At 42.2% G+C, this 55,478-nt stretch carries 62 protein-coding genes and 1 tRNA gene (2 of these 63 running past the window's edge); 22 read left to right on the forward strand and 41 right to left on the reverse strand.

Annotated features, from left to right (window positions below; translation table 11 throughout):
- The 3 genes in view from SKC37_RS07305 to SKC37_RS07315 are tightly spaced (each overlapping or abutting the next) and all read right to left on the reverse strand, a layout consistent with a single transcriptional unit that may run on beyond the window.
- Positions 1–43 carry the 5' end (the start) of a toxin-antitoxin system YwqK family antitoxin gene (locus SKC37_RS07305; RefSeq protein WP_377980845.1) on the reverse strand. Its footprint begins 362 nt before the window's first position, so the window shows 43 of its 405 coding nt (coding positions 1–43); the start codon lies at positions 41–43; the stop codon falls past the left edge of the window.
- Positions 43–1,362, reverse strand: coding sequence for a YHYH protein (locus SKC37_RS07310; RefSeq protein ID WP_377980846.1), 1,320 nt, complete (start codon positions 1,360–1,362; stop codon positions 43–45). Before SKC37_RS07310 ends, SKC37_RS07305 begins: the two co-directional genes overlap by 1 nt.
- Positions 1,362–2,360, reverse strand: a complete 999-nt coding sequence (locus SKC37_RS07315) for a YHYH protein (RefSeq protein ID WP_377980847.1) — start codon at positions 2,358–2,360, stop codon at positions 1,362–1,364. The genes SKC37_RS07310 and SKC37_RS07315 overlap by 1 nt, the downstream gene beginning before the upstream one ends.
- An 84-nt stretch (positions 2,361–2,444) precedes the next feature.
- On the opposite strand from SKC37_RS07315, the gene SKC37_RS07320 reads away from it, so the two are divergent.
- From SKC37_RS07320 to SKC37_RS07330, 3 genes are read left to right on the forward strand one after another with little or no spacing between them, the layout of a single operon-like run.
- Positions 2,445–2,990 (forward strand): RNA polymerase sigma factor, encoded by a 546-nt coding sequence (locus SKC37_RS07320; protein WP_377980848.1) that lies wholly within the window; start codon positions 2,445–2,447, stop codon positions 2,988–2,990.
- Positions 2,987–3,253 carry a hypothetical protein gene (locus SKC37_RS07325; RefSeq protein WP_377980849.1) on the forward strand — a complete coding sequence of 89 codons (267 nt, stop codon included), beginning with the start codon at positions 2,987–2,989 and terminating at the stop codon, positions 3,251–3,253. The genes SKC37_RS07320 and SKC37_RS07325 overlap by 4 nt, the downstream gene beginning before the upstream one ends.
- Before the next feature lie 4 nt (positions 3,254–3,257).
- Positions 3,258–3,716: a hypothetical protein gene (locus SKC37_RS07330; RefSeq protein WP_377980850.1), complete on the forward strand. Its 459-nt coding sequence runs from the start codon at positions 3,258–3,260 to the stop codon at positions 3,714–3,716.
- Here the strand turns inward: SKC37_RS07330 and SKC37_RS07335 are convergent.
- The 4 genes from SKC37_RS07335 to SKC37_RS07350 form a co-directional block, all read right to left on the reverse strand.
- Positions 3,713–6,058, reverse strand: a complete 2,346-nt coding sequence (locus SKC37_RS07335) for a TonB-dependent receptor (protein WP_377980851.1) — start codon at positions 6,056–6,058, stop codon at positions 3,713–3,715. The genes SKC37_RS07330 and SKC37_RS07335 overlap by 4 nt on opposite strands.
- 75 nt (positions 6,059–6,133) lie before the next feature.
- Positions 6,134–6,418 carry a hypothetical protein gene (locus tag SKC37_RS07340; protein WP_377980852.1) on the reverse strand — a complete coding sequence of 95 codons (285 nt, stop codon included), beginning with the start codon at positions 6,416–6,418 and terminating at the stop codon, positions 6,134–6,136.
- Positions 6,418–6,792 carry a putative quinol monooxygenase gene (locus tag SKC37_RS07345; protein WP_377980853.1) on the reverse strand — a complete coding sequence of 125 codons (375 nt, stop codon included), beginning with the start codon at positions 6,790–6,792 and terminating at the stop codon, positions 6,418–6,420. Before SKC37_RS07345 ends, SKC37_RS07340 begins: the two co-directional genes overlap by 1 nt.
- 1 nt (position 6,793) lies before the next feature.
- Positions 6,794–7,183 (reverse strand): DUF1398 domain-containing protein, encoded by a 390-nt coding sequence (locus tag SKC37_RS07350; protein WP_377980854.1) that lies wholly within the window; start codon positions 7,181–7,183, stop codon positions 6,794–6,796.
- 71 nt (positions 7,184–7,254) lie between these two features.
- On the opposite strand from SKC37_RS07350, the gene SKC37_RS07355 reads away from it, so the two are divergent.
- Positions 7,255–7,605, forward strand: coding sequence for a hypothetical protein (locus tag SKC37_RS07355; protein ID WP_377980855.1), 351 nt, complete (start codon positions 7,255–7,257; stop codon positions 7,603–7,605).
- Here the strand turns inward: SKC37_RS07355 and SKC37_RS07360 are convergent.
- Both SKC37_RS07360 and SKC37_RS07365 read right to left on the reverse strand, forming a co-directional pair.
- The gene (locus SKC37_RS07360; RefSeq protein WP_377980856.1) at positions 7,602–8,087 is read right to left on the reverse strand and encodes a hypothetical protein; all 486 of its coding nucleotides are present in this window, start codon (positions 8,085–8,087) and stop codon (positions 7,602–7,604) included. The genes SKC37_RS07355 and SKC37_RS07360 overlap by 4 nt on opposite strands.
- 16 nt (positions 8,088–8,103) lie before the next feature.
- Complete coding sequence (locus SKC37_RS07365; RefSeq protein ID WP_377980857.1) at positions 8,104–8,604, reverse strand: CYTH domain-containing protein; 501 nt, start codon at positions 8,602–8,604, stop codon at positions 8,104–8,106.
- 59 nt (positions 8,605–8,663) lie between these two features.
- Between SKC37_RS07365 and SKC37_RS07370 the strand changes: the two genes are divergently transcribed.
- The 3 genes from SKC37_RS07370 to SKC37_RS07380 are packed head-to-tail and all read left to right on the forward strand — an operon-like array spanning position 8,664 to position 11,696.
- Positions 8,664–9,575 (forward strand): hypothetical protein, encoded by a 912-nt coding sequence (locus tag SKC37_RS07370; RefSeq protein WP_377980858.1) that lies wholly within the window; start codon positions 8,664–8,666, stop codon positions 9,573–9,575.
- Positions 9,576–9,588: 13 nt separating this feature from the next.
- Positions 9,589–11,277 (forward strand): GMC oxidoreductase, encoded by a 1,689-nt coding sequence (locus SKC37_RS07375; RefSeq protein WP_377980859.1) that lies wholly within the window; start codon positions 9,589–9,591, stop codon positions 11,275–11,277.
- A gap of 2 nt (positions 11,278–11,279) precedes the next feature.
- Entirely contained in the window at positions 11,280–11,696 is a 417-nt protein-coding gene (locus SKC37_RS07380; RefSeq protein ID WP_377980860.1) for a VOC family protein, read from the forward strand.
- Positions 11,697–11,703: 7 nt separating this feature from the next.
- Here SKC37_RS07380 and SKC37_RS07385 read toward each other — a convergent pair whose 3' ends face one another.
- The 5 genes from SKC37_RS07385 to SKC37_RS07405 all read right to left on the reverse strand — a co-directional run bounded on the left by SKC37_RS07385 (position 11,704) and on the right by SKC37_RS07405 (position 14,914).
- Complete coding sequence (locus tag SKC37_RS07385) at positions 11,704–12,141, reverse strand: DinB family protein (RefSeq protein WP_377980861.1); 438 nt, start codon at positions 12,139–12,141, stop codon at positions 11,704–11,706.
- Positions 12,142–12,150: 9 nt separating this feature from the next.
- Positions 12,151–12,804 carry a hypothetical protein gene (locus SKC37_RS07390; protein ID WP_377980862.1) on the reverse strand — a complete coding sequence of 218 codons (654 nt, stop codon included), beginning with the start codon at positions 12,802–12,804 and terminating at the stop codon, positions 12,151–12,153.
- Positions 12,805–12,813: 9 nt separating this feature from the next.
- Entirely contained in the window at positions 12,814–13,554 is a 741-nt protein-coding gene (locus SKC37_RS07395; protein ID WP_377980863.1) for a hypothetical protein, read from the reverse strand.
- A gap of 21 nt (positions 13,555–13,575) precedes the next feature.
- The gene (locus SKC37_RS07400; RefSeq protein WP_377980864.1) at positions 13,576–14,490 is read right to left on the reverse strand and encodes a hypothetical protein; all 915 of its coding nucleotides are present in this window, start codon (positions 14,488–14,490) and stop codon (positions 13,576–13,578) included.
- Positions 14,491–14,626: 136 nt separating this feature from the next.
- Positions 14,627–14,914, reverse strand: a complete 288-nt coding sequence (locus SKC37_RS07405) for a GldL-related protein (RefSeq protein ID WP_377980865.1) — start codon at positions 14,912–14,914, stop codon at positions 14,627–14,629.
- A 96-nt stretch (positions 14,915–15,010) separates the two neighbouring features.
- On the opposite strand from SKC37_RS07405, the gene SKC37_RS07410 reads away from it, so the two are divergent.
- Genes SKC37_RS07410 through SKC37_RS07420 form a run of 3 tightly spaced genes read left to right on the forward strand, consistent with a single transcriptional unit; the run spans position 15,011 to position 17,245 of the window.
- Positions 15,011–15,922 (forward strand): alpha/beta hydrolase, encoded by a 912-nt coding sequence (locus tag SKC37_RS07410; protein ID WP_377980866.1) that lies wholly within the window; start codon positions 15,011–15,013, stop codon positions 15,920–15,922.
- Positions 15,923–15,931: 9 nt separating this feature from the next.
- Positions 15,932–16,456 carry a cupin gene (locus SKC37_RS07415; RefSeq protein ID WP_377980867.1) on the forward strand — a complete coding sequence of 175 codons (525 nt, stop codon included), beginning with the start codon at positions 15,932–15,934 and terminating at the stop codon, positions 16,454–16,456.
- A 54-nt stretch (positions 16,457–16,510) separates the two neighbouring features.
- On the forward strand, positions 16,511–17,245 hold the full coding sequence (locus SKC37_RS07420; RefSeq protein ID WP_377980868.1) for an Lcl domain-containing protein: 735 nt from the start codon (positions 16,511–16,513) through the stop codon (positions 17,243–17,245).
- Positions 17,246–17,352: 107 nt separating this feature from the next.
- Here SKC37_RS07420 and SKC37_RS07425 read toward each other — a convergent pair whose 3' ends face one another.
- Both SKC37_RS07425 and SKC37_RS07430 read right to left on the reverse strand, forming a co-directional pair.
- A complete protein-coding gene (locus SKC37_RS07425) occupies positions 17,353–18,648 on the reverse strand; it encodes a carboxypeptidase-like regulatory domain-containing protein (RefSeq protein WP_377980869.1) in 1,296 nt (431 codons plus the stop codon).
- A 156-nt stretch (positions 18,649–18,804) separates the two neighbouring features.
- A complete protein-coding gene (locus SKC37_RS07430; RefSeq protein ID WP_377980870.1) occupies positions 18,805–19,356 on the reverse strand; it encodes a hypothetical protein in 552 nt (183 codons plus the stop codon).
- A 344-nt stretch (positions 19,357–19,700) separates the two neighbouring features.
- On the opposite strand from SKC37_RS07430, the gene SKC37_RS07435 reads away from it, so the two are divergent.
- Complete coding sequence (locus SKC37_RS07435; protein ID WP_377980871.1) at positions 19,701–21,350, forward strand: sulfatase family protein; 1,650 nt, start codon at positions 19,701–19,703, stop codon at positions 21,348–21,350.
- A complete protein-coding gene (locus SKC37_RS07440; RefSeq protein WP_377980872.1) occupies positions 21,347–22,414 on the forward strand; it encodes a formylglycine-generating enzyme family protein in 1,068 nt (355 codons plus the stop codon). The genes SKC37_RS07435 and SKC37_RS07440 overlap by 4 nt, the downstream gene beginning before the upstream one ends.
- A 16-nt stretch (positions 22,415–22,430) precedes the next feature.
- Here the strand turns inward: SKC37_RS07440 and SKC37_RS07445 are convergent, their stop codons facing one another.
- Positions 22,431–22,766 (reverse strand): carboxymuconolactone decarboxylase family protein, encoded by a 336-nt coding sequence (locus tag SKC37_RS07445; protein WP_377980873.1) that lies wholly within the window; start codon positions 22,764–22,766, stop codon positions 22,431–22,433.
- A gap of 152 nt (positions 22,767–22,918) precedes the next feature.
- Positions 22,919–23,737, reverse strand: a complete 819-nt coding sequence (locus SKC37_RS07450; protein WP_377980874.1) for an SDR family oxidoreductase — start codon at positions 23,735–23,737, stop codon at positions 22,919–22,921.
- Positions 23,738–23,841: 104 nt separating this feature from the next.
- On the opposite strand from SKC37_RS07450, the gene SKC37_RS07455 reads away from it, so the two are divergent.
- Positions 23,842–24,204, forward strand: coding sequence for a MerR family transcriptional regulator (locus SKC37_RS07455; RefSeq protein ID WP_377980875.1), 363 nt, complete (start codon positions 23,842–23,844; stop codon positions 24,202–24,204).
- A gap of 22 nt (positions 24,205–24,226) precedes the next feature.
- On the opposite strand, the gene SKC37_RS07460 is transcribed toward SKC37_RS07455, so the two are convergent.
- The 7 genes from SKC37_RS07460 to SKC37_RS07490 form a co-directional block, all read right to left on the reverse strand.
- Positions 24,227–24,685 carry a DUF6036 family nucleotidyltransferase gene (locus tag SKC37_RS07460; RefSeq protein WP_223129764.1) on the reverse strand — a complete coding sequence of 153 codons (459 nt, stop codon included), beginning with the start codon at positions 24,683–24,685 and terminating at the stop codon, positions 24,227–24,229.
- 2 nt (positions 24,686–24,687) lie between these two features.
- Entirely contained in the window at positions 24,688–24,882 is a 195-nt protein-coding gene (locus SKC37_RS07465) for a hypothetical protein (RefSeq protein WP_223129763.1), read from the reverse strand.
- 155 nt (positions 24,883–25,037) lie between these two features.
- Positions 25,038–26,432: a sialate O-acetylesterase gene (locus SKC37_RS07470; RefSeq protein ID WP_377980876.1), complete on the reverse strand. Its 1,395-nt coding sequence runs from the start codon at positions 26,430–26,432 to the stop codon at positions 25,038–25,040.
- A gap of 420 nt (positions 26,433–26,852) precedes the next feature.
- Positions 26,853–26,926, reverse strand: a tRNA-Asn gene (locus SKC37_RS07475).
- Between the two features lie 76 nt (positions 26,927–27,002).
- The gene (locus tag SKC37_RS07480) at positions 27,003–28,403 is read right to left on the reverse strand and encodes an efflux RND transporter periplasmic adaptor subunit (protein WP_130922427.1); all 1,401 of its coding nucleotides are present in this window, start codon (positions 28,401–28,403) and stop codon (positions 27,003–27,005) included.
- Between the two features lie 212 nt (positions 28,404–28,615).
- On the reverse strand, positions 28,616–29,968 hold the full coding sequence (locus SKC37_RS07485; protein ID WP_377980877.1) for a TolC family protein: 1,353 nt from the start codon (positions 29,966–29,968) through the stop codon (positions 28,616–28,618).
- 96 nt (positions 29,969–30,064) lie between these two features.
- The gene (locus tag SKC37_RS07490; RefSeq protein ID WP_377980878.1) at positions 30,065–30,748 is read right to left on the reverse strand and encodes a M15 family metallopeptidase; all 684 of its coding nucleotides are present in this window, start codon (positions 30,746–30,748) and stop codon (positions 30,065–30,067) included.
- A 49-nt stretch (positions 30,749–30,797) separates the two neighbouring features.
- Between SKC37_RS07490 and SKC37_RS07495 the strand changes: the two genes are divergently transcribed.
- Positions 30,798–32,033, forward strand: coding sequence for a nucleoside recognition domain-containing protein (locus SKC37_RS07495; protein ID WP_377980879.1), 1,236 nt, complete (start codon positions 30,798–30,800; stop codon positions 32,031–32,033).
- A 185-nt stretch (positions 32,034–32,218) separates the two neighbouring features.
- Here the strand turns inward: SKC37_RS07495 and SKC37_RS07500 are convergent, their stop codons facing one another.
- The 9 genes from SKC37_RS07500 to SKC37_RS07540 all read right to left on the reverse strand — a co-directional run bounded on the left by SKC37_RS07500 (position 32,219) and on the right by SKC37_RS07540 (position 42,514).
- Entirely contained in the window at positions 32,219–32,695 is a 477-nt protein-coding gene (locus SKC37_RS07500; protein ID WP_377980880.1) for a UpxY family transcription antiterminator, read from the reverse strand.
- 2 nt (positions 32,696–32,697) lie between these two features.
- The gene (locus SKC37_RS07505; RefSeq protein ID WP_377980881.1) at positions 32,698–33,951 is read right to left on the reverse strand and encodes a nucleotide sugar dehydrogenase; all 1,254 of its coding nucleotides are present in this window, start codon (positions 33,949–33,951) and stop codon (positions 32,698–32,700) included.
- 1 nt (position 33,952) lies between these two features.
- Positions 33,953–35,032 carry a GDP-mannose 4,6-dehydratase gene (gene gmd, locus SKC37_RS07510; protein WP_377980882.1) on the reverse strand — a complete coding sequence of 360 codons (1,080 nt, stop codon included), beginning with the start codon at positions 35,030–35,032 and terminating at the stop codon, positions 33,953–33,955.
- A 49-nt stretch (positions 35,033–35,081) separates the two neighbouring features.
- Positions 35,082–36,854: an AMP-dependent synthetase/ligase gene (locus SKC37_RS07515; protein WP_377980883.1), complete on the reverse strand. Its 1,773-nt coding sequence runs from the start codon at positions 36,852–36,854 to the stop codon at positions 35,082–35,084.
- Between the two features lie 477 nt (positions 36,855–37,331).
- Positions 37,332–38,963 carry an Ig-like domain-containing domain gene (locus SKC37_RS07520; protein ID WP_377980884.1) on the reverse strand — a complete coding sequence of 544 codons (1,632 nt, stop codon included), beginning with the start codon at positions 38,961–38,963 and terminating at the stop codon, positions 37,332–37,334.
- Positions 38,956–39,840, reverse strand: coding sequence for a class I SAM-dependent methyltransferase (locus SKC37_RS07525; protein WP_377980885.1), 885 nt, complete (start codon positions 39,838–39,840; stop codon positions 38,956–38,958). The genes SKC37_RS07520 and SKC37_RS07525 overlap by 8 nt, the downstream gene beginning before the upstream one ends.
- Positions 39,840–41,699: a tRNA uridine-5-carboxymethylaminomethyl(34) synthesis enzyme MnmG gene (gene mnmG, locus SKC37_RS07530; RefSeq protein ID WP_377980886.1), complete on the reverse strand. Its 1,860-nt coding sequence runs from the start codon at positions 41,697–41,699 to the stop codon at positions 39,840–39,842. Before mnmG ends, SKC37_RS07525 begins: the two co-directional genes overlap by 1 nt.
- 27 nt (positions 41,700–41,726) lie before the next feature.
- Positions 41,727–42,137, reverse strand: coding sequence for an rRNA maturation RNase YbeY (gene ybeY, locus SKC37_RS07535; protein ID WP_269001288.1), 411 nt, complete (start codon positions 42,135–42,137; stop codon positions 41,727–41,729).
- A 23-nt stretch (positions 42,138–42,160) separates the two neighbouring features.
- The gene (locus SKC37_RS07540) at positions 42,161–42,514 is read right to left on the reverse strand and encodes a YraN family protein (RefSeq protein ID WP_377980887.1); all 354 of its coding nucleotides are present in this window, start codon (positions 42,512–42,514) and stop codon (positions 42,161–42,163) included.
- Positions 42,515–42,582: 68 nt separating this feature from the next.
- Between SKC37_RS07540 and lipB the strand changes: the two genes are divergently transcribed.
- Together lipB and SKC37_RS07550 are read left to right on the forward strand one after the other, a co-directional pair.
- Entirely contained in the window at positions 42,583–43,317 is a 735-nt protein-coding gene (lipB, locus tag SKC37_RS07545) for a lipoyl(octanoyl) transferase LipB (RefSeq protein ID WP_377980888.1), read from the forward strand.
- A 30-nt stretch (positions 43,318–43,347) separates the two neighbouring features.
- Positions 43,348–44,073 carry a 3'-5' exonuclease gene (locus tag SKC37_RS07550; protein ID WP_269001290.1) on the forward strand — a complete coding sequence of 242 codons (726 nt, stop codon included), beginning with the start codon at positions 43,348–43,350 and terminating at the stop codon, positions 44,071–44,073.
- Here SKC37_RS07550 and SKC37_RS07555 read toward each other — a convergent pair.
- From SKC37_RS07555 to SKC37_RS07565, 3 genes are read right to left on the reverse strand one after another with little or no spacing between them, the layout of a single operon-like run.
- Positions 44,068–44,703: a PglD-related sugar-binding protein gene (locus SKC37_RS07555; RefSeq protein ID WP_377980889.1), complete on the reverse strand. Its 636-nt coding sequence runs from the start codon at positions 44,701–44,703 to the stop codon at positions 44,068–44,070. The two genes, SKC37_RS07550 and SKC37_RS07555, sit on opposite strands and share 6 nt — an antisense overlap.
- Complete coding sequence (locus tag SKC37_RS07560) at positions 44,704–45,885, reverse strand: M14 family zinc carboxypeptidase (protein WP_377980890.1); 1,182 nt, start codon at positions 45,883–45,885, stop codon at positions 44,704–44,706. It abuts the gene before it with no gap.
- A 9-nt stretch (positions 45,886–45,894) separates the two neighbouring features.
- Positions 45,895–46,986 (reverse strand): chloride channel protein, encoded by a 1,092-nt coding sequence (locus SKC37_RS07565; protein ID WP_377980891.1) that lies wholly within the window; start codon positions 46,984–46,986, stop codon positions 45,895–45,897.
- A gap of 64 nt (positions 46,987–47,050) precedes the next feature.
- Between SKC37_RS07565 and SKC37_RS07570 the strand changes: the two genes are divergently transcribed.
- The 3 genes from SKC37_RS07570 to SKC37_RS07580 are packed head-to-tail and all read left to right on the forward strand — an operon-like array spanning position 47,051 to position 50,718.
- Positions 47,051–48,475 (forward strand): DEAD/DEAH box helicase, encoded by a 1,425-nt coding sequence (locus SKC37_RS07570; protein WP_465252688.1) that lies wholly within the window; start codon positions 47,051–47,053, stop codon positions 48,473–48,475.
- A 10-nt stretch (positions 48,476–48,485) separates the two neighbouring features.
- On the forward strand, positions 48,486–49,199 hold the full coding sequence (locus tag SKC37_RS07575; RefSeq protein ID WP_377980893.1) for a tetratricopeptide repeat protein: 714 nt from the start codon (positions 48,486–48,488) through the stop codon (positions 49,197–49,199).
- Positions 49,200–49,206: 7 nt separating this feature from the next.
- The gene (locus SKC37_RS07580; RefSeq protein WP_377980894.1) at positions 49,207–50,718 is read left to right on the forward strand and encodes a GH3 auxin-responsive promoter family protein; all 1,512 of its coding nucleotides are present in this window, start codon (positions 49,207–49,209) and stop codon (positions 50,716–50,718) included.
- Between the two features lie 268 nt (positions 50,719–50,986).
- Here SKC37_RS07580 and SKC37_RS07585 read toward each other — a convergent pair whose 3' ends face one another.
- The 4 genes from SKC37_RS07585 to SKC37_RS07600 form a co-directional block, all read right to left on the reverse strand.
- The gene (locus SKC37_RS07585; RefSeq protein ID WP_377980895.1) at positions 50,987–51,277 is read right to left on the reverse strand and encodes a hypothetical protein; all 291 of its coding nucleotides are present in this window, start codon (positions 51,275–51,277) and stop codon (positions 50,987–50,989) included.
- Positions 51,278–51,472: 195 nt separating this feature from the next.
- Positions 51,473–51,763, reverse strand: coding sequence for a hypothetical protein (locus SKC37_RS07590; RefSeq protein ID WP_377980896.1), 291 nt, complete (start codon positions 51,761–51,763; stop codon positions 51,473–51,475).
- Positions 51,763–52,011: a DUF4160 domain-containing protein gene (locus SKC37_RS07595; protein ID WP_377980897.1), complete on the reverse strand. Its 249-nt coding sequence runs from the start codon at positions 52,009–52,011 to the stop codon at positions 51,763–51,765. Before SKC37_RS07595 ends, SKC37_RS07590 begins: the two co-directional genes overlap by 1 nt.
- A gap of 159 nt (positions 52,012–52,170) precedes the next feature.
- On the reverse strand, positions 52,171–53,538 hold the full coding sequence (locus SKC37_RS07600) for a TlpA family protein disulfide reductase (protein ID WP_377980898.1): 1,368 nt from the start codon (positions 53,536–53,538) through the stop codon (positions 52,171–52,173).
- Between the two features lie 101 nt (positions 53,539–53,639).
- On the opposite strand from SKC37_RS07600, the gene SKC37_RS07605 reads away from it, so the two are divergent.
- The 3 genes in view from SKC37_RS07605 to SKC37_RS07615 are tightly spaced (at most 50 nt apart) and all read left to right on the forward strand, a layout consistent with a single transcriptional unit that may run on beyond the window.
- The gene (locus SKC37_RS07605; RefSeq protein ID WP_130895608.1) at positions 53,640–53,951 is read left to right on the forward strand and encodes a helix-turn-helix domain-containing protein; all 312 of its coding nucleotides are present in this window, start codon (positions 53,640–53,642) and stop codon (positions 53,949–53,951) included.
- 5 nt (positions 53,952–53,956) lie between these two features.
- Positions 53,957–55,213: a type II toxin-antitoxin system HipA family toxin gene (locus SKC37_RS07610; protein WP_377980899.1), complete on the forward strand. Its 1,257-nt coding sequence runs from the start codon at positions 53,957–53,959 to the stop codon at positions 55,211–55,213.
- Between the two features lie 50 nt (positions 55,214–55,263).
- On the forward strand, positions 55,264–55,478 hold the 5' portion of the coding sequence (locus SKC37_RS07615) for a hypothetical protein (RefSeq protein WP_377980900.1). Its footprint extends 979 nt past the window's final position; the window shows 215 of its 1,194 coding nt (coding positions 1–215); the start codon lies at positions 55,264–55,266; its stop codon lies beyond the right edge, outside the window.

Below are 55,478 nucleotides of genomic sequence, written 5' to 3' on the forward strand. Positions count from 1 at the left end.
TAGAACAGCTCCATAAAAAAAGAAGAAGTACAGCGTATCTCATTATTGTGTTAGTGTTCCTGGCGTACCATAAAAACCATTACCGTTTAAATAAGGTGCTTCTGACGTAAAATGATAGTGGTAAATTCCATTCGGATAATCTACTGTGGCGTGGCTATGTCCATGGTACACATCTAAATTTGCATTCGTCACCGCAGAACCCGTTTCTTCTTGCGGCCCATATACCGGGAATCCGTCCAAAAGGAATCCCATTAGGCCGGATTTAGTCGACTTAACGGTGGTTAGATGCAAAGGTTCCACGTGGTAGTGGTATACCCCTGAGTTTTGTGGATGACCATAAAACTGATCAAATCCCGCCATTTCTCCCTTTAGTTCTTGATTGTTCGGGCCGGCATACTGATTGAAAAATGGTACACCATTTAAAGCAATACCGATGGGACCTAAAGGTGTTGCTGCATGATTTGTTGCCATTACAGGGTTAGCAGGAATTTTGAACGTAGCCGATTGTTCGATGATGGAATTCGGATTTTTTTCAAAAATATATCCTCCAAAAGTAAGCCCAGAATACGACTGATATAGACTATTGGTCGTTGCATAATAAGGACTTTTATGATCCGGCAACCCATTTACTTTGATGGAAATAGTCGTCCCATCACTCGTCACACTAGATGCACCATAGATTTTCTTATAAACGGCTGGAACTTCGGCTGATGAGGCAGCTGGAGTAACAGTAGAATCATCTGTTGAACAGGCGAAAAATAACGTGGCTAATGTGACTACGCTGATGGATTTCTTCATGGGATATTTAAGTAAGAGAAGTAATAAAATAGGAGCAATAAAAAGGAGATAATAATAGTTAAACGCCTGCTCAGAATCTACAGTAATTCCCGTAGGCTGAATGTGTACCTGAGCTGAAAAATGATTCGAAGATTGTAATACGAATTGATTCGATTCTGTGGCACCGTCAATGACTTTAAAAACCATCAAGTGGCTGTTAAGCTCTTTAAATAACTCATTTTCCACAGAAATTTTAGCTGCATCCGCGGGCAAACCAATCAACGTAAATTTCAAATCCGTTTGGTGGCCTAAATGACATTGGCCATCATTTAGCGTTACCAATTGTAGAACCCCCGACTTGATTTTAATGGCGCTTTTGACCTGCTGAATTAACTCTTTTTGAAAGGCTTCGGCGGAGCTAAATTTTTTGTTCCCCAGCGCACTTTCAAATGCCTCTAACGACGCACTAAGGTGCGCGGTCCACTGCCCTTTCGAGTCTCGCACAAGTGCAAATGTGGAGATTTGTGGACTATGTCCAAAAACGCCCAGCGGCAAAAAAAACAGCAAAATCAGTAGTCTACGCATTAATTAGTGGTTATTTCAACGCTTCCTTGCGCACCGTGAAAACAACCGATGAAACTGTTGCTTCCTGCTTTGGCCACATGATAATGATAACCCCTGGTCGTGTCATAATGTCCGCGGCAAGCATCTAAATCTGTCGGTTCTTTATTCGTTTTATCTAACAATTCATACATCCCAAAACCGTCCATCGCATACCCAATCATCGCAGCATGACCATCCGATTGTTCTACTTTCTTGCTTTTCCCGGTAGCAGCATGGTAATGGTAGCCCGTTGCCCCATTGACGTGACCGCCCGCGTCATCCATCGGAGCTAAGGTATAAGCGCCTAAAATAGCTTGCGTAGGTGCGGGTGGATCAAAATTAATTCCGTTAAAAGCGACTCCTACCATACCGCCAGGAGCGCCGCCACCTAAGGTTGTTGTCCCGTTCGTTTTAATCGGTTTAACAGGAATATAATAAGTTAATTTAATGTTAGAGAAATAAGTGGGCTGGCATTCCACGCAATAATTATTGTATTGTGGATCTACGTCAGGACGTGCAGCAGCCTGGCAAGCTTCTTTAGTGTTTGTCACTTTAATGGTTCCGTCGCTTCTAATTAGATTCCATTTTGAATCATTATAAAAAGTGGCCAAATTTTTCACAAACGCTCCATCCACATCATAGATATTCCCTTTTTCAAACCAAAGCCCCCCCTTACTAGCATCATCCGTCGCATTAGTGGGACACCAAGGGCCCATGACATGATCCGTAGGTGTTTTAGAAGTAGTGATTTTATAACACATCGTGGTCGTACCATTTGAAAGTGTTTTTTCTACTTTAGTGATGGTTCCCACTAAACCTGCTGGGATAAAAAGCGTAGGGTCAACCTCTAAAATGACGTCAGTGGCATTAGATGGGCTAATATCTTCCGATTGTGAACAAGCTGTTAGTAATAAACAGCTGAAGATTATTTTAATGGATTTACTTAACATGAGGTTTTCCTTTTTTGTTCTTAGATGCATCGTATCTAGAATTCCTTCGGATTAAAAAATATTTTTATTTCCCCCGAAGAATTTGGAAAGCAGAAACATCTAAGGTATGATTGAATGATGGATCGGGAAATTAGGGATTTGATTTCGGGTGACGAGTTGGCTTTCCGGGCTTTGGTAAAAGAATACCAAGGCCGGGTTTTCCATCACGCCATGCAGATTCTACGGAACCGAGAGGAAGCAGAGGATGTGTGTCAAGAGACGTTCATTCAGGTGTATGAATCGATTAAATCGTTTAAGGGTCAATCTTCGCTGAGTACGTGGATTATTCGGATTGCAATTAACAAGGCTTTGGAAAAGCTTCGAAAAGAAAAACGACGAGCCCAGTTGCGGGAATTATTGCCCTGGTGGATGCCAAACGAATCTAAAAGCTATGAGTCCACGGAACTCCACCCGGATATTCAATTAGAAAATAAAGAAAAAGCGCTGTCACTTTACCGCGCCATTGACCGATTAAATCCAAACCAACGCGTTGCCTTTACGCTGATAAAATTAGATGAAATGTCGTATGCCGAGGCCAGTGAATTGATGAACTTAAGTATCAAAGCTATAGAATCGCTCGTCAGTCGTGCGAAAGAAAACATTAAAAAAGAGTTGAAATGAAAGAAGACCCATTAGACGAACAATTGCAGGTCCTTCAAGGCCTACAGTGGAAAAATCAAACAGAGGTGTTAGATCATTTGTTTGATACCATGCAAGAAAAAGAGCAAAGCGAGTCAATGCGCTGGATGGCGGCGGCAAGCTTCGTAGCTATATTTTTCTCCGGTGCCCTATTTTATGCCGGGAAACAAACGCAACAAGAAATCGCCCAAATTCAACTGGAATCCGTAGCTAAATCCTACGCAGCAAACAATTTAACCTATTAAAACCATGGTAAATCAACGCAAAAAAGTGTGGACTTGGGTATTTGGTATTGGCCTGTTCATTAATGTGCTAGCGCTCGGATTTTTTGTTTTCAACGAATTCCAACATCGTCCCTTTCCTGGCGGTCCACAATTAAAAAATGTCATCGCCGATGAACTTCAATTCAATGAACAGCAGCGGACCATTTATGCTGGTTTCGTCAAAAATCACCAAGATCAATCGGCCGAAATTAGAAATGAGATCGCTAATGCTAAAAAAGCCTATTACCAATTTGAACATAAAAATCCGCAAGCCCTGCAACAATTAACAGCGACTTACGGAAAATTAGATTCATTGAATTATGCTCACTTTCGCGATATCCGAGGACTATGCAAAGGCCCTCAAATTAAGGCCTTTGATCGCTTAGTGGAAAAGATTTTAACGAGTTCGAACTTTGGTTTTATGGGACCTAAGTCGAATCGTTAAAACTGCCATTTATACACCACATTAGGGAAGAAGCCTAGTTGGTATTTCGTGTTGATGCTTTGGCTTTTATTGTCATAATTCTGCGAAAAAATATTCTTGTGATTCGTCACATTTTGCAAATCCAACGAGACCGTATGTGAACGGTTTTTGTTCGCGCTATTTAAGGTATATCCTACCTTGAAATCTACCCGGTAATAATTTTCATAGAAACTCGAATACTCCTCAGAAGATAGTTGTTCGCGACTGGTTGCTTTAGAATTCAAAAGGTCAATCGGAGTGTAAGCCCGCCCTCCTGCATTCGTATACTTTACATCAATCGAAATCTTATTTCGACCAGCGCGACCAACCGTCCATTCTTTTCCCCCTAATACATTAAAAATATACTTGCCATTAAAGGCTGTATTTCGTTCAATGCCATCACTGGCGACATATTTTGAATCATACAAAGAGGTCGTAAATAGGCCATAATACCCGTCGCTGAAAAACTTCTCCACCGTTAATTCAAGGCCATAATTCTTGCCCGTTCCTTCATTAACCAAACTATCCTGTAAATCTGTTTTAAATGTCGCACCCGTATTCAACATCGAATAACTGCTAGAATATGACGTAACCGGAACATTATAAATAGACTGGTAATACGCCTCTGTCTTAATTCTCCAGTCCTTCCAAGGCTGAACATTATAACCTAAAACCAAGTGGTGACTTTTCGTAAAGTCCAAACCTTGATTTGTGTAACTCTTGCTTCCGCTCGGATTTGTGCTAGCTAAAAAATAAACATTGATCGGCTGCAGTTGGGCATTCAATCCGTAGCCAAAATTCAAACTACTATTATCCGAAGTTGCATAAATCAAGCCCAAACGTGGCTCCACAGAAGTAGAATTATTCAACGAAAATAATTGGGTATTCAAACCCGCATTCATCGTCAATCTTTCGCTAACATCGTATTTAACGTGAGCAAATGCTTGGGCAAGGTTCGTGCTACTATTATAATCCCAAAGCTGCATATAGGTGTCTCTAGCCCTATTTTTAGTTTTATAATTCAAATACAGATCAATCACTTCGTTTCGAATTCCCACCTTAATAAAGGTCCGTGCATTTAGTTTTGAATGGTAAGTGGAACTAAAATTATAGCTCGTTCGAGCTACATTATTTACCTCTTTAATAAAGTCGAGGTTGTCGTTTCGGTCAAAATCATAGGACGTTTGGTCATTGCTAGAGTAGCTTACGCCCAAGGTCGAGGTAATGTATGACTTTGATGTCAATTGCTTAAAGTGATTCAAGCCTGTGATTCCTATTTTACTCGCAAAGTCGACCTGATTTCCGTTCCCATATAAACTACTAGAACTTCCTCCACTGATTTCAATCGTACTGTTTGCCAAAATCCCAAACAAGGAGAATTTACCATATTTACTGGTGCCGCTCGCCACTTTAAATGACAAGTCTTGGTACGTCGGCAAGGCAGTGGTACCGATGTCCACGCCCATTTTTTGAGCTACTCCTGCTAATGAATAGCGATATCCCACCACATAAGATGCGTCACTTTTCTTTGAAAATGGCCCTTCTGTCGTCGCTTCCAAACCGGTTATTACACCCATTTGTAAAGTGGTCTCTCGCTTTTTATTATTCCCAGAACGGAAGCCTAAATCAAAAACACCGGCCGTCGCATTCCCATATTCAGCAGGAAAAGCAGAGGTAAAGAAATCCGAATTTTTTAAGAGGTTCGTATTAAGAGCACTTACGGCTCCACCCGTCGTACCCACGGAGGCAAAATGGTTCGGGTTAGTCACATTCATTCCATCGATTCGCCACAAAACACCCACTGGAGAATTGCCCCGGATAACGATATCATTTCGGCTGTCGTCCGGCGCAGAAACACCAGCAAAATTGGCGGCTAAACGCGCTGGATCTGAACGACCTCCCGCATAACGATTCACCTCTTCCATCGAAAACGTTCGAGCGCTAACACTCGCTAATTTATTTATCGTTCCGCCCTTGTTACTGGCTTTAACAACGACTTCGCTGAGTTGATTAAACAACTCCTCTAATTGAATATCTAGGATTACTTCTTTCCCAGAAATGACAATCACATTCGGAAGTGTGACGTTTTTATACCCCACGCTAGTGACCTTAATTTCATAGCGATTAGGGGGAATGTTTTTCAAACTAAATTGGCCCAAACTATCCGTTGCCACTCCTTTTTGCAAAGATGCAATTTGAATGCTGGCCCCCGGAATGGGTGTTTGAGAAAGTTTGTCAGTAATAACACCACGTATGGTTTGGGTGTTGTTTTGGGTCAAAGCGTTGAATGAAATCAACAAAAGAATGGATAGGAAACGCCACATAGGAGGATGATTAGTAAATAATTAAAGCAGAATTGCTTATTATTCACTTAGATGCTCCAAGCAAAGAATTCCTTCTTAGGTGTTTAAAAAATAAGAAACTAAGTTCGCCCATTCTTCCTCCAGCGAATAAGTAGGCCGCGTCTTTTTCGCACGAGCATACCAATAATCTGCATTCCAAATGTCCCCCTCCTTACGGTGCAAATAGGCATGAACCCAAGCAGAGTCACGGTCACCGAGCTGATCGATGAGCGCATGAGCTTGATCCCAATCGCCTTTGGCATCGTACCAAAGACTTTTTAAGACTATAGATAGCTGCGGATCAGGCGCTGGTTGCGACAAAGATTCTTTAAATAATTTCATCAGAAATTTTCTTTCTTAGCTAGGCAAACGACGTCCGTATCGATCAGTTCGAGTGACAAAACCATGTCCTTTACCGCATCTTTGTATTTCTTAAAATGGGGCGTTAAAATGTGAGACTGATAGGCTTCTACACTCGCATAAACTTCGAAAATAATGATACTTGTCGCATCTTTTTTATCCGCCACCGCTGTGTACGATAAAACGCCAGGTTCCACTTTTATCGCGGCATTCATCTGCTCATTTAAAAGCGATTTATAGACGTCGAGTTGCTGCGCATCGACTTTGATTTTCGCTATGCGGTGCATGCGATTGGATTCCTGCGCATAGATTTGGCTAGACATTAGCAGAAATAGAATGAAGAAAAAGTGTTTCATTTTAAGTAGGGATTTGTTCTGTCAAAACTTCGTTCCCCGCGATATCGAAATAGGTACAGGTTAATTTTTCGAGGTTCACTTCCAATTTTTCGATGCCCGTTTCAGCGCACATGTGAATGAAAGTGGGGTAGTCTGTTTTGCCTTGTTGGTGGGCTATTAGCTCTGATTTAAATAAGGGTATATTGGCAGTTTTTGCTTTGGCCAAAGCCTCATATTTTCCGGTAGCCTGAACTAGATACTCTTCCGCGCCAAAATAATCGATGTGCCCATCCGCAACAAATGCTATGTAATTCGTGACTCCTAACGCTTTCAAGTCGCGAATATATGGAGGAAAATCGGCCCCTGATTTAACGAGGCTGTGGGCGGAGGTTATTTGGTCAAGGGTAAACATCAGGTCATTTTATAATTCTCAAAGCTAAAACTTTTCATCCTAAAAGCCGTTAAGCTACTAAACAAACTAAAATGATCAAATCCATTTTTAGCATCCTAATAACCGGAATCTTCCTTTCTGCTTGCAATATGCTTCATTCCACTACTACTATTCAGGCGAACGATGCATTTATACTAGGTAATAATAAACACGGCCAATTTTCTGCAAGTGTAACGAACATTTCAGCTTCTTCATTAACAGTTTGGCAATATCCAATCGATGGGGGACGTCACTCTCCTTTTACGTTACAACCCTCAGCAAATGTGAAACTTAAAGTAGGGAAAAATACCGCTCTTCGAATTGAAAATTCGTCTGATAAATCGGTGGACGTTAAGCTAGATGTAAAAGGTGATGTAGGACTTTCGATGGGATATAAAAACTAATGTTGAAATACGTACTCATTTCGCTTAATCCACTTATCCGTTCCTACAAATATGACCTCTTTCACGATTGAAAATTGCTCCTCTTTCAGCAAATAGGTGTGTCGTAAAACCGCTTTTTTGTTGTCATTTCCATCTTCTCCATCCACTTCGGTAATGAGTTGGAAGTCGCCATTTTGCTCTTTATTAAACGCCACAATCCGGTCTTTGTCAAACAAATTCCCCGTCACATACGTCGTATCTTTTGCATTCGCCTGGGGTTCTTTAGGGTATTCATACAACATGATGAAGCCCTTTTGATCCTGCGTCAAACTGAGCGTTATATTCGCTGCCATGGAGTAGGGTTTGCCGCTACTGTAATCTAAGTAGATCAGTTTGCCCTCCCAAAAACCGATAGATTTAGATAGGTCTTTGACTTGAAAGCTTTGGCCATAAGTCATTGAAAAGAACAAAGAAAAAACAGTAAGTAATAGGGCTTTTTTCATGGGGTAAAGATAGCAATTATAAATACCCCGTTTGCATCAGGTCAACCGATGCAATACCTAGCTTTTCGAACAAGTTCTTACACTGGCTTTGCAAGTCCATTTCAGAAAACGAGTTGCTGTAATCTTTTGCCTCCACTTCGATATAGTTTTCTCCATTCGGGAGCTCATCCAGGTGGACGGTCACATTTTGAAACTGGTATTGTTTCCGGATTTTCTGTGTTTCTCCAATGCGCTCGGCAGTCGCAAATAATTGCTGTATTTCTGCCTCAGTCGGATTCACATCATAGCGATAAACATGGGTTTTTTCCAAAGGTCCAACGGCGATTCTTTCGTAATGTGTAATCAGGGTACCCAGCGTTCCATGGCGGAATTTTAGCTTCCCATTTTGAACCTGAAAATAGATGTCATGTTGATGGTCCTCCCCTACAAATGATGCGCCCATCGCTATTAATACGGATGCTATTACATCTGCATTAGCTAGGCGCGCCTTCTGTGTCACATCTTTGTAATTTAACATGTAGGTAAATTATCAGAATTTTATCTAATTTACTTCTTAATCAAATAAAACCTGTGCCTATGAAATCTACCTTACTGACTATTTGCTTGGTGATAAACATCGCCGTTCAAGGCCAAATGTTAAACGACAGCCCTTTCGATGCTAGCGTCGCGCATCCAAAATACTCAAAAGGCAAAGGCCCTAAGGTTTTATTCGACAGAGGCCATTACAATTTTATCGTGGATATGGGTTTGGCAAAACCATTGATAGATGTAGCAACGGCTGACGGATATCAGGTGAGCGTAGATTCGATGAAATTTACGAAAGCCTATTTGTCAAAATATAAAATGCTGGTCATCTTTCCTGCAATGCCTTTTACATTTGGTTCGAAAAATCAAGTAACAGATGAGATCACCTTTACTCCTGACGAATTAAGCGCATTACAAGAATGGGTTTCGAATGGCGGCTCTTTACTCATGTTCGACGAGCATGCCCCCATTGATAAATCGGTGACTCCTCTTTTTAATAAATTTGGAATACAATTGTCCATTGGAATTGTGTCAGATTCACTTAACTATGAGACCAAAATTGAGATGTCAAGCAAAGAAACCATGCTTAAATTTACACGAAGCAATGGACTATTAAACTCGGATCACCCTATCACACAAGGCGAGCAAGCAGGAGAACAAATTAACAACATCATGAGCTATGGCGGAGGTGGATTAACAGGCAAAAGCTATACTACTCTTTTCAAACTTTCGCCATCTGCCACTATTAAAAAATACAGTGGTAGTGCTCCCTCAGGCACGGCGGAATCACAAGGATTGGCTGGTAATTATGGCAAAGGAAAAGTCGTAGCATTAGGCGATTGCAACGGATTTACAGCAATGTACGTCATGATGAAATCAAAAAAGTTTTCAGCTGGTATGCAGGTCGCAGAGTATGACTGGAAGCAGTTTGCCCTGAATACATTCCACTGGTTATCAAAATAATTTTTACCGAATAATGTCAAAACGCACCTTCGATGCCATCGTCATCGGTTCCGGAATTAGCGGTGGATGGTCTGCCAAAGAACTGACGGAGAAAGGCCTAAAAACCCTGCTTTTAGACCGCGGCAGAGATGTAAAACACGTAGTCGATTATCCCACCACGATGCTGAATCCCTGGGAATTTCCACACGGAGGACAAGCGACTTTAGAGCAGAAAAAGGAATACAAAACCGCAAGTAAAAATTTTATTTTCACTGAAGCTACGGCTCATTTTTTGACCAAGGACGGAGAACAACCTTACATCCAAGACAAGCCCTACGATTGGATTCAGGCTTATCACGTGGGCGGTCGTTCGCTCCTGTGGGGTCGACATACCCAGCGCTGGAGTGATTTTGATTTTACCGGTCCGGAGCGCGATGGCTTTGCGGTCGACTGGCCTATTCGCTATAAAGACCTTGCGCCGTGGTATAGTCACGTGGAGAAATTTGTGGGGATTTCTGGAAATAAAGATGGCCTGGAAACCTTGCCGGATGGCGACTTTATAAAGCCCTATGAATTGAGTTGTGTGGAGAAACATTTTGGCCAAAAAGTGAGCCAAAAATACCCCGACCGACACGTCATCATCGCACGTACAGCCAACTTAAGTCAAGCCGATAAAATCCACCAGTCCGTGGGACGCAGCCAATGCCAACACCGCAACCTCTGTGAGCGTGGCTGTCCATATGGGGGCTATTTCAGCAGTAATTCCGCAACTTTGCCAGCTGCCTATCAGACCGGAAATTTAACGCTGAAAACCCATTCCGTTGCACATTCGATTATCTATGATGAGCAGAAAAAAAAGGCGATTGGTGTGCGGGTAGTGAATGCACTTACGGACGAAATGGAAGAGTATTTTGCTTCGATCATTTTTGTGAATGCTTCGCCTTTGGCCACTAACTTAATCCTCTTAAATTCCACTTCGTCGCGCTTCCCCAATGGCCTAGGAAATGACTCCGGCATCTTAGGAACGCACATGGCCTTCCACAGTTACCGTGGCAGAATCACGGCAGAATACGATGGGGATTTAGACAAAACGACCTCCGGGAAACGGCCCACATCAGGCTACATTCCGCGCTTCAGAAATGTATACAAACAGGAAACAGATTTCCTTCGCGGCTATGCGAGCAATTTAAGCGCCTCACGAATAGTGGAAAACGCAAACGATTTAGTGGGAGAGTCCTTAAAGAATTCCTTGCTCGCCGCAAAACTTGGCAACTGGCACATCAACGTGGGCATGATGGGAGAGACGGTTCCAAAGGCCCATTCAACCGTACGATTAGACTCACAACTGAAAGACAAATACGGCATTCCACAGCTCCGCGTTTCGATCGGATATGATGAAAACGATGAGAAAATGCTCAAAGATTTTCACCAGCAATTCACCGAAATGTACGAGGCCGCCGGCTTCCATAACATAAAACCCATCGACACCAAACGCTTACCAGGAAACGAGAACCACGAAATGGGCGGCGTCCGGATGGGAAGAGATCCAAAGACCTCGATGTTAAATGCTTTCAACCAATTGCATCATTGCAAAAATGTCTTTATCACTGATGGATCTTGCATGACTTCGACCTCTACGCAAAATCCATCCTTGACCTACATGGCTTTAACAGCAAGAGCGGTGGATTACGCTTTAAAAGAAAAGAAGAAATTGAATTTATAAGTATGGCAAGCATTATCCCTCACATCCACTTCAACGGGAACACCGAAGAAGCATTTGAATTTTACCGCTCGGTTTTAGGCGGATCTTTTTCGCGACTTATGCGATTTAAAGAATTAAACAATCCTGATTTCTCCTTCCCAGAAGAGGAGCAGAACAAGATCATGTTGATCCGTTTGCCTATCAGTGGTGGCTCATATTTATCAGGCAGCGATGTACCTAATTTTATGGGGGTGGTGAGCGAGGAAGAGAACCGAAGTAAGATTGTCATTGCGGCCTCGACAAAAGAAGAAGCAGAGACTATATTCAATGGTTTATCCGCTGGCGGAACTGTAGAAATGCCATTAGACGAAGATCCATGGGGCACTTTATTAGGGACTTTCCGGGATAAGTTTGGGGTGGAGTGGATGGTGGAGTGTTAGACTTATCCTAAGCCCTTTTAAGTGTCAAGCCTATTTGACCCGCATGATAGGAGTTATGGTATAAAATATGCGCAAATAAGCGTGCCTTAGATACCGATCCAAAAAAAGGCGTATCAATCGTTTCGGACCATCCGTCTGCTGGTGTATCTTCTATCAGTTGCGCTAACATGGTGTACCCCTTGTCTAATAGGGCTTTTGTTTCATCACAATTGTTGCCTTGGCCTTCATCCTGTTGACCCATCGTAGTATTTGCAACATCACTAGGCATGCCGAAAAAATAACCAAACATGAGCATTGTTTCAGCTATGTGACGATAAATAAAACCTATAGAAGATGCACCTGCGCTTAATCGCAATGACACATTTTTGTCATTAATTTCATTGAAAGCAAAACTGCAACTTAGCTGATTTTGCGCTAATAGGTCTTTGAAAATTTGCTTTTCCATAGTAGGCGATTAATCCGTTAAATGATTTTTAAGTGCTTCAAATTTCCCTTTCTGAGCCACTAGTGCTGCCCCCTGAATACTCGCTTTTTTAGCATCCCACATAGCGGGTATGGAAACTTTGCCTCGCGAAAGAGAATACATCCAAAATAAATCGATGAAATTAATAAAGAGATTTGCTCGATAAAAGGTAGACGCCTTTTCGATTTGGAACCCGAGTTTTAGTAAGGTTCTATCGTTGAAAAAATACGATGTTCCCACGATTGTGACAGATTCTGAAACCTGCTTGTTTTCGATTAAAGAGATGAGCTGTAATAAGCCCTCCAAATGATAAGCGAGCAGCCTATTTCTTAATTCAATTCCGGGCTTGCAATTTCTAAAAACAAACAAGTAATCAAAGCCGGTCCCACTATGTAAATCGATCTGTTTTTCGTTCGCCATATAGCCTAAAAGCATGGGAGAATAATAAGTGTATCCACCCGTCAACTTAAAAAAAGGCGTATACAAAAATTGGCTGATGGGGACGTATAAAATGAACGCTGCGTAAAAGAGCGGTTGATCTGAACCCTTTTCGATGATCAAAACCGCCAGAAAAAAACCAGCCAAAAGGAATAGAATGGATTCGATCCAAACTAAGGCTTTTGGCTGTTTGTAAAAGTCATTCATATAGGTAAATTATAGGCCACTATTTTCAATGATTCTCTTCAAGTTTTTAGTATCCAAAAAAGAATCGGAAATGACTTTAAATTTAATTGTGGTGGTCATAGAAAATGATGTCCCATCGATTGTCCCTTTTATAGTTTCTTCTATTCGCAACATGTCATTACTTAATCCTACAATTTTTACTTGGTCAGATTCCGTCACAACCCCAGATTCTTCTACTAGTTCGTCTTCGAACGTAAAGTCGTCAGAAATGTTCTTCAGGTCAAAATGGTATTTTCCATCAATATCCTGAATGTCAATATCCCCATATTGATACGTTGGACGCTGAACATCCTTATTGGTATATTGGCTGTAATAAGTAAATCCGCCTGACGGAAGTTGTCTAAAGAATAGAAAAGCCGAATTGTCTGAAATTAGTTTCGACAACGAGTTTTCTACCGATTGCCATACTAAATCATCATTTGATCCAGTCGCAATATTTTTAATGGTATGGCGAAGGTCTGAGGACGGCTTGGATATTGCTTTGCCATCAAATTCAAGAGCATTAATTTCAATCTCTTCATATTTCCAACACTTGTTGGTGGCAAATTGAACCATCTCGTCTCGAGATTTTGGATATGGGTCTTCTAGCAAAAGACCCAAAATAATAATTCCTCCTAGAATACCTACTATCCAAAGTATCGTTTTTAAAATTGGATGAAGGCCGCTTTTGGGAGCTTCAAAGGGCTGGTGTGTGGGTTGTGGTTGGGTCATAATAGATTAGAAATTAGTAGATTATTTTTTAGGGGCAATCCCCTTTTTGAAGACATAAGTGGCGAATCCGGTACCCTCTGATTCACAAAGGACTACTTGAAATTCATTTTCTTTAACCTTGTAACTAATGATAATAGCATTTGCAAATACCTCTGCAAAGTCATACGGGGCTAATTCTGTTTCGCCCATTTGATCTTTAGCATAAAGAAATAATTCCCCGTCTTTAAATGTCACATTGGGTTTCGGTTTGTATAATTCTTCCCGGCTATTTTCGTCATATGTTCCTTTTAATTCATACATCATGCCATCTGCTTTGAAAGGAATCGTAGCTATAGCTATTTCATTACAACTTAATACAACAGACAAATCTGGATTTACCATGATTTTCATGGTTTTTAACTTTTTCATAACATCAGGGCTGATGGGTAAATTTTCACCCGATCTTCTCCCTTGCATCAACATAGATGCATATGCTTTCCATATACCTTTCGTTTTTGTATAATCTATTAACGTATTTGCCCCCATAAAAGCGGAAATGCCGCTCAATTCGTATTTCCCCACGATTGACTTGAGCACCTCTTCTTTTGACTTCGCTCCTTGTGTAAGGGAACTCAAATTTACCACGATTTCAGAATCTGTTTCTTTGAGCACAATACTGGGCTTCACTCCTGTAGCTTTTATATCGTTCCCTTTCATCGCAAAAGCTTCTTGTTTATTATCTGCGATAAAAATTTCCGTGTTTCCTGGCAAGATATACGTCTTTATTTCAGCCGGATTAAGGTTGCTTACCCTGGTCTGAATTTTACCGTCTGGGGTATAAATAATAAGAGACAAATGATATACGTCTTGGTAGTCATTTGAGAAACTAATGCTAACCTTAGCATTAGCTGAGAAAACAAAAAATAATAGACTAAATAGGCTAGCTAATTTTTTCATAGATACGTGTTGATTATAATTATTAAATCCCGTTAAAATAAGGTCTTAAGAGCATCTCTAAAAATCAAGAAGATATAAACCAAAACTCCCACAATCACTTGGTTTCGGTACTTAATAAAGAATTGTTTCATATGAATTATACTATACGTTTACGCCCCATTACTACATAAAGTATTCCTGCTAAGGCGCCTAAAAATCCCATAAAAATAAAGGCAATCGTCCACATCACTTTTTCATTGGTATTGATTCTCACAGATCCCCAAACTTCCGATAAAGCAGAAACGATAAAAACCCCATTGGCCACCATACCAATGATTAATAAGATATCAGCACCTGGAAGATGCATAATCTTCATTAACGCACCCACAAGCTCAAAAACTAAGCTAATAACAAAGCTCCATTTAACTACGATTCCGAGGTGCATCTTATTTTAACAAATTAGTAAGTCAAATTAAAGGATAAACCATTACAAATCCATAACTCATATTATTTATCTTGTCAAACTAAACCTCGTAAACCTATGAAAAAGCTATTTATTGCCATTCTAACCTGTTTGACTTTCAACGCCATCGCACAAGATGGAACGATTTATCCGCTAGATGCACCTAAAGAGCCTAATGCGATTCCATTAAACACTGGGTCTTTGAAGGACCAGCCGGCTCCTGAGACGTGGTTTCGCCAGTGGGGCGATCCGATGGCGCGGAATATTTCCAAAGCTACTTTAACGCCTTTCTTCCCTGAAAAGGGCAAGGCAAATGGGGCTGCGGTGATTGTGGCTCCGGGTGGGGGATACCGTTGGCTTTCGATGGGAAATGAGGGCTGGGAGGTGGCTGAGGCTTTGGCCAAAAAAGGAGTTGCCGCTTTCGTCCTAAAATACCGCTTGTTCCCAACCCCAGAAAAAATAGACGACTTTACGGCTTGGATGAACCGTCCACGTCCGGCACCGCAAAAGACAGACAGCACGGCAAAGAATACGAATCCAATGGCTCAAATGGATCTGTCGAACCAGTTGACTGACGCAGAAGCAGCTTACGCGATGATCATCAAAAACGCTGCAGCCTGGGGCGTGGATACACAGCGCATTGGAATGATTGGATTTTCTGCTGGGGCTGGTTTAACGATGCACGCAACGCTTAATTCGAAAACAATGAAACTTGCCTTTATAGGACCCATTTATGGCGGAATGGGCCCGGTGAAAGTGCCTGCGAACGCACCTCCCATGTTTAATGCCATCGCCTCCGATGACTTCTTATTTAACTCCCAATTTGGCGTGATTGAATCGTGGTTCAAAGCGGGCAGACCGGTGGAGTTTCACTTATACCAAAACGGTGGCCACGGCTTTGGCCTAGGTAACCCGAATAGAACAAGTAACAAATGGTTTGATGCGTTTATGCACTGGCTAGATGTGAATAAATTCTTAGGGTCAAAATAGGTTCAGGGAATGATGAACAAACAAGATATTATCACCTACTTTTTCGAGAATGATGGAGATATTCCGAACAACATTCTCCCCGTGGTGATTTATAAAAATGTCCTACAGCTCGTTGATCAGAAGGACCTAGAATTACTTTTTTGCCAAAACGGCTGGGGAAATAACTGGCACGATATCATATTAACCGAAGACCATTTTCATAGCAATACGCAGGAAGTTTTGGGACTAAAAAGTGGCCAAGCCCGCTTAAAGTTAGGCGGCGAAAAGGGCGAAATTGTTACCGTGGAAAAGGGGGACGTAATCATCTTGCCCGCAGGTGTTGGGCACTATTCCGTGGACAATTCGATAGAATATCAATTTGTAGGAGGCTATCCGAATGGGGCAGATTGGAACCTGAAGTTTAGTTTGAAAAAGGGAGAAAGTTCATCTGTTTTGGCAGAAATCGCTAGTATTCCACTTCCAGATAAAGATCCCGTATTTGGAAATAATGGACCCTTGTTTGACTATTGGACAAAAAATGTAGCCATTAAATAGTAACTTTATGGGTCTAAAAATAGCTTTTAGAATGTCATTCATTGAATTGCCCTTATGAAAAAATTATTATTCTTACCCCTATTACTGATTGCTTCTATTTGTTTTGCTCAAAACCCCAAAGAGATAATTGGTAATCCCATTAAAATTGCAAACATGCTAGTCGCTCAAAATGATTTCCCTACGGAATTGGGTTGGAAAGAGGCTAACAAAGCCTGTCAAGCTTTAGGTAAAGGTTGGAGATTACCGACACAAACGGAGCTCAAATTTTTATATGACAATAAAGATAAAATCGGCGGCTTTTCGAACAGCACTTATTGGAGTTCAACGGTGGACGAATATCAAAAATCCTTGTTGTGGTACCAGGATTTTGGGTATGGAGAACAACGTCGCCACTCTGGAGCCGATACCCCATTTCGTGTTCGCGCCATTAATGCGCCTCCTGCTATTACGCCAAGTCGGGCTAGTCTATCTAAAAAGATCATTGGTAAGCCCATTAAAATTGGGAATTTATTAGTGGCTCAAAATGACTTCCCAGATGGGATGAATTGGAATGATGCTAAAGCTGCTTGTGCCGCGCTAGGCAATGGTTGGAGACTCCCAACTATGCAAGAGTTGAACATAATTTACAGCAACACAGAAAAAATCGGTGAAAGTTCGTTTATATCTAACTCTTATTGGAGTTCTATGCAAGATGGCAATTACAAAGCGGTGTACAAATTTTTCGGAAACGGTGAATGGAGCACTGTTGGTAAAGATAATGACGTCTACGTTCGAGCAGTAAAGCGTTAATAAAAGATCTAACCTGAATTCACATAAAGCGAGCCATCACAAATGATGGCTCGCTTCGTTTTCTTTCTATATTTCGGCCCGATTTAACAGCCCGTTCACAAAAACAGTTAATCGTTTGAAAGCTCTACTATCGCTTTCCGTTGAATCTTTCGAATGGCTGACTCAATCGATTTTTCAGGTTCGATGATATTGTATTCTCCCCAAAAATTAGGGTCCGCTAAACTGAGAACTTTATCAGACATGATGACATTCGAATTCAATTTCTGCGAAGTTTGCTTCTCCTTATTATCTTGCTGTTTCCAGTCGGTCACAGCCATTTCCACTGTGGTGCTATAAATCGTATTAAATATTCTTTTGTCCCATTTTAATTTGAACGTCAAATCTCCACGAGAATAGGCAAAAATCCATTTGCCATTTTGTTGTCGGTAGTTAATTTGATAGCGGACTTCGGTAGGATAAACATCGAGGCCCGCCGGCTTTTTACGGGTAAATTGAAGACCGGCTTTCACTTTATCCTCCACATTCAATTGGAAAGAGGCGCTGACAACAGCCAGACTTTTTGAATCGATATACATTTTTCCAAAGTAGAGCGGAAAGTCGATTTCCGGTTTTTGCTTGAACGCTAAAACCACCACTTGGTTATCATTAATCTGCGTGATATCCTCTAAGTTAAAATCATATAATTCAAATGCTTCCTCTGAGAAGATAAAGCTGGGGTTTTTAATTAAATCAATGAATAAGGCTGAAAATGGGCCTCCTTGAAGTTTGAAATTTACCGTGTCTAATTTCGTGTAATCCGCATTTTTTCGACCTTTCAAAAGACTGACTTGATCCGGAGAGTCTACTGAAAAAGGCTGCTTTTGAATTTTAACGATGGACTCAGAAAGGGAGACGTAGTTCCGGCGCTTTTTAATGGTTTCACGATAAAAACCGGTCATTTGCAAGGGTTCATCTCCATAGTTTTGGGACCGATTATTTAATACCCCTAAAAATATTTTTTTTGCATCCGTCGACTTTACCACCACTTCTTCGAGTAACGTATTAGTAGATTCTAAATACACTACATTCTTTTCTGGCTTCAATTCGCTAAGCGGAACCACCCTATTTTTATACCCTAAAAAGGAAATGATCAAACTAGATTGCAGCTTTTCAGGAGGGACTTTAATGGAGAATTTACCCTCACTATTGCTGATGGTAGAGATCGTCGTTCCAGAGACTGTAATACTCGCAAAGATTAATTCATTCTTTGTTTTACTGTCCAAAACAGCTCCTTTGAACTGCTGGAACAAACTCGAATCCGCTTTGGCATAAACTGAAAAACGGGCTTCTGATTGCATTTGAGCCAGCAGGATGAAGAATAATCCCATTATTCCTCGAAAATAAATGCGTGGGTTGGTTTTCATTTGATGGATACATTTAAGAGTGAGATCCAAAAATTTTAATCCGGATTCTATATTGAATAATCTAGTTAAAACTAAACATTTTAAAGCTAGAATCTACTAAACGGATTTAATTGCAACTATGTTTTTAGAGAGGAGGTAAACGGTAATGAAAAGAGGTTATGTTGTCAAAGGTAATCCCGCAAACCAAGTCACACAATCACGCCAGAATGGAAGATACACGACCTCTGAGATGACCATTCCGTGGGCAATCATATAAAGGGCTAGAACCAATGGAAACACCCAACGAGCGCTGGCTTGTTTTCGCTCGAGATAAATTAAATAAATGATTACTGCGTAAACGGTTAGTATTGTTGCTACATAAGCCATCATTGGATCACTAATCACTCGTAACGTAAAGCGAATAAATGCGGGTTCTATGAATGCCAAACCCGTCACAATCATCCCTCTGGCGTGTAACTGATAATCCTTTACATACTTTAACGCGATAAAAAAGGCAACTGCCAAAACCACCAAATCCTTAACCGAATTGAACGTCCCCACTAAATGGTCGTCCGTTAATTGCCCCTGATGTGGCAAACGAGAATGGGTTAATAAAACGATGGAAATAAAGATGAGGGGAATAAGTAGATAACTTCCTTTACCTAGCAAGCGATGGATGTCTAAGCGCTTTTTCCGGATTAAAATGGGCTGCAGAATAAGTAAGCTCATCCAAAGAATGAGCACACCAGCATGGAAATGAAAATAGAAGGAAAAATCCGCTGTGCCGTTGAAAAATTTGGCAAAATACGAAGGCCAAAAACCCAGTAATACGAGAAAGATCAATCCAAAAAAGTAATATCCCGATAGGTCAAATCGTAATTTAGCTGTCTTGGTTTTTATACTCATAGTTTGAATTTAAGAATAAGAAAAAGAACTATTCAAATAAGCGCCTGAAATGTGTTCCCAAAAGGGAAAAGGGAACAAAAAAGAATTCCTGAAATTAGATTTAAATCGGTAGCCTTGGGGGTCTTTCCTGTTTATTTATCTAATTTGCCAATATTAAACCTATTTATATGAAACATATATTAATTGGATTGCTCATGTGCGTGAGCTTTTCACAAATTTTAGCGCAAACCAATAAGCGTCCGAACATCATCTTCATCATGTCGGACGACCATGCTTATCAGGCCATTTCGGCATATGACCAACGCTTAATTTCGACTCCTAACATAGACCGCATTGCAAAAAAAGGTATCCTGTTTACGAATGCCAGCGTGACCAATTCCATCTGTGCGCCCAGTCGGGCCACGATACTAACCGGTAAGCATTCACACCTAAATGGTAAGGTCGACAATCACTTTAAATTCGATACAACGAACATTACCTTCCCGCAGATTTTACAGGCAAACGGATACCAAACCGCGATGTTTGGGAAACTACATTTTGGAAATAGCCCAAAGGGCTTTGATCAGTTCAAAATCTTACCTGACCAAGGCAATTATTATAATCCTGATTTCATCACAAAAAACGAGGGGAATATTAAAGTCAATGGCTATGTGACAGATATAATTACCGACATGACTTTGGACTGGTTGAAGCAGGAGCGAACTCCTGAAAAACCTTTCCTATTGATGTATTTACACAAGGCTCCACATCGTTCCTGGTTAATGGCAGAACGTCATTTGAATGAAATGACGCAGAAAACGTACCCAGAACCCAAGACGCTTTTCGATGATTATTCTGGTCGGACATCTCCCGCAAAAGAAGCCGAAATGAATATCCTAACCAGTATGAGCTGGGCCGGGGATAACAAAATTTATCCAGCTACGATGGACTCATTGAAAATCCCAGAAATCGGTTTTGATAAACGTCGTTTCGCTGCTGAAATGGGCCGATTAACCCCAAGCCAAAAAGCGAATTTTGACCGCGTTTACGATCGTATTAATGCGGAATTCATCAAGGCCTACCCGAGCATGACGGAGCAAGATAAAATGCGCTGGAAATTTCAACGCTACATGCAAGATTATCTAGGAACTTTACGATCAGTAGATGAGAACGTAGGCCGTTTATTGGATTATTTAGAAGCGAATAACTTAATGGAAAATACGATTATTGTGTATACTTCCGACCAAGGATTTTACTTAGGCGAGCACGGTTGGTTCGATAAGCGCTTCATCTATGATGAATCCTTCAAGACTCCGCTGATGGTGTCGTGGCCAAGCCAAATTAAAGCCGGTCAAAAATCAGATGCTTTAGTTCAAAACCTCGATTTTGCCCAAACCTTTTTGGATGCAGCAGACATTCCAGCGCCTAAAGATATGCAAGGCCAAAGTCTAATCCCTCTGATGACGGGTAAATCTTGGAAGCGCGATGCAGTATATTACCACTATTATGAATACCCAGCAGAACACATGGTGAATCGACATTATGCCATCGTGACTAAGAAATATAAGTTAATTCATTACTATTTTTCTACGGATGCTTGGGAGCTTATTGACCGCGAGAAGGACCCTTTGGAATTAAAGAATGTCTACAATGATCCGGCGTATGCTTCGATTCGAAAGACTTTGCATAAGCAATTAGACGCATTACGACTGAAATACAAGGACAATAGCACCATTAGCAACGGCTACATAGATCGCTTTTTGAATGATGCAGCAGAAGGAAAGGTATTCGGTGTGCCGAAACAAAAGGCGGCGGAGATGAAAGCCAAAAGAAAATGAGTCGGTATTCTATTACCCTTTATTTATTAGTCATCACACTGTCTGTTTTCAGTCAGGCTAAAATACCTATATGCCACGTTTCCACACCCAATCGGCTGAAGCAAATAAAATCGCCTAGTCCCAAACCTACGTTGAAATCCCAGGCTGGCATGAAGCGCATTCCGGGAGGTATATTTTCTATGGGCTCACACGATACGCAGGGTCGTGCAGACGAATACCCGTTACATCAAGTGCGTATTAAGGCATTTTGGATGGATGAAACTGAGGTAACCAATGCGGCGTTTTCAGCATTTGTTAAATCAACGGGCTACATAACCACAGCTGAAAAGACGATTGATTGGACAGAGTTGTCTAAGCAATTTCCGAAGGGAACGCCTAAACCGGCAGATTCGCTTTTGGCGCCCAGTTCTTTGGTATTTGTTCCTACAACAGGTCCGGTCGATTTAAGCGACTATTCCCAATGGTGGGCGTTTAAACGAGGGGCCGACTGGCGACACCCCACAGGTCCTGGGTCAACGATTCATGGACTAGAAAATCATCCCGTCGTTCATGTTTCATGGGATGATGCCGCCGCCTATGCCCGTTGGGCCGGCAAAAGATTACCCACAGAAGCAGAATGGGAATGGGCCAGCCGTGGGGGATTAAAAAATAAGATTTACCCTTGGGGGGACGTGTCGGTGAATTCCGCCCCGTATAAAGCGAATAGTTTCCAGGGGCATTTCCCCTATGAGGATCAAGCATTAGACGGGTATAAAACGACCACTGCTCCGGTTAAATCTTTCCCTGCAAATGGCTATGGATTATATGATACCGCTGGAAATGTATGGGAATGGTGCGCGGATTGGTACCGTGCCGATTATTATAAAAAGAGTCCGAGTCTAAACCCACGTGGCCCTTCCACGAGTGATGACCCGGATGAGCCCGGTGTTGCCAAACGCGTCATGCGCGGTGGTTCTTTTTTATGCAATGATGGGTATTGTTCTAGTTACCGGTGCTCCGCACGGATGAAGTCAAGCCCAGACTCAGGCTTGCAGCATACCGGTTTTCGTTGTGTGGTGGATTAATGTAATTAAAATCAAACTACGTTAATTTCTCTTGCCCAAACGCCTCCTTCGCAATCATAATAGCCGTCATAGCCTTAGGCCAACCTACATAAAAAGCTAAGTGGGTGATAACCTCCACGAGCTCCGCTTCCGTTAAACCATGTTCTTTCGCGTAATTCAAATGAAATTTGAGTTGGTTAGAATGTTCTCCCGCAACTAAAGCCGCCACCGTTATTAAACTCCTTTCGCGCCTTGAAAGCTCCTTGCCCTCCCAGACATCGCCAAACAATACATTATCTGTATAGCCCAATAATCTTGGTGCAAAATCACCTAACATTTTCTCCGCTGCGGATACGCTCTTTTCTTCGCTCATTTTATATTCATTTTAACAAATATAAGGATGTTGCCGCTGTAAAAATGATTGGATTATTAAAACTGGGGGTAACTATAAAACAAAAAAGCCGATCATTGCTGATCGGCTTACTATCTCTATTAACATACGCTGCAACTTTACAGGTGGCATATTTATAAATTATAACTTTTTCTAACCATCAAAAAGTATAACTTATCAGAAAGCAATTTTCTTAGCACCAACAACATAGGGCCGGGTTTACCCACTGCATATCTCATTTGATTACTATTGTCAGTTGCAGATTTGTAAATCATCTTTGCTACAACTTCTGGACCTTCAGCATCTTTCATTACTTTCTCTGCAGCATTATTAAACTTTTGAATAAACCCGTCATATTGATTTGTATCAGTAGGTTTAATAAATTGACGACTTCGGCCATAAAAATCAGTAACGATGGGGCCCGGTTCAATGAGTTTCATTTTTATATTAAACTGACTTAACTCGTAATGTAACGACTCTGTAAAACCTTCCACTGCAAATTTCGTAGCGTGGTAAATGCTGTAAAGAGGAAAGGTGATTTTTCCTCCCATACTCGAAATTTGAATAATAATTCCGCCACCAGTGGGTCTCATATGTTTTATTGCTTCTCTAGTTACACGCATTAATCCAAAGACGTTAGTGTTGAATTGTTTTTCAATGATCTCATCTGACATAGCCTCAAATGCGCCATCAACACCATAACCTGCATTGTTTACCACAATATCAATTTTACCAAAATCGTTTATAGCACGGGACATCGCTTGGGAAATACTTTCAAGGTTTGTTACATCCAAGGGGTATAATTTTACATTGGGGTATTGGTTGAAATCTGTTTCTGTTGCAGGATTTCGTTGAGTAGCTATCACATTCCACCCCATTTTTGCGAACTCATAAACGGTTGCTTTTCCAATGCCGCTAGACGTTCCGGTAATCAATATGGTCTTATTCATCATTTGTTTATTTGATTTTGAACAAATCTATTCCCTTTATTTTAAACCCACAACATTAGAGTATGGTCTATGGTTGACATTTATTTTCAATCCACTATATTTGTCACATGCTAATAAATGAACTATCAAAAAGAACGGGGCTCTCAGCACACACCATTCGATTTTATGAGAAATCGGGGTTGATCGTGGGTAAACAAGACGATTCTGTTACTTCAAATAATTACTTCCACTATGATGAAGTAAGCGTTGAAAAATTGGAATTCATTAGTGATGCAAAGTCGGTAGGCTTTACCATTAAAGAAATAGGACAAATCATTAATGCATGGTATAATAATGCTTATACCAAAGAACAAAAGCTTGAAATTCTAGCCGAAAAATTGGTCTCTTTAGAGCAAAAGATGAAAGAGATAAAGGAGATGAAGCAACTATTACTTCAGTTCAAGGAAGACGTATTAAATGATAGGTGCTAAGATAAAAGGGGGCAAGCCAATTTCACAATTTAGACAGATTTTCCAAGTCATTTAAATCCTTGGCTCTACCACTTATTTCCTTGTTTCTTTTCAGGTCATTGATATGGATTACTTTCATTGGGATTTCTTCAAAAACAGTTTCTAATGCATTGTTATAAATTTCTTGAAAAGTAAATCCAGATATTTCTTTCAAGATTTCAATGCACACAGGGGGCCTTCCAAAGGTGTATACATTTATGTGTGCTTGGTGAAGAAAGGACTCTTCAGTCATATCAAAAAGAGGCATTTGAAATTGCTCAAAGGCCTGAACCAATTTATCATAATTGTTTTTTGATACCTCAACAAATATATCAATGTCTCCTGTAGTTCGGGGAAATCCATGATAGATAACGGAATATCCTCCAACTAAGACATAGCTGACTTCATTTTTATTCAAAGCCAATAAAAATTCTTGAAAATCTGAATTAAAAATATTCCCCATGGCTACTTTTTGCGTGTAGAAAATACCGCTTTGTCCATTTTAGGTGGATTCCCAAAAGGGTAATTATAAGAAACACTGTTTAAATAGGCAAAAACCTTACCTATTTCTTCCTTGCTCATTCCTACGTAATGTGTAGCCTCTTCTTTTTGATCAAAAAGGTTTCCAGAGGTGCTATACGTTCTATCAAATTTTAGCATAATCAAATATACTATGAATTTTTTTAATCCTTCCAACAACCCGAAATACAACAAAAAAGCCGATCATTTCTGATCGGCTTGCTCCCTTACTAGGTGAAATGTTGCAACCGTTTTCTTTGTTTAAATTGAAAGCATTTTGTCATTCCGGAATGAAATTAGTTATCCCAATTATCGGTTCTGAATAAATTAACAGGTAAGCCTTCTTTGGTAAATAAATTAGGCATGTCGGTATTATTAAAAGCAAATCGTACAGCTACGGGATTGGTTACCTCATCTGAAGAAACGACCAAAGTGGTTCCGTCAATTTTTCCTTTTGCAGGATAAAATTTCTGATCTGCCCCGGCAATCATTAAATGACTAGGTTCTGCCCCATCTTTCGTAACTAACTTACTTCCTATTTCTCGGAAATAAATTCTGATTTTATTTTTTTCGATTTTTAAACGATCATATTTGGGATAAAAAATAGGGCCAACATCCTGTCCATAATTTTTAACCAACGCTAAATTGGCAAAACGATTTGCTACTTCAATTTTTTGAGTAGGATGGATATTGCTAACATCTGGTACTAAATCAGTCAAAACTACCATTGCCGTATTTTCAAGGGCTAAATTTTTTGTTTGAGCCTCTCTTAATTTAGCACCAAAATTACTTGGGTATTTATCAAATGGAGCAATTTGTGCAAAGTAAAAAGGAACGTTTTTCTTAAATCCTGCTCTCCAAGAAAGAATTAATTCACTCATTAATTCTGTGTACGTGGAATACTGGCTTACATTACTTTCCCCTTGGTACCATAATACTCCTGCAATTTGATAATTCAAAATAGGTGCAATCATGGCATTGTAATTGTCACCTGCACGGCTAGACCACCATTCGTAGGTTTGTAATTTCTTAGCTGCATTGGCCAAAGTTGGATTACTTATAACCTTATCTTGGGGAACCCAAACCTCTGCTGGAGTTCCGCCCCAATTCGAATTAATCAAACCCATCGGTACGCCTAATTTTTCGTTGAGTTTTTTACCAAAAAAATATCCGATAGCAGAAAATGATTTCATCGCTTCAGGATTACAAACTACCCATTTTGCCCGAACATCTTCTTGGGGGAAATCTGCAGTCGCTTTTGGAATATAAAAGAACCGAATACGCTTATTTGTTGCATTGGGCATTTCATCCAACGTTTCTCGCAAATTTTGATCACCACTCCATTCCATATTGCTTTGTCCTGAAAATACCCAAACTTCGCCGATGAGTACATCTGAGATTTGAATGGTATTATTCGCGCCAGAAACGCTGATGCTTTGATTTTCGGAAGCCGCTGGAGTGTTTACGTCTAACATCCAGTGACCATATTTAGCATTGACTTTGTAATGTGTTGTGTCCCAAGAAACTTTTACCTGAACCGTTTCATTGGGATTCGTTGTCCATCCCCATAATTTCACTTTACTTTTTTGTTGCAAAACCATGTGGTCGCCAATGATAGCAGGTAATTGAACATCAGCCTTAGCTGAGAATTGGGCTATAATACACCCAATAAGGAATAAGACTTTTTTCATCTAAAATTTAGTTTAGCGTTATATACTTCATATACAAAATACCCCAATTGGGGGTACACCATCGTGAATCATTTCACGGTTCGTTTGGATCGAAATTTACATATTATTCGCCAACAAAAAATACCGATTAAAACCAACTATTGGCAAAAACAGAAATTCACAGGCAAAACCCCTAATGAAATATGTCCATTAAACACGAAACCAGCTACTGACCTCGAACCACAAAATCCAAAATTAAACCTGCCAAATGATACGATAAAACACATTTCACCTCAACCCAGTGATTTAGGGTTGTAACTCATACGAAAAATGAGGTATTAAAAATGAAAAAGTTGCAACCACAAAAAATGTCTCTTTACAGAAAGATAGGATGGTTTTTAAACAAAAAAAGAGGTCGAAATGACCTCTTTTTGATTACCGCTCCCTCTCCTGGGCTCGAACCAGGGACCCCATGATTAACAGTCATGTGCTCTAACCAACTGAGCTAAGAAGGAATTTGGTTCCTATTGGGACTGCAAAAATAGGGGGCTAAATCATTAAATGCAAGATAGCCCCCTGTTTTTTTTGAATTTATTTCTTGTCAGCGGCCTTTTCTGCTGCTTTCGGATCCTTCTTCTTCACTAAGTCTCCTTCTTTCAGCTTCTTAGCAACTGTCGCATAAGGTCCTGCGATGATCTCTTGTCCGTCTTTCAAGCCGTTCACGATTTCGATATTTTCAAAATCAGAGATGCCTGTTTTCACTTGGATCATTTTCGCTTTACCTTTCTCCATCACGAACACTACTTCCTTCGTGTTTTCCTTGCGTTTCTTCGCTTCTAAGGCATCGTTAGAGTTCGTCGCGTTCGTTCCGTCATCTTCCTTCTTTTCGCCCTCTTTCACCTCAGCACCGATCTCACGAGTGGTTACTGCAGATAATGGTACCGTAGCGATGTTTTCTTTTCTGTTTGTCAAAATCTCTACAGACGCTGTCATTCCCGGCTTCAATGGATACGATAATTTACCTTTGATTAAATCCGCATAAGAAGAACGCAAGACACGAATCTTCACTTCGAATTCGGTTACCGCGTCATTTGAAACCGCGGAAGCCGTTCCGCTTGAATTCGCTGAACTCGCAATTTCATACACCACCCCTTTGAACTTACGCTCGCTTGATGAGAATGCATCTACATCAATTAATACGGTATCGCCGATACTTACGCGAGTGATGTCATTTTCGTTTACGTTCACGCGTACTTCCATTTTGTTCAAGTTCGCGATACGTAACATTTCTGTTCCTGCCATTTGTGAAGTTCCTACCACACGCTCCCCTAATTCTACGTTCAACTTCGAGATGATACCGCTTTGAGGGGCATAAATCGTCGTCTTCGTTAGATTCGTTTTCGCTTCTTTTAATGTCGCTTGTGATGATTTCACATTGTAATTCGCGGCGTTTACGTTTGCTTTTGCCGCTTCCAAATCTTGTTTAGCTACTGTATAAGCTGATACAAATTGATCAAAGTCCGCATCAGAAATTACTTTGTCCTTGTGCAATTTCGCGTTACGATCGTAGTCGATTTTAGCCTTAGAAAGACGTGCTTCGCTTTGGGCTAACACCGCCTTACTTTGCTCCATATTTGCTTTCGTCGCATTCATTTGTGCTTCTGCACGTGCCAAAAGAGACACATAGTTATCTGGACGAATCTTCAACAATTCCTGGCCAGCGACTACCGAATCACCTTCCGCTACGTTCAAGGAAACAATCTCCCCAGAAACGTCTGGCGACAATTTCACCTCTACCTCCGGCTGAATCTTTCCAGACGCACTTACTTTTTCAATGATCGTTGAACGAGAAACCTTCGCGAACTCTACTTCTGTAGGCTCTACTTTCCCGATCCATTCCATTTTTTTGGCTAGAAATAATCCACCAAAAATCAATACCACCGCGCCTCCGATGATCATCCAAGTCCGCTTACTGTTGTTGTTAGTTGCCATAATTGTTTCGCTTTACGAAAGTCCGGAGTCGTATTGCTGCGCAATAGTCCGAAGTCGCACTTATTTAATTATAATTTATTTAAACCCAATTACCTCCGGACTCATTCCCTTCGGACTGTTTTTTTCTTTCCTCCGGACTCATTCCCTTCGGACTGTTTTTTTCTTTCCTCCGGACTCATTTCCTTCGGACTGTTTTTTCAGTTGCTCTACAACTAAAAAACCAAACTCTTCCCCTGATAAAAATCCAAAATTTTCGTTCTAAACACGAAATCATATTTCGATTGAATCAAGCTCAAACGCGCCTTATCTAAATTCGTTTTTTGTAAGTTGTAGCTTACGAAATCGATTGTTCCGGCTTGAAAACGGCTTTCAGCAGCGCGGAAAGACTCTTCTAAAGCCGATACTTGCGAAAGGCCTGCTTCATATTTCATCGCCGCATTATTTAAATTAACGTAAGCCTGCTCGATGTTTTGGCGAAGATTTTGGCGCGCTTTAGATGCCTCAATCGAAGCGTTCTCGCGCTGTAAACCTGCCTGTGCAATTCTCGTCTTATTAGCGAAACGCGTAAAAATCGGAATGTTTAAACCTAAGGAAATCACCTTGTTTTGGGTATTATTCAATTGGTCAAAATAGCCCATCGTTAATGCATTCGACTGGTTCGCTGACATGCTTGCACTTAAAGACAACGTAGGCATCGTCCCTGCTTTCGCTACTGAAATGCCTTTTAAAGCACTTTGAACGCGCAAATCAGCTGCTTTTACCAGGGGCTGGATGGCTAAGGCTTTGGCATATAAATCATCCATGCCTGTTTCATAAGCACTTGAATTAGGCGTAGGAATTTGAATGCGCTGCAACTCGATAGCAGAAATGCTTGAATCATTCAATAATTGAATTAACGTTAATTTGTTCAAGTCTAGTGAACTCTGGAAACTAACCACATTCGATTCTTCATTCGCTAATTGCGCTTTCAAATCTAACAAGTTAGATGGGGCAAGTGAACCTGCATTCACTAATTTCTCCGTGCGAGAAATCTGCAATTTTGTGATCTCCGTTTGTGATTTAGCAATGCTTAACTGATCTTCTGAATTCAAAATAGCTAAATAAGCAAGCACCACTTGAAGCGAAATATTCTCCTTGATGGATGCCAAATCTTCTTGCGACGCCTTGAGGTTATAATCGTTTTGGAGTACCGAGTTACGGATTTGGCCCCCATTAAAAAGAAGCATTCCCGCGTTTAAACCTAGGTTATTGTAATTAATGTTACGCGAATCATAGCCATTCGTAAACGGGTTAATACTACGTCCAAAAGAAGCCGATTGGTTAATGTTCGCGTTCAAGTTAGGCAAGGCGTTGTTTTTCGACTGCTGCAACTGCAATTGTGCGTTGCGCAAACTCACCTCGTAGGACTTCACATTCAGATTGTGTTGTAATGCAATTTCTACCGCTTTAGAAAGCGATAATTGTACGGTATTACCGTTTGCTTGAATCGCCGAAGCGTTTTGGGCTGATGCCGAAATTCCACTAACTAAAAGCAGGGCGGAAAGGCTGAATATTTTTAAAGACATAAGGTCAAAAATAAAATGTATACAAAGGTAAACATTCCCACGAATGCCACTCCTGAATTTAGGATAAACGGCAAGGCATCAGGATGAAACCCTATTTTAAGGTACTACTTGGAACATTTGTTTCGCTGTTTTCCGCGAGAAAGCATTAAAGTGCCACCATTCATACTCAATGGAGGTAAAACCAGCCTGTGTCATAGCCCGTCGTAAGATGAGGCGATTGTCGATGGCTTTTTGACTTAATTTCCCTGCCTTTAAAAGTCGCGCCTCCTCTTTAGGATAGGCCATTTCACCAAAGAAATCGTATTTCGTCCCCATCTCTAGCGGTCTACCTTTCTCGTCCGCCACCGTTAAATCGATCGCGCTTCCATAATTATGTATCGAATGCTCCCTAGGGTCCGCCACATATATGCGCCTTTTCGCTGGGGTATATTCAGTCAATGTATTCCAAAGATCCCACTGCTTTGAGAGCGGTCTCGCCGCATCATAAATCAACAAATGGTATCCCGGGTGTGCTTTTTCCAGATTCTCCTGCGCTTTCTTCAACTTCGCCACCGTCTCTTTTTGCAAATAGGCATGGGTCAAACAACCGTACACGTCTTTCTTCATAAAATTATCCGCCGTCGCATATTTTAGTTCGACTAAAACCCCGGGTACTTGTGATGTTACCTCCAGTAGGCCTTGTTTTTGCATCGAAAGTTCTGCGGCACAAGTCGTTTTTTGGGCTTTTAGCGAAAGGCTTAACAGCAGGATTATTCCTGCTTTAGCGAATAGTCTCTTCATTTTGACGGAATTTTCCCTAAATTTAATCGTTTTTTACCTCTTAGAAACTATGGCTTTAAATTGGATTTGGTTTTTGTTCTTCGGTATCGCGTTCGTCGTCGCCCTCATTCAATTCATTTTCTTCGGTAATACTGATATTTTTAAAGTCCTCGTAGATGGCATGTTTGACTCAGCCGAAGTCGCAGTCATGAAAGTCGCGCTGCCATTAACTGGCGTCATGGCCTTTTTTATGGGCATTTTGCAAGTAGGAGAAAAGGCCGGAGCAATCCATTTTCTAGCCCGCAAAATCCAACCTTTCTTTTCTCGTCTTTTCCCAGAAGTTCCGAAAGATCACCCCGTACACGGCCAAATGATCATGAACTTCTCCGCAAACCTATTAGGACTGGATAATGCTGCCACTCCATTCGGTTTAAAAGCGATGCAGGGTTTACAAGATTTGAATCCGGTCAAAGAAACCGCCTCTAATGCCCAAATCATGTTCCTCGTGCTCCACAGTGCAGGCCCCGTTTTAATCCCTCTTTCCATCATGGCCCAGCGTGCCATTTATGGTGCACAAGACGCCTCAGACGTATTTATTCCATGCCTGATGGCCACCTATGCCGCCACCATCACGGGTCTAATCTTTGTCTCTTTCAAGCAAAAAATACGCCTTTTTGACCCCGTACTTTTCGGCTGGCTTTTCAGTATCACCGCTATTCTTGCGAGCATTTTATGGTACTTCAGCAGCCTCCCTAAAGAGCAAATCGATATCCAATCGAAACTCTTCAGCAACGGTATCCTTTTCGCTCTCATTTTCTCTTTCATTGCTGCCGCTTTTTATAAGAAAGTCGACATTTTCGGGACATTCGTAGAGGGCGCCAAAGGCGGATTCGAAACCTCTGTCCGCATCATTCCCTACCTCGTAGGCATGCTCGTAGCCATTTCTTGCCTTCGCAACTCAGGCGTTTTAGACTTCATCGTAGACGGCATGAAAATGGCCGTAAACTATCTGGGTATAGATAACCGCTTCACAGATGCGATGCCTACCGCCCTTTTGCACCCCGTTTCTGGTAGCGGCTCTCGCGCCATGATGATTGATACGATGAAAACTTTCGGTCCCGATTCTTTCGCCGGCCGCCTTTCTTGCGTCTTCCAAGGTTCTGCAGAAACCGTCCTTTTCGTCATCGCCCTGTATTATGGCTCTGTCCAAGTACGCAACATTCGCTACACGCTGTGGGCGGGTTTAACGGCGGATTTAGTGGGGATCCTTACGGCTATTTTAGTGAGCTATCTTTTTTTTGGGTAAACCCACATTAAAGCATAAAGAATAAAGCACAAAGAATAAAGCATAGAGGTGGTATAACCTTCGGTTATTCGTATGTGAAATATTTCTAAACCCATCAAAATGGGCGAAGCCTATTTTGAACCATCTTTATTCTTTGTGCTTTATGCTTTATTCTTTAATTAGCAGATAAATAAAGGCTATCGCCTTTATTTATCTGCTAATGCTGCCACCAACTCAAACCCCAAACTCTCAATCTTAAGCCTCACCTCGTGCTTATTCTTCAATCCCACAATCTTGGCCGTTTGGCCAGTTAGTGGTCCGGATTCAATCGTGATGTAATCTCCCACCTTGGCGTGAGAGCCAACGGTTTCTACCTCGAGGTGGTCAGACAGAAATTGTCTGATGGCGAGGATTTCAGCGTCTTGAATGACAGCCGGTTTATGGAGCCAGTAGACGAAGTTCACAACACCCAAGGTGCGGCGGACAAGGCCGCTTTGCTTTTCGAGGTCGATGTTAACAAAAACGTAGGAGCGGAAAAGAACTTCTTCGACCCATTTTTTGCGGTCAGACCACTGTTTCTTGCGTTTAGTGGTGGGGCAATAGGCTTCAATGCCTAGGTCTTTTAAGCGCAAGGAGACTTTCTTCTCCATTCTGGATTTTGTATAAATCGCGTACCAGGCCATGCTTATAAACGGGCGTCTGCCAAGTCTTTGGAAAGAATCGATTTAATGTCGAAAATGACCCCGTTTTCTGATTTCAAGGCAGCAAAAGGAAGATCTAGGAATTCGGTGTGAGCGACAGTTAAAACGATCGCTTGGTATTTGTCGGCTAGTTTCGAGACTAGTTCGATACCGTGTTCATGCTTCACTTCGGCTGCGTTTGCCCAAGGATCGTAGACATCTACGTCCATGCCAAAGTCTACTAATTCCTTGTAGATATCCACCACGCGGGAATTGCGGATGTCTGGGCAGTTCTCTTTGAAAGTGATGCCGAGCATGAGGGTTTTGGCGCCGGCGATTTTTTGACCCTTGTTAATCAAGAGTTTCACTAATTTATTCGCAACGAAAATCCCCATATTATCGTTCACGCGGCGACCCGAAAGGATCACTTGTGGATAATAACCGAGGCTTTCAGACTTGTGCAATAAGTAATAAGGGTCCACACCTATGCAGTGTCCGCCTACTAAACCGGGTTTGAAATTTAAAAAATTCCACTTCGTTCCGGCAGCTTCTAACACCTCGGTGGTATCAATGCCCATCCGGTCAAAAATTAAGGCCAATTCGTTTACAAACGAGATATTGACGTCGCGTTGAGCGTTTTCGATAGCTTTACTAGCTTCAGCGACTTTCATAGATGGCGCCTTGTGGGTGCCTGCGGTGATGATGGAGCGGTAAAGTTGGTCGACTTTTTCGGCAATTTCGGGAGTGGATCCAGAGGTTACTTTTTTGATTTTGGTCAAAGTGTTTACCTTGTCACCTGGATTAATTCGCTCTGGCGAGTAGCCGCAGAAGAAGTCTACATTGAATTTCAATCCGGAGAATTTCTCCAAAACAGGTACACAATCTTCCTCCGTACAACCTGGATAAACAGTGGATTCGTAAATGACTAAGTCGCCTTTTTTCAAAGCCTTGCCAATCATCTCAGATGCTTTCAAAAGAGGGCTTAAATCCGGTTTTTTGAAGTGATCAATGGGGGTAGGAACCGTAACGATAAAGGTGTTGCAAGTGCTTAAATCCGCAGCATTCGAGGAAAAAGTTAAAAAAATAGATTCCTTTAATTGTTCTGCTGTAACTTCTTGTGTGCGGTCAAAACCCGAATTTAATTCCGCAATGCGGCTCGTGTCAATATCAAAACCAAGAGTGGGGATGTTTTTTCCAAACTCCACCGCCAGCGGAAAACCCACATATCCTAAGCCTATAATGGCGATCCGTGTACTCATCTTATTTGTTTGAGAAAAGTTTTACGTCTGCCTGAACCATGTCTTTCACTAGCGCGGCTAAATCATATTTTAGGGTCCAGCCTAGTTTTTCTTTGGCTTTCGTCGGATCACCGATCAACAATTCCACCTCCGTAGGACGGAAATAACGTGGGTCTATCGCAATCACTTCTTGTCCCACCGGCACTTGATACGCCGGGTTCGAACAAGAAACAACGGTTCCTTTTTCATTCACACCCTCGCCAGTAAAGGCGACTTCGATGCCTACTTCCGCAAAAGAAAGGCGGATAAATTCGCGCACGGTGGTCGTAATTCCTGTCGCGATGACGTAATCTTCTGGAGTATCTTGTTGCAAAATCAACCACATCGCCTCAATATAATCTTTCGCGTGGCCCCAGTCGCGTTTCGCATCTAGGTTGCCTAAGTGAATCTTTTTCTCTTTACCCAAAGCGATTTGGGCAACCCCTCTCGTGATTTTACGCGTCACAAAGGTCTCGCCGCGAAGCGGAGATTCATGATTAAATAAAATACCGTTTACCGCAAACATCCCATATGCTTCCCGGTAATTCACCGTAATCCAGTAGCCATATAATTTAGCGACAGCGTAAGGAGAACGAGGGTAGAAGGGAGTTGTTTCAGATTGCGGAACTTCCTGTACAAGGCCGTAAAGTTCCGAAGTGGAAGCTTGGTACACTTTGGTCTTTTTAACCAAACCTAGCAAGCGTATGGCCTCTAAAATACGCAAGGTGCCGATACCGTCTACCTGTGCTGTATACTCTGGTTCGTCGAAAGAAACTTTCACGTGGGACATGGCCCCCAGATTGTAAATTTCGTCCGGCTGCACTTCTTGAATAATGCGAATGATATTCGTAGAATCACTTAAATCTCCGTAATGCAAGATAAAAGAGGCCGAATCCACGTGCGGATCTTGGTACAAATGATCAATGCGATCGGTATTAATCAACGAGCTTCTACGCTTGATACCGTGCACGATATAGCCCTTATTTAAAAGAAATTCCGCTAAATAAGCGCCATCTTGTCCTGTTACACCCGTAATAAGGGCTACCTTTTTTCCTGTCGACATACGATTCATTAAGAAACCAAAATTACTTAAAAAAAGGGCCTAACGCAATTTATTCATATAAAGCCAAAACAGCTTTCTCGTGTTTTGCGTAAATCGCCTTGCGCTTTAATTTCAAAGTAGGAGTGATTTCTCCATCCGCCACCGTAAACAAACGCGGCAACAGAACGAATTTTTTCACTTGTTCGTATTTTGCCACAGATGCCATCGTTTCCTGAACTTCCTGCTCGATTTTAGCAAACACTTTCGGATTTTTGATCAATGCTTCTGGACCCTTTATCCCTAATTCTTGTTGATCTGCCCATACTTGCAAGGCATTAAATTCCGGGATGACAAGCGCTGATGGGAATTTTTGGCCTTCACCTACCACCATACATTGCTCAATGAAAGCAGATTCTTTCAACTTATTTTCCACTAATTGTGGCGCCACGTATTTTCCACCAGAGGTTTTAAAGATCTCTTTCTTACGATCTGTAATCTTCAAATACTTTCCATCCACCATCATACCGATGTCACCCGTATGGAACCAACCCTCCGGATCAATCGCCTCTGCGGTCGCCTCAGGATTCTTGTAATAACCCACCATCACAGAATCCCCTTTTACACAAATCTCCCCGTCTTCTGCAATTTTTAATTCAATACAATCCACTAAAGATCCTACACAACCTACTTTAAAGTCCACCGGTTTCACTCGAGATACGGAAATGACTGGCGATGTTTCTGTTAAGCCATAGCCTTCTGAAACAGGAATACCGGCTGCCCAAAAGACACGTGATAAACGAGGCTGCAAAGCCGCAGAACCTGATGCGATCAAACGCACATTCCCACCTAAGGCTTCTCTCCATTTACTGAAGATGACTTTTCGATAGAACGCTAATTTTAATGAATCAAGGAACCCCAATTTTTCCATCGGGTCATATTGTAAGCCAAATTCCAATGCCCCAAAGAACAGTTTTCGCTTAATTCCAGTTAACTCATTTCCTTTGGCCAAAATCTTATCATACACCTTCTCTAACAAACGAGGAACCGAAGCAAACATCGCTGGCTTCACCTCCCGAATATTATCTGCAATAGTCTCCATGCTCTCTGCATAATAAACAGAAACGCCATAATATAGGTACATATAAATGTCTGTACGTTCATAAATGTGGCAAAGTGGCAAGAAACTCAGCGCACGATCTGATGGTAATAAATCAAAGAAATTTCCGCGCACTAGGGACTTCACATTACTCACAATATTGTGATGGGTAAGCATAACCCCTTTGGGGCGACCTGTCGTTCCTGAAGTATAAATCAATGTCAATAAATCACTAGGCTGAACCGCATCCATCAAAGGTTGTAAAACAGCGGCGTCTTTACCCTCTCCCATTTCCTTTACAGCGGTCCACATTTCTACGTCTGCCACTGGATCAAAGGAATAGATACCTTTAATTTTCTTGTTTCCTTTAGAAGCTTCCTTTGCTTTTAAATACAATTCTTCATTTTCACAGAAAATATATTTCACCTCAGCATCTCTGAAAATATAATCGTAATCTTCAATCGTAATCGTAGGATACATGGGAACAGTTACACCGCCAATGATTTGGACTGCGAAATCAACAAAATTCCACGCCGGACGATTTCCAGAAATGATAGCAATTTTATCACCTGGCTTAACTTTAAGGGCTAAGAGTCCTAAGGCCAAGGTTTGAATTGTTTCTAGCGTATCAGCAGTTGAATAATTCTTCCATTCCCCATCCCTCTTTAAATTAAAGAGATCAGCTTTTTGAAAGTTTTGATAGGCGATTAGTAAATCGAAGACACGGGTGAATTGTTGATGAACCATTAGTATGATGGGTTTAGAGCTGGCAATTTAGCCAAATTGTATTAAATATAGTTCTTTTTGCACCTAATTTACTTATCCACAAGTTATCCACAAGCAAACAAGTGATTTAATCTTTTTTTATCTCGTATAAATATTTTTTATACCGTAAATATCAAAAAAGCATCAAATCTACTTTTTCAACCTAAAAACTTATCCACATATATAAATTAAAAAAAGAAAAGAATTTTTAAATCTCTTTTTTGTTTCTTCTTGTTGTTCTCTGTGGATAAGTGGATAAGTCGAATTTGTGTTTGTAAGTGCTTGATATCAGCGAGTTTTATAAATTCAAAAGGCAATACACCTGTGTGGATAAGTAGCTAACAACTTGTGGATAAGTCTTAGGTTATCCACAACCCACTGGGTGGATGAAAACTTATACACATTTATCCACGGTTTATGTGGACAGAATGTGGATAAAAAAGGCACTTATCCACACTACTAAGGGGTGTTTATCCACAAGTCAGTTAATTGGAAATTAGCCTTTAGTTTTATCTTCGATTCGAAGTAATAGATGGGCTCAGCTTTCGATTTTGTCCTATAATTACCGATATCCCATTGTCCATTCTTGTTCGTATCCACTATCGCTCGTAAAGTATAAATGCCCGGTTCCACGTTTTGGAAAGAACAAGTTCCGTTTGATTTTTGCTCGTAAGCCTTTTCTAGTTTTTCACCTTTTAACAATTGGTAAATATACTGTCCGGGTTTGCGAATACCGCCCTCAATGCTACCCGTTTCTTCTGGATCCACCCGCTTAATGAGTTGCTTGTATTCATTGGTTGAATCTGCTTCTGGGCCCACGAATGCGATTTTATCTAAGGCCAAAGTAAAGGAGGGGGCCTTAGGTAGAAATGCGCTTTTAATGGTCAAAACTGTTTGGAATTTATTCCAGCTAAAGGCCTCATCTGGGAATGTTAAATCATCTTCATTCTCCGTTAAAATGTGAACTTTTTTTGAAACCCATTGTAACACCGGTTTTGGAAAAATAATCAATACAGAGTCCGTGGGTACAATCTGAGCACCTAACTTAGGAAAAATATCGAAACTCAAAGGAGCATAGGTAGACTTTTCTTTCTTAGCTAATTCCCGGAACTTTCCTTTTAGTTTGAACTTGTATTTTCTGCCTATAGAATCTTCCAAGGCTGCCTCTATTCTTAATGTATCAGCCTTATTTAAGGCACCTACATAAATACGGAGGTTTCGGTCATTTTCTACTTGATAGAGTGGCTTTTCGCTCGAAGAAAAGCCTAAATCTGCGGCTTTAATTCCTCTATTAAATTCATAGAGGATTGTTTTTGCTGTAGACGTCGTTTTACTTAATTTGAGGGAATCCTGATTTTGAAGTGCTATTGTAAAGTCGCGTGTCTCGTTTTTGCGTAAGTCAATAAACGCTTCAGTGATGAAGTCTACAGACTCTTTGGCAGAGTTATAAAGTAGGTTATTGTTTACGTCCTCAAACGCGGCCATATAGTATTTGCCGGGTGCTAAGTTTTCCAAAGCATAGGTGCCAGACGTATCTGTTCGAACGAAATAATACGGTTTAGCCTTGGCGATAGATAAACTATCTGTATAAGGATATAGCCCTACGGTGATATTATCCGCCTTTTTATTAGTCTGTAATAGTTTCACACGTCCATCAATCCTCAATGAATCGATGGTGTTAGCTGTACTGAAAACGAGTTTGATATTTTTTCCTTTGTTTCGTTCAGCTACATCTTCAATGGCGTTTCTAAAATTGAATGTATAGGTCGTGTTGTCTTTTAGAGCGCTATCTAAAACTAGGGTTAATCCGGTAGGCCGAATGCGCGTTTCATAATTCCCGATGGACGGCGTGATCAATAATTCTTGATTCAGGCTTTTTACCGCGACGTATTCATTAAAATTTAATTCAATTTTTTTACCCTTAAAATTCTTGCTTTTGTTTATCGGAATGGATGTAACAACCACCGGCGCCAAGGTATCTTTTTTGCCTCCTGGAGGGGAGGCCATTTGAGCACAACTTTGTAGAAAGACCAAGCTAGCGCCTAGACCTAAAAACACAAATAAAAGACTGAATTTCAGGTAATTACGCATGTTCAAATAGGTATAAATTACTAGAATAATTCGGCCTTCCTAGCATGGCCCTTAGGTTCGAAATTAAACCAATAAAGAACGAGTGAATTAAGCGCTTGTTCCCTGATTTGTATTCGTTGCTTAGCAAAGAAATATAAAAGCTATCAAAGATTAATCCTCTACTCTTTTTTAATTTAAATCCGTATTTCGCCGCTAATGCCGAAATGGTTTCCGGCGTAAAGTGGTAAATGTGTCGTGGAACATCGTAAGCCGCCCAATATTCTTTGAAGTAGTTCGCGTCAAAGCTTGCGGGGTTAGGCAGGGCTAATAATAATTTACCATCCGTTTCCAGGCGGTTTTTGAAAAATTGAAAGTAGTCGTCAAGTTCATAGACATGCTCTAGAACGTGCCAAAGCGTGATGACTTGAAACTTTTTTTCTGTAGCGATTTCTCGTAAAGCGGGTGCAATGTCTATTCCTGTTAATTTTGTTGCTCTAGCGGCCGTTTCTGGGTCTAATTCCACGCCGTTTATGTTCCAGCCTCTTTCCTTTGCTGCAGCTAGGAAGTGTCCGTTTCCACAGCCGATATCTAGCAGTTCCTTATTTCCTTTTTTCTCAGGCTCTATCCAGCTTGTCTTAGATTTCAATGTAATCTTACGCACCGCATGGTATAGCTTATTTACAATCCCCTCATTTGTATCGCTATGGGATATGTAAGCGGTGGCATGGTAGTAGGGCCCAGCTTCGTTTGCAGCAGGGCGGGGATTGGTATAAATTAAACGACAGGAATCACAGGTTACGATGTGGAACATTTCGTTCGTTACCGTATAATCCTTTGCCTTGAATTTCAAGGTAGAATCCGGTGATCCGCAAACGGGGCAGTTTTGTATGTTTTCCATTAGCGTCCCATAAATAAAAGTAAGATTGAAACGTCAGAGGCAGAAACTCCGGAAATGCGACTAGCTTGTCCGATGGTCTGTGGCAAAATGGATTTCAATTTAATGCGTGATTCTGTCGATAGCGTTTTGATCTTATCGTAGTCAAAATTCGCGGGAATGGACAGGTCTTCCATCGATCGCATTTTGTCTACCATCAAACGCTCTTTCTCAATATAGCTTTCGTACTTCACTAAGATCTCCACTTGTTCGCGCACTTCTTGTGAGTAGTTTCTAACGATCGGTTCCACACTTGGGTGTGTTGCGATGCGGTCGAAAGACAAATCGGAACGGCGCAATAAATTCACGATTGGCGCCCCCTCTTTCAAGGTAGCACTTCCCTCCTGCTCTAGCCAGTCGTTTACTTCCGTTGGTTTTACTTTCGTGTTTTTTATCTCTTCGGTTAAAGCAGCTACATGTGCTTTCTTCTCCTGAAATTTATTCCAGCGTTGCTCGGTCGCCAAACCTAATTGGTAACCTTTGGCGGTTAAGCGTTCGTCCGCGTTGTCTTGTCTAAGCAGTGTTCTAAATTCAGCACGCGACGTGAACATCCGGTAAGGTTCGTCAGTTCCTTTATTAATTAAATCATCGATTAATACTCCGATATAAGCGTCCGAACGAGACAAGGTAAAGGGATCTAATTCGTGCGTTTTTAAGTGGGCATTGATACCTGCCATTAAGCCTTGACAGGCTGCTTCTTCGTAACCTGTGGTGCCGTTGATTTGGCCGGCAAAGAATAAACCTTTCACGCGCTTCGTCTCTAACGTAGGAGTTAATTGGGTAGGCGGGAAATAATCGTATTCGATCGCATAACCCGGACGGAACATCTTTGCTTTTTCAAATCCTGGGATTAAACGAATCGCTTCGAATTGTATGTCTTCCGGCAAAGAAGTTGAAAATCCATTCACGTATATTTCTACCGTGCTCCAGCCCTCTGGTTCGACAAATATTTGGTGTGAATCTTTATCTGCAAAACGGTTGATCTTATCTTCTACAGATGGACAGTAGCGCGGGCCTAAACCTTTAATTCTACCTGCGAACATGGGCGAACGGTCGAAACCTTTTCGCAAGACTTCGTGTACTTTCGTGTTTGTATGGGTGATCCAGCAAGAGCGTTGCGCCGTCAGCGGAGTTTCGGTTAAGTAAGAAAACGAACTTGGGTTTTCATCGCCCTTTTGTTCCTCCATAGCTGCGAAGTCGAGGCTTCTTCCGTCCACACGCGGTGGAGTACCGGTCTTCATTCTTCCTGATTCGAAACCTAAGTTTACGAGTTGTTCCGTTAGTCCGATCGCCATGGGCTCAGCCATTCTTCCTCCGCCAAAATTCTTCTCCCCTATATGGATCAAACCATTTAAAAATGTCCCGTTAGTTAAAACGACGGCGCGTGCTGTGAAGGTCATTCCCATGCGGGTGATAACTCCTTTCACTTCGCCTTTTTCTACGATTAATTGTTGAACAGAATCTTGCCAAAAATCAACATTCAAATTCCCTTCTAATGCATTTCTCCACTCCTCTGCAAAACGCATCCGATCGGACTGGCAACGGGGTGACCACATCGCCGGACCTTTGGAACGATTCAACATTCTAAATTGAATCATCGTCTTGTCTGAAATGATTCCAGACATTCCTCCTAAGGCATCAATTTCTCTAACGATTTGACCTTTTGCCACGCCACCCATCGCTGGGTTGCAAGACATCTGGGCAATCGTCTGCATATTCATCGTGACTAACAAAACACGTGAGCCCATCTGCGCCGCCGAATAAGCTGCTTCGCATCCGGCGTGTCCCGCTCCCACCACAATTACATCGTATGAATTTAGCATAGCTATGAATGTTTCACGTGAAACATTTTAGTATTGTTTAATGTAAAAATCTTCTTTCTCGGTCATTAAGGCCTTGTCCTCTTTCTTCTTGTCTTTATAACCTAGCAAGTGTAACAAACCGTGCACCATGACGCGTTCTAATTCTGTTTCAGAAGTACCTAGTTTTTCGCCATTTTCCTTTACTCGATCGATTGAAATAAAGATGTCACCCTCTATCTTTTTCGGGTCTTCTGAATTATCAAATGTCACGATATCTGTTAAGGTGTCGTGATTCAAATACTCCTGATTAATTTGTAACAGATAATCATCTGAGCAAAAGACATAGCTTAATTCCAGGATCTTTTTCCCTTCTTGTTTCGCCACCTCGTTTAACCAGGCTTTGTGTTTTAACTTTTCTTGTAAGGAGAATGTTATGTCTTCTGTGCAAAATTGAATCATGTGCGCGCTATTAAAGCGCGAATTTACGAAAAAGCATCCTCGAAATGCTCTATTTTGAAGGCTTGTGGATAAAAATTCACCGAAATGCTGTCAAATCGGACTTCTTGGCACCATTTATGCTGGTATTGGTAGGCACAAGCAGCCCTGCTGATTAGCCTTATTTTGTTTTGGGTGATTTTCTGTTCCGGATGTCCGTGGGTATTTCTTCTTAGGGATTTGACTTCTATGAAGATTAAGAGATCGCCTTTTTTTGCGACGATGTCGATCTCCGCTCTCTTGTAGCGGTAGTTTCTTGCTTCGATGGTATAGGCGTTTTTTAATAGATAGTCAACGCTAATTTGCTCGCCTAATTTTCCTTGTGTTATATGTTTTGCCATTATTGTATCTTTGTTTTCCTAAAGGTAGCCCGGGGATTAGTTTGGTGCTATCAGCCTCTTGATAAAGAATGAAGCAGAATAAAGAAGTCCAATTTGTTGATTTAAAACTGATAGAATACAAGCAAGCTTGGGATCTCCAGGAGACTTTGTTAAATCGCATAGCGACAGTGAAATTAGATAACAGAGGTCTGGAGGAAGACCCAAAGGTCATCACCAATAATTATCTCTTATTCTGTCAACACCCACACGTTTATACCCTCGGTAAAAGTGGCGACGAATCTCATCTATTGTTACAAGAATCATTTCTTTCTACGATAGGCGCAACTTATTTTAAGACCAATCGCGGTGGTGACATTACCTACCACGGCCCCGGCCAATTAGTGGGCTACCCAATTCTGGATTTAGAGAATTTCTACACAGACATTCACCTATATCTGCGCATGCTAGAAGAAGCAATTATTAAAACCTGTGAGGGTTTTGGATTAGTGGCTGGACGGATTGAGGGTTTGACAGGAGTGTGGATTAATCCTGCAGAAGAGAGTGCTCGTAAGATTTGCGCGATGGGTGTGAAGGCATCTCGTTGGATTAGTATGCACGGGTTTGCGTTGAATGTAAATACGGATTTGAGCTATTTCTCTCATATTGTGCCTTGTGGTATTGTGACCCGTGGGGTTACTTCGTTGCAGCAGGAATTAGGTAAGGAAATGGATTTTGAAGCCGTTTCGGCTATTGTCAAAGGGCATTTGAATGATCTATTTAAAATGGAATTAGTGAATGTTTCACGTGAAACATTGAAAGCATAAGATTTACGCGTTCCACGTGGAACATGAAATATGGATACCTTAAAGAACTTCAAGAATACCCTTTTCATTGATATCGAAACTTCATCTGGAGTATCCGATTTTGCCCTACTTTCGAATAAGATGAAAGAATTTTGGCTAAGAAAGGCGAAGAATTTGATAAATCCCGCTAATATCAGCCTAGAAGAGATGTATTTCGAAAAGGCGCCATTGTATGCGGAATTTGGCAAGATTATCGTGGTGGGAATGGGCTTTTTGTTCGTTAACAAACAGGGCGAGATGGCCTTAAAAGTGAAGACGATTGCCCACGCAGACGAAAAAACGCTTCTCACCGAGTTCATCGCGTTCGTAAATAAGACCTATAAGTCGAGAGAATTAACGCTGGTGGCGCACAATGGCAAGGAATTTGACTTCCCGTATCTGTGCAGACGCATGTTAATTAATGGCTTGGAGATTCCGAAGTCGTTGCAATTGCAAGGCAAAAAACCATGGGAAATTATTCACCAGGATACGATGGAGATGTGGAAGTTTGGCGATAGAAGATCCTATACATCGCTAGAATTGTTAGCGGAATTGATGGGGATTTCGGGGGCCAAAGCTGATCTTTCTGGCGATCAGGTGAACCGTGTTTTCTACAAGGAAAATGGATTAGCTAGGATCAATGAGTATTGCCTAGAAGATGTCATCGTAGTGGCGCAACTCTATCTACGTTTTCACTTTTTAGATCTAGTTGCGCCAGAAAATATTGTTAAATTATAGGGCTTTGGCCGGGTTGCCGAACACTCTTTTCGAAGCAGCCACATTTTCAATCACTACACTCCCCGCTCCTACTGTTGCGCCCTTTCCTACCTTCACACTTCCCACAATAGTTGAGTGAATTCCTACGTAAGCATTGTTCTCAATGATCGCTTCTTTGCCTATCACTGAGCCCGCTCCGATGGAAGCAAAATCAGCAATTTGTGCACCGGTTTCCACGATAGTGCCTGAGCCAATGATGACGTGATCCCCCAGTTTTGTTTCAGGCAAAATCTGTGCTCCACTTCCGATGAATACGCCGTACGCAAGGCTTTTTACATCTGCGATATTGGCGGTAGGATGTATGGCGTTTACGGGTTTTACTTCGCGCTCTTCTAAGATCAATTCGATCATTTTCTTGCGTTCGGTTGGGTTTTCTAGGGCCACAAATACACCACAGTTTTTACCAATTAATTTGAAATAAGACTCATCATCTGCTGTTCCCAAAACCGGAATTTCGCCAATGCTGGTATCCTTTTTCTTAGGATCATCGTCTAAGAATCCGTAGATAACGACGTCGTTCTTTTGAAAGATGTGGGCTACTTCTAGGCCAAAAGGATTTACGCCAATGATAATTACAGGTAATGAAGTCATTTAGAATTGTATTTTATGCGTGTAATCTGATAGTTTAAAGCTGGGTTTTCCGTCTTTTAATAAGACCAATTCGGTGTAATTTTCACCTAAAGAAATGCTTGAATCAGGAGACAAATGTAAGTCTTTCCCGTCGATTTCTGTTAATCCATAGAATGGTGACATATCTCCGATGTTTTCGACTACCCATGAATAATGGATATTTCCGTCGGTCATCGGGGTTTCTACCAGGTTAAATAAGACGTCTGCGCGAACGGTTGCGCTTAGCGGCGCATCGGTGATTTTGATGTCCACAATCGCTCGCTCGTTTGTAGGTAAGGCTTCGTATTCAGCAATAGATTCAGCCGCGTAGCTTCCGTCTGCAATGGCGCAGAAAGCATCAAGTAAAAGACAAGCGTTTAATTTGCGTAACGAATGTTTTTCTAGGTCCCATCCTGCCCCGCCAGATTCTAATAATACCAAACCGTATCCACGAGAAGAGAATGTATCACCAAAAGCGCGGGACTCAAATTCGTCCGTCCATTTCGCTATTTTACCCGGGATGATGGGCTGTATTTGGCGCAGCATTCGCTGGCAGATTTGGCCAGCGCGCAAGCGAGATGGAGTCCAAGTTCCTGCGTCGTCACCTGTGGTGGCTAGGAAGGCGATATGTGTTTGTTCTGGGCTATTGCCTACCGAATACAAGCGGTTTTGATCGTGTAAATTGAAGGCAAATGCGGGTTTAATTTCGTCCGCCCAAGCAGATAGAAGGCGTGCTTCTACGGACTTTTGCTTCGTCGCATCGCGGTTCATATCGATACCTAATGCCGTTTCACGCTGCCATCTTTCGGCGCCGTCTGCATTCAGGCGGGGAATGATGCGCAAGGTGATTTTCTGATGCAATTTTTGCTTAAACTCGTCATTCGGTTGGCCTGATGTGGCTAATAAACGAAAAATATCGGCCAAAGCCAGAGTGGCTGTCGCCTCATCCCCGTGCATTTGGGACCAGGCGATCACTTGGATAGGTCCCTCACCCCATTTTACCTCGTGAATAGGTCTACCCTCTTCGGTTTTACCCAGTTCGCGGACAGCAAAATGGGTAGACCATTCGGTGATTAATTCTTGCCAAAGAGCCGCCGAAAAGCGGCGTTTCGTTAGGCGATTTTCGCGGAAGGAGTCGTAGTGTTCGAAGGCTTTATTAAACATCAGTGACATTTAGTAGATGGGTTTAGGCAGATAGTCTGCCCAGGTTTGATTAGAGAAAATTCCTTTTTTACCTGAGCCGAATAAGACAATCAGGGTAATGATGAAATAAATGAACCAGGCTGATGGACCGAAAAGTTCCATGCCTAAGAAGGTGGCGGCAAGCGGAGTTTTGGCAAGACCACCATACAAAGTGACGAAACCTATGGCCGCCGATAATCCTATAGGTAATGCAAACCAAGAGGCAAAACCAGACGCCGCATGTGACCCGATCAAAAACAAGGGTGTCGCTTCTCCCCCTTTAAACCCGAGACCTAAACTCAAGTTTGTCGCGAGTAATTTCCAAAGGGCGAAGTCCGGAGTGGCGTTTTCGAAAGGGCGTAATAAAAATTCCGAACCAAGTCCGATCGTTTCGTGAAACACCGGGACGTTGAACACGCCGAACAAAATTAAGCCCGCGAGAATCCCTTTTAGGTAACCTTGTACGGGTGATTTGTCGAACGCAGAAATTATAATCGATTCTGAGCGCTTATAGAGAAAGGCAATAAGGGCTAAAAATAGGCCCAGGAGCGCTAATTTCGCATAAAATGTACCTGAAAAATCCGGTAAAAAAATGGCCGGGTAAGAAAGATGTTTTGTACCGTACACGTGGAGACTGACATAATTCGCGAAAAAGGCAGAAAAAAGACAGGCTGGGATGTGACGAAAATTAATTTTGCCTACCTCTCCTACTTCGAGTGCAAAAAAGGCTCCGGCGAGGGGCGTCCCAAAAACGGAGGCGAAGCCAGCGGCCATGCCTGCCTTAGAGAATAGGTCAACGTCCGAAAATTTTTCTCCCACCACTTTACCCATCGTGACTGCCGTTCCCTCGCGACCAACAGACGCTCCTGCCAAATGGCTGAGCCAGGTGGCGGGGATGATGAGGTAGGCTGGGACTTTGAAGCTTTGGAAAATTAAACCTACCAGAGGTAAGGCATATAAGTAGGATCCGTTGTGTTGAATCCAGTCGAGGCCGGCTAAAAATAGCGAGGATAGGCTCCCTGTGGCGAAGGAGAGTGCGACCAATAGGCCTAGATTCGTCAGAAATGCCTTAATTTGAGCCAAAACAATCGTATTTTTGTTTCAAAGGTAAGAATTATATTTTCCCTACCTTTGCAAATCTACTACAATGCCGAATCCAATGGATGAATTTTTAAGTTTGGGATTAAATCCACAGCTACAACGCGCGTGTACCGCGGTGGGTTATACGAAACCAACTCCGATCCAGGAGAAGGCCATTCCGTTATTATTGCAAGGCCACGATTTGCTCGGAATTGCACAAACGGGGACCGGAAAGACGGCTGCCTATGCGTTGCCTATCTTGATGCGCTGCAAATATGCGCAGGGAAAGAACCCGCGGGCCTTGATTTTAGCACCTACCCGCGAGCTGGTGATGCAGATTCACACCGTGATGATCGGTTTAGCGCAGTTTACGGACTTGCGTATTTTAGCCTTATACGGTGGATTAGGGCCAAAACCTCAGATCCAAGCCCTCGAGGAAGGCATCGACATCCTCGTTTCTACGCCAGGTCGATTCCTCGAATTGTACCGCAAGGATGTGATCGTGGTGAAGGAATTGAAATTCTTGATTTTAGACGAAGCAGATAAGATGATGGATATGGGCTTTATGCCGCAGATTCGTCAGATTTTGGAGAAAATACCGTATAAAAAACGAATGAACGGATTGTTTTCCGCGACTTTCCCAGAGAAGGTGGAGAACTTGTCCCATGAATTTTTGGAGTTTCCGATGAAGATCGAAATCACCCCGCAGGCTACGCCAGCGAGTCAGGTGACGCAATCGGTCTACGAGGCGCCAAACTTGTTAACTAAATTACACGCCCTGGCTTACTTTATGCAAAACCCTGATTTTCATCGGGTTATGGTATTCTGTCGCTCGAAAGATGCGGCAAATGAAGTGGAGAAGTGGTTGTTGAAATCCTTACCCAAAGACCAGGTTCGCGTGATTCACTCGAACAAGGGCCAGAACACGCGTATCAATGCGATGGCCCAATTCCGCGAGGGAAATGTGCGCGTTTTAGTGACTACGGATGTGGCGGCACGCGGGATCGATATCCCGAAAGTTTCTCACGTGATCAACTTCGATGTGCCCTTGATTTACGAGGATTATGTCCACCGAATCGGCCGTACGGGTCGTGCAGAGGAGATAGGGGAGTCGATTACCTTTATTACGCTGGCAGAAAGCTACCACTGGACGAAAATTGAGGAAATCATTCAGCAGAAGATCGAAATCGAACAGCTGCCAGAAGGAATTAAGATCGAAGAAACGCCGTTTTTAGAGCAACAAGATATGTTACGCGCGGTCGATGACCAGCGCAAACGTGAGGATCCGGACTTTAAGGGTGCGTTCCACGATAAAAAATGGGTGATTAAGGCCAAAGCGGCAGGCAAGAAAGTGCCTCAGAAAAAGGCCGTTACGAAAGCTGGACCAAAAGGCGGCGCCGTTCAAGGCCCTAAGCCTGTCGTCCGCAATAATCGCCCGGGGAAGAATGCAAAATTCCGTCCTGGCGCAGCGTCCAATAAAAAGAAACGTTAGTTTTGTGTATATGAAAAGAGTTCTGTTATTGTGTTTGATTTCGTTCTTGGGGTATTCTCAGACGAAAAAAGAGGTGGCGGTTGCGGCGCCGCAGGCGCCGGCTACTCCGGTTCGCGCAGCAAAATATGAAGTTTTGTATGGTTCAAAAGCACTTTCGAAGGCCGATCAAAAGGAGTTAAATGAGTTTGTGGCGAGTTGCGATGCCTCTTTTGGCTCGAGAGCTGAAGCAGTTGCTTTTTTCGCGGAACGCGCTTGGGAATATGTGGCTACCGCCCGATTAGACACCGCCACACAGCGATTTAATTTAATCAGTGCCTTGGACCCGAATAGCGTGGATGCGTTTTGGGGTTTGGGTGTTATATCCTATCAAAGAGGGGACAATGATTTAGCTATTCGCCTGTTAAACAAGGGATTAGAGTTAGATTCTACGCAGTCAATGATGCGCGTGGATTATGCAATCGTGAAGTTAGATTGCTACCAGAAGGGAATCGATTGCGGAACATTGGACGAAGTTGAAACAGAATTAAAGCATGCCTTAGCGCAGGATCCGAAGAATGCGAATGCTTGGATGAAGCGTTGCCAGGTGGCGTATTATAAAGAGAATTATGAGTTAGCATGGACTTATTTCCACGAAGCTCGAATGGCTGATATTTTGCAATTGGACTTGAATTTTGGGTCGCAGTTAGCGGCCAAAATGCCTGATCCGAAGGGCATATTTAAATAGTGTAGCGATGGGTATTCGTTCCTTTTTTGCCAAACCTCTAGCGGCCCGTGTCGTTAAAAAGTACCGCTTGAGCCAGGAGCAGGCTTTTGAGCGCCAAGACTTTTGGTTGAAGCAAATGGTGGCGAAGGCGGAGAAAACCCTTTTTGGACGCGGTCACTCGTTCTCCAAAATCAAGAACTACCTCGACTACCGCTCTAATGTACCCATCTTCGAATACGAAGACATTAAGCCCTATATTGACGAAGTGGTGGCGGGCAAGGAAGATATTCTTTGGCCAGGAAAACCAGCCTATTTTGCCAAAACCTCCGGCACCACCTCCGGCGTCAAATACATTCCCATCTCCTCGGATTCGATGCCATTTCACATTACTGCTGCGCGGGATGCCTTGTTGCATTACGTGTATTACAGCGGGAATTCCTCGTTTTTAGACCGGAAATTGATTTTTCTAAGCGGTTCTCCGGAGATGACCGAGACGAATGGTGTTCCCACGGGCCGCCTTTCTGGGATCGTAAACCACCATGTGCCGGGTTATTTGCGTGGAAATCAGATGCCATCTTATCAGACGAATTGCATCGAAGACTGGGAGCAAAAGCTCGAGGCCATTGTGCAAGAAACGATTTCGAAGCGGATGGGATTGATTTCCGGGATTCCGCCTTGGGTTCAGATGTATTTCGATCGTTTAGAAGAGCTATCTGGCCAAAAAATAGGCGACCTCTTCCCCGATTTCCAGGTCTTCGTGACCGGCGGTGTGAACTTCGAACCTTACCGCGAGAAACTAATGGCTTCGATAGGCCGAGAAATTGACGTGGTGGAGACATATCCCGCTTCGGAGGGGTTCATTGCCTTTGACGACTCTTCGGGCGAACCAGGGCTTTTATTGAACGTGGACGGCGGGATTTTCTTTGAGTTTGTTCCTACGGATACCTATTTCGGCGCTAACCCCGTCCGTTTAAGCCTCACAGAGGTTTCATTGGACGTTAATTACGCGCTATTGTTAACGACGAATGCCGGCCTTTGGTCCTATTCCATCGGTGATACCGTTAAGTTCGTTTCCTTGAATCCGTACCGCATTGTGGTGACGGGTCGGATTAAGCACTTTATTTCGGCCTTTGGCGAACACGTCATCGCTGAAGAAGTCGAGAAAGCATTAGCTGCCGCGCTCTCTGCTTGTCCAGAAGCACGTGTGGTTGAATTCACTGTCGCACCACAGGTTTCCCCTGCGAGCGGTTTGCCTTATCATGAATGGCTTATGGAATTTTCGTCGCCGCCATCGTCTTTATCTGCTTTTCAGGAGGCTTTAGATGCGTCCATGTGCGCGCAAAATATCTATTACCGCGACCTGATCACCGGGTCCATCTTGCGCCCTTTAGTGCTTACCTCGCTTCCCGCAGGTGCTTTTATCTCGTATATGAAGTCCCAGGGTAAATTAGGGGGCCAAAACAAAGTTCCCCGCCTCTCGAATGATCGGGGGCTGGCAACGGCGCTTCGCGCCTTAGTCAAAGAGTCGCCTACGGCTTAGTCGCGGCGGAGCCGCTTAGTCGGCGCTTTGCGCCTTAGTCACGACGAGGCCGTTTAGTCGCCTACGGCTTAGTCGCGGCGGAGCCGCTTAGTCACGACGTTGTCGTTAAGTCATCGCTTCGCGATTTAGTCAAATATGTCGATTAGGTCGCCTGAGGGCAATAATGTGTGAAATAAACGTTGAGGTACGCAGAGGGCTTTTCAGGTATTGACACTTTCTGTCAATAAGTTTCCCGTTTTTTGGTATAAAATAAGCCTGATAAATCAGGCTATACTAAAACTGTACCTATTTCATAAGCAAACTCAGGAGAGATGTCGTAATCCCAATGCTTTCCTGAATCGTCCTTGGGCGATAAAATGATTTTCTCCCATTTTAGTTCTCCCATTTCACCAATGAGCGCTTTTTCAAAGATTGAATGGTCTTTTAATTGATCAATCCCATTTAAATTTTGGTGATTTAAAAGCAGCGGAAGCACTTCAATTCGCTTTAGTTCTCCCGTATTAAAAAGGCAATCAACATAATAGGGAGCAATTTCGATGATTTTATCTATGCGTATCATTATTGAATGTGTTTAGTGGTCATAAAAAAAGCCTGAAGATACAGGCATTTTCAATTCGAATATTAATTAGGCGCTTAGCCTACAATTACATCTTTTTTCATTTTGTGTTTGTTTAAAACTGGGATAAAGGTAGGAGGAAAAATGGATTAAGGATGATTGTGAATGATTTATTTTACGGTTAAATAATTGCCGGATTTAAACCAAAATGTTGCCTATTTCATAAGCATACTCAGGAGAGATATCGTAATCCCAACGCTTTCCTGAATCATCCTTGGGCGATAAAATGATTTTCTCCCATTTTAGTTCTCCCATTTCACCAATGAGCGCTTTTTCAAAGATTGAATGGTCTTTTAATCGATCAATTCCATCTAAATCCTGGTGATTTAAAAGCAGGGGAAGTACTTCAATTCGCTTTAGTTCTCCCGTATTAAAAAGGCAGTCAACATAATAGGGAGCAATTTCGATGATTTTATCTATGCGTATCATTATTGAAGTGGTTTAATACTGTGAAAACTCTTGCTATCCCACATCGTGATTAATTCAAATGTATGAATTTCTGCCCATGCTTGTACTAGCTTGAGTTTATTCTTTGGCAAATTTCCAGTTAGAATGGAGCCATCTAGAATTTTGATATTGGCCTCGAATTCTGCAAATTTTACTTTGAAGTGCGGAGGTAGATGATCGTTGAAGAACATGTAAATCGTTAGGCCGTAGAATCGGCAAATTTCGGGCATATTATTAGTGGTTAATTTTGCAAACCTCTAACAATTTTCAGCCTAAACCTATCAGGTTATTGATAATCGAATGGAGGGAATTGACAGCAATTGTCAATACCTGAAAAGTCCTCTGAGTGCCTCGAGGATAATATCACACAATAGTGCTATTAAAGACAACTAGGGCATATTAGGTCGCGCAGACTGTAACCCGGCAAAGTATTTTCGGAGGGTGGTGGGGCTGATTTTTTTAGCCACGATTTCGCCTTTGCGGTTTAAGAGATAAAAGGTGGGGTTTGAGAAGGCGTCGTAGGTACTGCGTAAGGGGGAATTAGCGGGTAAGTCTACGTGGAGGACGTTTGTGTTTACGCGATACTTCGTGATGAAATCGAGCCAAACCGCGCGGGATACGCCGGGTTCGTTGCAGACCGCGAAGCGACCTATTTTTAGGTTCATGATGCGGGAGATGACGGAGGTGGTGGAGTCGATTTCGGGGACCTCTTTTTGGCAATGATCACAGGTGGGTGCGTAGAACATTAGGAGGGTGTAATCGTTCTCTGATGCGAATTTATGCAGGTCCTGGGTGGCGCCGGCGGTGTCTTTTAGCACGATGTTTGCGGCGACTGCGTTTGATTTTAAGGCGCTCAATTTATCGGCTTCTTCCTTAAAGGCTTTTTTCTGAGCGGCGGTAAACGCGCCGCACGCATTCCCAACCCCGTATTTGGTTAAAAACCAGGCATAGCCCTCTGTGTTGCCCACGATGTTTCGGTTCTTCATCACGGTGGAGAAATAGTCGAAAACGAAGGGATAGGATTTGGCGCCGCAGTCGATTTTGGACATGGCTTTTTCTACACCCACACGGATGGAATCAGCTTGCAAAGGATAATAGGAGAGGTATTCTACGAGCAAAGAACGGTAAACGGGGGTGAACAATAACTTGCCATCGCTGAACGGAATCTTCGCGAAAAATCGCATGCGTGCCGCGTAATCAGTACGGCTAGGAACGGATTCGTCTAGCGTATTGAGCGATTTGAAATAGAGCGCAACCACACTAGATGGAGGAAGCGTAGCAAGAGCTTTCTTGCGGAAGGCGACTAAGGCAGCCGTTTTGGACTGGAAAAAGGCAGCTTTCTCCGCGAATTTGAACTTGCGACCGCGGGCAATTTCTACCTGGTACAGGGAGTCGATGATGGCAAAGGATTTTTCGAGTCTTTGGTAGTTTAAAAAGACTTCGTTTTTCGGATCTGAGGAGTGTGCCGAGGCTACATAGGCCGGGCCGGAAAAGGTCAAAGCGAATTGATCGTTGTTCTCGATATTGAAGTAGATGCGCTCCTTGGAGGGGGCGAATTGTAGGTAATAGATGCCGCCTTTGATGGGAGTTTTCGATGTTAAAAGCGTGCCGCGCACCGTGTCTTTGGCCAAATAATTCTTTTCATCAAACAGGGTTCCGCGGAAATAAACGGGGTCTTTTGTGCGGGAAACAGTGATTTTAAACTGTGCTTGGGTAAAAAGAGGGATGAAAAGTAAAAGGGCAAAGATTCGGTTCATGGGGGCAAATATACAGCATTTTATAAATTACTCCCACAAGAAATCATAATGTTAATTTAATTTGACAAAATACGGTATATTTGTAAATTATATTTAATGTTATGGCGAATTCAGGATTTCCACTTATGCCTAAATACCAACGAATTTTGAGTGGTATGGGCGAGAATATTAAGCTAGCGCGTTTGCGCAGAAAATTGAGCGCAGAGCAAGTGGCTATGCGGGCAGGGATCAGTCGTCCTACGCTTGTTTCGATTGAAAAAGGGGTGGATTCTGTCAGTATGGGGGCGTATTTTATGGTATTGCACGTGCTAAATTTATCGTCTGACTTTTTGCTTCTAGCGAAGGATGATGTGTTGGGAAGGAGATTACAGGATTTGGAATTAGTGACAAAGCAACGCGCGCCTAAAAAATAAGAAAGATGGCTTATCGAAGTGTTTTTGTATATGCTGATTGGGAGGGTTTGCCAGAGGAGAAAATGCTCATGGGTCAACTGCAATCGGAACTATTGCGAGGAAAAGAGGTATTTTCTTTTGTTTATTCGAAGGAATGGTTGTCGAGTAATTTTGCGCAAATATTGGATCCCGATTTAATTTTTAGTGAGGGTTTGCAGTATTTGAGTGATGATAAAACGAATTTTGGTTTGTTTTTAGATTCATCGCCGGATCGCTGGGGAAGAGTTTTGTTGCGCAGGAGGGAGGCGGCTATGGCGCGCTTGGAAAAAAGGGCTATGCAAAATTTGACCGAACTGGATTTTCTGTTGGGAGTTTTTGATGGAAATCGGATAGGGGGATTGCGTTATAAAAGGGAAATGAATGGATCTTTTTTGGACGATAACAAACAGTATGCGGTTCCGGCCTGGACTTCCATTAGAGAATTAGAACAAATAAGTTTGCGTTTAGAAAGCGAGGAAGCGGTTCAGGATCCTGATTATTTGCGGTGGTTAAGCTTATTAGTGGCGCCTGGATCTTCCTTAGGGGGCGCTCGCCCAAAAGCAAGTGTTGCAGATGTGAACGGGCACCTTTGGATCGCCAAATTCCCCAGTGGACAAGATACGTTTGATGTAGGTGGCTGGGAATTGGTAACGCATCGTTTGGCTTTAAAAGCAGGCCTTGAAATGGCTGAGGCAAAAGCTAAAATCTATTCGACAAAGCACCATACTTTTTTAACTAAACGCTTTGATCGTACAAGTGCTGGCAAAAGAAAACATTTTGCTTCTGCGATGACACTTTTAGGCTATTCCGATGGACAAGATGGCGCTAGTTATCTTGAATTAGCTGATTTTATCATACAACAGGGTGCGAACGTTTCGAGTGATTTAGTCCAATTGTGGAGACGAATGGCCTTTTCTATTGCCGTTTCTAATGTGGATGATCACCTTAGAAATCACGGTTTTTTGTGGTCCAAAGAGGGATGGATTTTATCCCCGGCTTATGATATTAATCCCGTTGAAACAGGTACCGGTCTTCATTTAAATATCTCTGATGTGGATAATGCGTTGGATTGGGATCTACTCAGAGAGACCGCGCCATTCTTTAGAATAGAAGCAGAGCGAGCAGAAAAGATTATTGTAGAAGTGAAAACTGCCGTTCAGGGCTGGGAGAAAGAAGCAAAAGCTGTTGGAATTCCTTTATTAGAGCGTGATTTAAAAGCAAATGCGTTTCGAATGGCTTTCTAAATGTAAAGTCTAAATAAGTTGTAAAATCACAACTTATCGTGTCAAAATTCATGCTATATTTCGATTTAAAACAAAACACCACCTTGCTAACCATCGTTGAACTATTCTATGATTTCGTGATCTCCACGCTGGTGGGATTGTTCGGCCTGCACCTGATTACGAAGAAGGGCATGCTGGCGTCGAAGTTTTTAGGGCTGTTTTTCTTGGTTTTTTGCTTTCGCATTTTTATCGCCTATTTTGTGACAGATGGACGTTTAGTTCAACA

Origin of the sequence: Aquirufa esocilacus (assembly GCF_042715595.1) — a bacterium.
Classification (GTDB): domain Bacteria; phylum Bacteroidota; class Bacteroidia; order Cytophagales; family Spirosomataceae; genus Aquirufa; species Aquirufa esocilacus.

Bases quoted from the DNA above. Each gene is read 5' to 3' on its own strand.
- SKC37_RS07310 (WP_377980846.1), bottom strand. From the start codon at position 1,362: ATGCGTAGACTACTGATTTTGCTGTTTTTTTTGCCGCTGGGCGTTTTT.
- SKC37_RS07315 (WP_377980847.1), bottom strand. From the start codon at position 2,360: ATGCATCTAAGAACAAAAAAGGAAAACCTCATGTTAAGTAAATCCATT.
- SKC37_RS07320 (WP_377980848.1), top strand. From the start codon at position 2,445: ATGATGGATCGGGAAATTAGGGATTTGATTTCGGGTGACGAGTTGGCT.
- SKC37_RS07325 (WP_377980849.1), top strand. From the start codon at position 2,987: ATGAAAGAAGACCCATTAGACGAACAATTGCAGGTCCTTCAAGGCCTA.
- SKC37_RS07330 (WP_377980850.1), top strand. From the start codon at position 3,258: ATGGTAAATCAACGCAAAAAAGTGTGGACTTGGGTATTTGGTATTGGC.
- SKC37_RS07335 (WP_377980851.1), bottom strand. From the start codon at position 6,058: ATGTGGCGTTTCCTATCCATTCTTTTGTTGATTTCATTCAACGCTTTG.
- SKC37_RS07340 (WP_377980852.1), bottom strand. From the start codon at position 6,418: ATGAAATTATTTAAAGAATCTTTGTCGCAACCAGCGCCTGATCCGCAG.
- SKC37_RS07345 (WP_377980853.1), bottom strand. From the start codon at position 6,792: ATGAAACACTTTTTCTTCATTCTATTTCTGCTAATGTCTAGCCAAATC.
- SKC37_RS07350 (WP_377980854.1), bottom strand. From the start codon at position 7,183: ATGTTTACCCTTGACCAAATAACCTCCGCCCACAGCCTCGTTAAATCA.
- SKC37_RS07355 (WP_377980855.1), top strand. From the start codon at position 7,255: ATGATCAAATCCATTTTTAGCATCCTAATAACCGGAATCTTCCTTTCT.
- SKC37_RS07360 (WP_377980856.1), bottom strand. From the start codon at position 8,087: ATGAAAAAAGCCCTATTACTTACTGTTTTTTCTTTGTTCTTTTCAATG.
- SKC37_RS07365 (WP_377980857.1), bottom strand. From the start codon at position 8,604: ATGTTAAATTACAAAGATGTGACACAGAAGGCGCGCCTAGCTAATGCA.
- SKC37_RS07370 (WP_377980858.1), top strand. From the start codon at position 8,664: ATGAAATCTACCTTACTGACTATTTGCTTGGTGATAAACATCGCCGTT.
- SKC37_RS07375 (WP_377980859.1), top strand. From the start codon at position 9,589: ATGTCAAAACGCACCTTCGATGCCATCGTCATCGGTTCCGGAATTAGC.
- SKC37_RS07380 (WP_377980860.1), top strand. From the start codon at position 11,280: ATGGCAAGCATTATCCCTCACATCCACTTCAACGGGAACACCGAAGAA.
- SKC37_RS07385 (WP_377980861.1), bottom strand. From the start codon at position 12,141: ATGGAAAAGCAAATTTTCAAAGACCTATTAGCGCAAAATCAGCTAAGT.
- SKC37_RS07390 (WP_377980862.1), bottom strand. From the start codon at position 12,804: ATGAATGACTTTTACAAACAGCCAAAAGCCTTAGTTTGGATCGAATCC.
- SKC37_RS07395 (WP_377980863.1), bottom strand. From the start codon at position 13,554: ATGACCCAACCACAACCCACACACCAGCCCTTTGAAGCTCCCAAAAGC.
- SKC37_RS07400 (WP_377980864.1), bottom strand. From the start codon at position 14,490: ATGAAAAAATTAGCTAGCCTATTTAGTCTATTATTTTTTGTTTTCTCA.
- SKC37_RS07405 (WP_377980865.1), bottom strand. From the start codon at position 14,914: ATGCACCTCGGAATCGTAGTTAAATGGAGCTTTGTTATTAGCTTAGTT.
- SKC37_RS07410 (WP_377980866.1), top strand. From the start codon at position 15,011: ATGAAAAAGCTATTTATTGCCATTCTAACCTGTTTGACTTTCAACGCC.
- SKC37_RS07415 (WP_377980867.1), top strand. From the start codon at position 15,932: ATGATGAACAAACAAGATATTATCACCTACTTTTTCGAGAATGATGGA.
- SKC37_RS07420 (WP_377980868.1), top strand. From the start codon at position 16,511: ATGAAAAAATTATTATTCTTACCCCTATTACTGATTGCTTCTATTTGT.
- SKC37_RS07425 (WP_377980869.1), bottom strand. From the start codon at position 18,648: ATGAAAACCAACCCACGCATTTATTTTCGAGGAATAATGGGATTATTC.
- SKC37_RS07430 (WP_377980870.1), bottom strand. From the start codon at position 19,356: ATGAGCTTACTTATTCTGCAGCCCATTTTAATCCGGAAAAAGCGCTTA.
- SKC37_RS07435 (WP_377980871.1), top strand. From the start codon at position 19,701: ATGAAACATATATTAATTGGATTGCTCATGTGCGTGAGCTTTTCACAA.
- SKC37_RS07440 (WP_377980872.1), top strand. From the start codon at position 21,347: ATGAGTCGGTATTCTATTACCCTTTATTTATTAGTCATCACACTGTCT.
- SKC37_RS07445 (WP_377980873.1), bottom strand. From the start codon at position 22,766: ATGAGCGAAGAAAAGAGCGTATCCGCAGCGGAGAAAATGTTAGGTGAT.
- SKC37_RS07450 (WP_377980874.1), bottom strand. From the start codon at position 23,737: ATGATGAATAAGACCATATTGATTACCGGAACGTCTAGCGGCATTGGA.
- SKC37_RS07455 (WP_377980875.1), top strand. From the start codon at position 23,842: ATGCTAATAAATGAACTATCAAAAAGAACGGGGCTCTCAGCACACACC.
- SKC37_RS07460 (WP_223129764.1), bottom strand. From the start codon at position 24,685: ATGGGGAATATTTTTAATTCAGATTTTCAAGAATTTTTATTGGCTTTG.
- SKC37_RS07465 (WP_223129763.1), bottom strand. From the start codon at position 24,882: ATGCTAAAATTTGATAGAACGTATAGCACCTCTGGAAACCTTTTTGAT.
- SKC37_RS07470 (WP_377980876.1), bottom strand. From the start codon at position 26,432: ATGAAAAAAGTCTTATTCCTTATTGGGTGTATTATAGCCCAATTCTCA.
- SKC37_RS07480 (WP_130922427.1), bottom strand. From the start codon at position 28,403: ATGGCAACTAACAACAACAGTAAGCGGACTTGGATGATCATCGGAGGC.
- SKC37_RS07485 (WP_377980877.1), bottom strand. From the start codon at position 29,968: ATGTCTTTAAAAATATTCAGCCTTTCCGCCCTGCTTTTAGTTAGTGGA.
- SKC37_RS07490 (WP_377980878.1), bottom strand. From the start codon at position 30,748: ATGAAGAGACTATTCGCTAAAGCAGGAATAATCCTGCTGTTAAGCCTT.
- SKC37_RS07495 (WP_377980879.1), top strand. From the start codon at position 30,798: ATGGCTTTAAATTGGATTTGGTTTTTGTTCTTCGGTATCGCGTTCGTC.
- SKC37_RS07500 (WP_377980880.1), bottom strand. From the start codon at position 32,695: ATGGCCTGGTACGCGATTTATACAAAATCCAGAATGGAGAAGAAAGTC.
- SKC37_RS07505 (WP_377980881.1), bottom strand. From the start codon at position 33,951: ATGAGTACACGGATCGCCATTATAGGCTTAGGATATGTGGGTTTTCCG.
- gmd (WP_377980882.1), bottom strand. From the start codon at position 35,032: ATGTCGACAGGAAAAAAGGTAGCCCTTATTACGGGTGTAACAGGACAA.
- SKC37_RS07515 (WP_377980883.1), bottom strand. From the start codon at position 36,854: ATGGTTCATCAACAATTCACCCGTGTCTTCGATTTACTAATCGCCTAT.
- SKC37_RS07520 (WP_377980884.1), bottom strand. From the start codon at position 38,963: ATGCGTAATTACCTGAAATTCAGTCTTTTATTTGTGTTTTTAGGTCTA.
- SKC37_RS07525 (WP_377980885.1), bottom strand. From the start codon at position 39,840: ATGGAAAACATACAAAACTGCCCCGTTTGCGGATCACCGGATTCTACC.
- mnmG (WP_377980886.1), bottom strand. From the start codon at position 41,699: ATGCTAAATTCATACGATGTAATTGTGGTGGGAGCGGGACACGCCGGA.
- ybeY (WP_269001288.1), bottom strand. From the start codon at position 42,137: ATGATTCAATTTTGCACAGAAGACATAACATTCTCCTTACAAGAAAAG.
- SKC37_RS07540 (WP_377980887.1), bottom strand. From the start codon at position 42,514: ATGGCAAAACATATAACACAAGGAAAATTAGGCGAGCAAATTAGCGTT.
- lipB (WP_377980888.1), top strand. From the start codon at position 42,583: ATGAAGCAGAATAAAGAAGTCCAATTTGTTGATTTAAAACTGATAGAA.
- SKC37_RS07550 (WP_269001290.1), top strand. From the start codon at position 43,348: ATGGATACCTTAAAGAACTTCAAGAATACCCTTTTCATTGATATCGAA.
- SKC37_RS07555 (WP_377980889.1), bottom strand. From the start codon at position 44,703: ATGACTTCATTACCTGTAATTATCATTGGCGTAAATCCTTTTGGCCTA.
- SKC37_RS07560 (WP_377980890.1), bottom strand. From the start codon at position 45,885: ATGTTTAATAAAGCCTTCGAACACTACGACTCCTTCCGCGAAAATCGC.
- SKC37_RS07570 (WP_465252688.1), top strand. From the start codon at position 47,051: ATGCCGAATCCAATGGATGAATTTTTAAGTTTGGGATTAAATCCACAG.
- SKC37_RS07575 (WP_377980893.1), top strand. From the start codon at position 48,486: ATGAAAAGAGTTCTGTTATTGTGTTTGATTTCGTTCTTGGGGTATTCT.
- SKC37_RS07580 (WP_377980894.1), top strand. From the start codon at position 49,207: ATGGGTATTCGTTCCTTTTTTGCCAAACCTCTAGCGGCCCGTGTCGTT.
- SKC37_RS07585 (WP_377980895.1), bottom strand. From the start codon at position 51,277: ATGATACGCATAGATAAAATCATCGAAATTGCTCCCTATTATGTTGAT.
- SKC37_RS07590 (WP_377980896.1), bottom strand. From the start codon at position 51,763: ATGATACGCATAGATAAAATCATCGAAATTGCTCCCTATTATGTTGAC.
- SKC37_RS07595 (WP_377980897.1), bottom strand. From the start codon at position 52,011: ATGCCCGAAATTTGCCGATTCTACGGCCTAACGATTTACATGTTCTTC.
- SKC37_RS07600 (WP_377980898.1), bottom strand. From the start codon at position 53,538: ATGAACCGAATCTTTGCCCTTTTACTTTTCATCCCTCTTTTTACCCAA.
- SKC37_RS07605 (WP_130895608.1), top strand. From the start codon at position 53,640: ATGGCGAATTCAGGATTTCCACTTATGCCTAAATACCAACGAATTTTG.
- SKC37_RS07610 (WP_377980899.1), top strand. From the start codon at position 53,957: ATGGCTTATCGAAGTGTTTTTGTATATGCTGATTGGGAGGGTTTGCCA.